Origin of the sequence: Flavobacterium sp. Root935 (genome assembly GCF_001429295.1) — a bacterium.
In the GTDB taxonomy this organism is placed as follows: domain Bacteria; phylum Bacteroidota; class Bacteroidia; order Flavobacteriales; family Flavobacteriaceae; genus Flavobacterium.
Genome location: NZ_LMJL01000001.1, coordinates 168,794 through 226,062 on the forward strand (window position 1 = coordinate 168,794; position 57,269 = coordinate 226,062).

General features: G+C 33.8%; 66 protein-coding genes and 2 pseudogenes (1 of these 68 cut by a window edge). 18 read left to right on the forward strand and 50 right to left on the reverse strand.

The features are described from left to right. From ASE40_RS22195 to rpsL, 36 genes and pseudogenes are all read right to left on the reverse strand, one after another. Positions 1-205: pseudogene (locus tag ASE40_RS22195) on the reverse strand (amidinotransferase); the annotation flags it as partial. A 63-nt stretch (positions 206-268) separates the two neighbouring features. Then, positions 269-1,546: a citrate synthase gene (locus ASE40_RS00800; protein ID WP_057114914.1), complete on the reverse strand. Its 1,278-nt coding sequence runs from the start codon at positions 1,544-1,546 to the stop codon at positions 269-271. Between the two features lie 155 nt (positions 1,547-1,701). Continuing rightward, positions 1,702-2,994, reverse strand: coding sequence for a phosphopyruvate hydratase (gene eno / locus ASE40_RS00805; protein WP_057114915.1), 1,293 nt, complete (start codon positions 2,992-2,994; stop codon positions 1,702-1,704). A gap of 101 nt (positions 2,995-3,095) precedes the next feature. After that, on the reverse strand, positions 3,096-4,214 hold the full coding sequence (gene carA / locus ASE40_RS00810) for a glutamine-hydrolyzing carbamoyl-phosphate synthase small subunit (protein ID WP_057114916.1): 1,119 nt from the start codon (positions 4,212-4,214) through the stop codon (positions 3,096-3,098). Positions 4,215-4,458: 244 nt separating this feature from the next. Further along, positions 4,459-4,950, reverse strand: coding sequence for a 50S ribosomal protein L17 (rplQ, locus tag ASE40_RS00815; RefSeq protein ID WP_057114917.1), 492 nt, complete (start codon positions 4,948-4,950; stop codon positions 4,459-4,461). 62 nt (positions 4,951-5,012) lie between these two features. Beyond that, a complete protein-coding gene (locus ASE40_RS00820) occupies positions 5,013-6,005 on the reverse strand; it encodes a DNA-directed RNA polymerase subunit alpha (protein ID WP_008464329.1) in 993 nt (330 codons plus the stop codon). Positions 6,006-6,026: 21 nt separating this feature from the next. Then, entirely contained in the window at positions 6,027-6,632 is a 606-nt protein-coding gene (rpsD, locus tag ASE40_RS00825; RefSeq protein ID WP_008464326.1) for a 30S ribosomal protein S4, read from the reverse strand. A 92-nt stretch (positions 6,633-6,724) separates the two neighbouring features. Continuing rightward, on the reverse strand, positions 6,725-7,108 hold the full coding sequence (rpsK, locus tag ASE40_RS00830) for a 30S ribosomal protein S11 (protein ID WP_026727866.1): 384 nt from the start codon (positions 7,106-7,108) through the stop codon (positions 6,725-6,727). Positions 7,109-7,116: 8 nt separating this feature from the next. Next, on the reverse strand, positions 7,117-7,491 hold the full coding sequence (gene rpsM, locus ASE40_RS00835) for a 30S ribosomal protein S13 (protein ID WP_008464322.1): 375 nt from the start codon (positions 7,489-7,491) through the stop codon (positions 7,117-7,119). Between the two features lie 2 nt (positions 7,492-7,493). Then, positions 7,494-7,610: a type B 50S ribosomal protein L36 gene (ykgO, locus tag ASE40_RS21635; protein WP_002987490.1), complete on the reverse strand. Its 117-nt coding sequence runs from the start codon at positions 7,608-7,610 to the stop codon at positions 7,494-7,496. A gap of 12 nt (positions 7,611-7,622) precedes the next feature. Then, entirely contained in the window at positions 7,623-7,838 is a 216-nt protein-coding gene (gene infA, locus ASE40_RS00840) for a translation initiation factor IF-1 (protein WP_007136545.1), read from the reverse strand. A gap of 7 nt (positions 7,839-7,845) precedes the next feature. Further along, positions 7,846-9,192 carry a preprotein translocase subunit SecY gene (secY, locus tag ASE40_RS00845; RefSeq protein ID WP_007803669.1) on the reverse strand — a complete coding sequence of 449 codons (1,347 nt, stop codon included), beginning with the start codon at positions 9,190-9,192 and terminating at the stop codon, positions 7,846-7,848. A 13-nt stretch (positions 9,193-9,205) separates the two neighbouring features. Beyond that, positions 9,206-9,658, reverse strand: a complete 453-nt coding sequence (gene rplO / locus ASE40_RS00850; RefSeq protein ID WP_057114918.1) for a 50S ribosomal protein L15 — start codon at positions 9,656-9,658, stop codon at positions 9,206-9,208. An 11-nt stretch (positions 9,659-9,669) separates the two neighbouring features. Then, on the reverse strand, positions 9,670-9,852 hold the full coding sequence (gene rpmD / locus ASE40_RS00855; RefSeq protein ID WP_008464315.1) for a 50S ribosomal protein L30: 183 nt from the start codon (positions 9,850-9,852) through the stop codon (positions 9,670-9,672). 12 nt (positions 9,853-9,864) lie between these two features. Further along, positions 9,865-10,389: a 30S ribosomal protein S5 gene (gene rpsE, locus ASE40_RS00860; protein WP_085949269.1), complete on the reverse strand. Its 525-nt coding sequence runs from the start codon at positions 10,387-10,389 to the stop codon at positions 9,865-9,867. Positions 10,390-10,392: 3 nt separating this feature from the next. Continuing rightward, a complete protein-coding gene (rplR, locus tag ASE40_RS00865; protein ID WP_057114919.1) occupies positions 10,393-10,743 on the reverse strand; it encodes a 50S ribosomal protein L18 in 351 nt (116 codons plus the stop codon). 11 nt (positions 10,744-10,754) lie between these two features. Next, positions 10,755-11,297, reverse strand: a complete 543-nt coding sequence (rplF, locus tag ASE40_RS00870; protein ID WP_057114920.1) for a 50S ribosomal protein L6 — start codon at positions 11,295-11,297, stop codon at positions 10,755-10,757. Between the two features lie 18 nt (positions 11,298-11,315). Then, a complete protein-coding gene (rpsH, locus tag ASE40_RS00875; RefSeq protein WP_008464306.1) occupies positions 11,316-11,714 on the reverse strand; it encodes a 30S ribosomal protein S8 in 399 nt (132 codons plus the stop codon). A 79-nt stretch (positions 11,715-11,793) separates the two neighbouring features. Next, positions 11,794-12,063: a 30S ribosomal protein S14 gene (rpsN, locus tag ASE40_RS00880; RefSeq protein ID WP_031456037.1), complete on the reverse strand. Its 270-nt coding sequence runs from the start codon at positions 12,061-12,063 to the stop codon at positions 11,794-11,796. Between the two features lie 3 nt (positions 12,064-12,066). Continuing rightward, complete coding sequence (rplE, locus tag ASE40_RS00885) at positions 12,067-12,618, reverse strand: 50S ribosomal protein L5 (protein ID WP_012022484.1); 552 nt, start codon at positions 12,616-12,618, stop codon at positions 12,067-12,069. Between the two features lie 2 nt (positions 12,619-12,620). Then, positions 12,621-12,935, reverse strand: a complete 315-nt coding sequence (gene rplX, locus ASE40_RS00890; protein ID WP_007803650.1) for a 50S ribosomal protein L24 — start codon at positions 12,933-12,935, stop codon at positions 12,621-12,623. Positions 12,936-12,946: 11 nt separating this feature from the next. Further along, positions 12,947-13,315 (reverse strand): 50S ribosomal protein L14, encoded by a 369-nt coding sequence (gene rplN / locus ASE40_RS00895; protein ID WP_007803649.1) that lies wholly within the window; start codon positions 13,313-13,315, stop codon positions 12,947-12,949. A 2-nt stretch (positions 13,316-13,317) separates the two neighbouring features. Then, positions 13,318-13,578: a 30S ribosomal protein S17 gene (gene rpsQ / locus ASE40_RS00900; RefSeq protein ID WP_007803646.1), complete on the reverse strand. Its 261-nt coding sequence runs from the start codon at positions 13,576-13,578 to the stop codon at positions 13,318-13,320. A 17-nt stretch (positions 13,579-13,595) separates the two neighbouring features. Beyond that, entirely contained in the window at positions 13,596-13,787 is a 192-nt protein-coding gene (gene rpmC, locus ASE40_RS00905; RefSeq protein WP_008464297.1) for a 50S ribosomal protein L29, read from the reverse strand. A 12-nt stretch (positions 13,788-13,799) separates the two neighbouring features. Next, complete coding sequence (gene rplP / locus ASE40_RS00910; RefSeq protein WP_017495016.1) at positions 13,800-14,225, reverse strand: 50S ribosomal protein L16; 426 nt, start codon at positions 14,223-14,225, stop codon at positions 13,800-13,802. A 19-nt stretch (positions 14,226-14,244) separates the two neighbouring features. Beyond that, the gene (gene rpsC / locus ASE40_RS00915) at positions 14,245-15,003 is read right to left on the reverse strand and encodes a 30S ribosomal protein S3 (protein ID WP_008464292.1); all 759 of its coding nucleotides are present in this window, start codon (positions 15,001-15,003) and stop codon (positions 14,245-14,247) included. Between the two features lie 5 nt (positions 15,004-15,008). Next, a complete protein-coding gene (gene rplV, locus ASE40_RS00920; protein WP_007803631.1) occupies positions 15,009-15,422 on the reverse strand; it encodes a 50S ribosomal protein L22 in 414 nt (137 codons plus the stop codon). Between the two features lie 6 nt (positions 15,423-15,428). Further along, complete coding sequence (gene rpsS / locus ASE40_RS00925) at positions 15,429-15,707, reverse strand: 30S ribosomal protein S19 (protein ID WP_007803626.1); 279 nt, start codon at positions 15,705-15,707, stop codon at positions 15,429-15,431. Positions 15,708-15,713: 6 nt separating this feature from the next. Continuing rightward, positions 15,714-16,538 carry a 50S ribosomal protein L2 gene (rplB, locus tag ASE40_RS00930; protein ID WP_035650459.1) on the reverse strand — a complete coding sequence of 275 codons (825 nt, stop codon included), beginning with the start codon at positions 16,536-16,538 and terminating at the stop codon, positions 15,714-15,716. 9 nt (positions 16,539-16,547) lie between these two features. Continuing rightward, a complete protein-coding gene (gene rplW / locus ASE40_RS00935; RefSeq protein WP_012022489.1) occupies positions 16,548-16,838 on the reverse strand; it encodes a 50S ribosomal protein L23 in 291 nt (96 codons plus the stop codon). 7 nt (positions 16,839-16,845) lie between these two features. Next, positions 16,846-17,475, reverse strand: coding sequence for a 50S ribosomal protein L4 (gene rplD / locus ASE40_RS00940; protein ID WP_057114921.1), 630 nt, complete (start codon positions 17,473-17,475; stop codon positions 16,846-16,848). Next, positions 17,475-18,092 carry a 50S ribosomal protein L3 gene (gene rplC / locus ASE40_RS00945; protein WP_057114922.1) on the reverse strand — a complete coding sequence of 206 codons (618 nt, stop codon included), beginning with the start codon at positions 18,090-18,092 and terminating at the stop codon, positions 17,475-17,477. The genes rplD and rplC overlap by 1 nt, the downstream gene beginning before the upstream one ends. 405 nt (positions 18,093-18,497) lie before the next feature. After that, complete coding sequence (rpsJ, locus tag ASE40_RS00950) at positions 18,498-18,803, reverse strand: 30S ribosomal protein S10 (protein WP_007803605.1); 306 nt, start codon at positions 18,801-18,803, stop codon at positions 18,498-18,500. A gap of 10 nt (positions 18,804-18,813) precedes the next feature. After that, positions 18,814-20,970: an elongation factor G gene (fusA, locus tag ASE40_RS00955; RefSeq protein WP_057114923.1), complete on the reverse strand. Its 2,157-nt coding sequence runs from the start codon at positions 20,968-20,970 to the stop codon at positions 18,814-18,816. Positions 20,971-20,980: 10 nt separating this feature from the next. Then, a complete protein-coding gene (gene rpsG / locus ASE40_RS00960; protein ID WP_017495022.1) occupies positions 20,981-21,457 on the reverse strand; it encodes a 30S ribosomal protein S7 in 477 nt (158 codons plus the stop codon). A gap of 24 nt (positions 21,458-21,481) precedes the next feature. Further along, on the reverse strand, positions 21,482-21,865 hold the full coding sequence (gene rpsL, locus ASE40_RS00965) for a 30S ribosomal protein S12 (RefSeq protein ID WP_007136570.1): 384 nt from the start codon (positions 21,863-21,865) through the stop codon (positions 21,482-21,484). A 182-nt stretch (positions 21,866-22,047) separates the two neighbouring features. Between rpsL and ASE40_RS00970 the strand changes: the two genes are divergently transcribed. The 7 genes from ASE40_RS00970 to ASE40_RS01000 all read left to right on the forward strand — a co-directional run bounded on the left by ASE40_RS00970 (position 22,048) and on the right by ASE40_RS01000 (position 31,409). Next, on the forward strand, positions 22,048-23,748 hold the full coding sequence (locus ASE40_RS00970; protein ID WP_241774305.1) for a hypothetical protein: 1,701 nt from the start codon (positions 22,048-22,050) through the stop codon (positions 23,746-23,748). Positions 23,749-23,832: 84 nt separating this feature from the next. Next, positions 23,833-27,018 (forward strand): SusC/RagA family TonB-linked outer membrane protein, encoded by a 3,186-nt coding sequence (locus ASE40_RS00975; protein ID WP_057114924.1) that lies wholly within the window; start codon positions 23,833-23,835, stop codon positions 27,016-27,018. A 16-nt stretch (positions 27,019-27,034) separates the two neighbouring features. Then, entirely contained in the window at positions 27,035-28,462 is a 1,428-nt protein-coding gene (locus ASE40_RS00980; RefSeq protein ID WP_057114925.1) for a SusD/RagB family nutrient-binding outer membrane lipoprotein, read from the forward strand. Positions 28,463-28,475: 13 nt separating this feature from the next. Then, on the forward strand, positions 28,476-29,237 hold the full coding sequence (locus ASE40_RS00985) for an immunoglobulin-like domain-containing protein (protein WP_057114928.1): 762 nt from the start codon (positions 28,476-28,478) through the stop codon (positions 29,235-29,237). Between the two features lie 10 nt (positions 29,238-29,247). Next, the gene (locus ASE40_RS00990; RefSeq protein ID WP_057114930.1) at positions 29,248-29,739 is read left to right on the forward strand and encodes a lipid-binding protein; all 492 of its coding nucleotides are present in this window, start codon (positions 29,248-29,250) and stop codon (positions 29,737-29,739) included. 87 nt (positions 29,740-29,826) lie between these two features. Continuing rightward, positions 29,827-30,561: a 23S rRNA (guanosine(2251)-2'-O)-methyltransferase RlmB gene (gene rlmB / locus ASE40_RS00995; protein WP_057114932.1), complete on the forward strand. Its 735-nt coding sequence runs from the start codon at positions 29,827-29,829 to the stop codon at positions 30,559-30,561. Between the two features lie 47 nt (positions 30,562-30,608). After that, positions 30,609-31,409 carry a DUF2490 domain-containing protein gene (locus tag ASE40_RS01000; RefSeq protein ID WP_057114933.1) on the forward strand — a complete coding sequence of 267 codons (801 nt, stop codon included), beginning with the start codon at positions 30,609-30,611 and terminating at the stop codon, positions 31,407-31,409. On the opposite strand, the gene ASE40_RS01005 is transcribed toward ASE40_RS01000, so the two are convergent. Both ASE40_RS01005 and ASE40_RS01010 read right to left on the reverse strand, forming a co-directional pair. Further along, the gene (locus tag ASE40_RS01005) at positions 31,410-31,916 is read right to left on the reverse strand and encodes a hypothetical protein (protein ID WP_057114935.1); all 507 of its coding nucleotides are present in this window, start codon (positions 31,914-31,916) and stop codon (positions 31,410-31,412) included. It lies immediately after the preceding gene. A gap of 64 nt (positions 31,917-31,980) precedes the next feature. Next, the gene (locus ASE40_RS01010) at positions 31,981-32,742 is read right to left on the reverse strand and encodes a rhomboid family intramembrane serine protease (protein ID WP_057114937.1); all 762 of its coding nucleotides are present in this window, start codon (positions 32,740-32,742) and stop codon (positions 31,981-31,983) included. A gap of 174 nt (positions 32,743-32,916) precedes the next feature. On the opposite strand from ASE40_RS01010, the gene ASE40_RS01015 reads away from it, so the two are divergent. After that, complete coding sequence (locus tag ASE40_RS01015) at positions 32,917-34,194, forward strand: replication-associated recombination protein A (RefSeq protein ID WP_057114939.1); 1,278 nt, start codon at positions 32,917-32,919, stop codon at positions 34,192-34,194. Between the two features lie 15 nt (positions 34,195-34,209). Here ASE40_RS01015 and ASE40_RS01020 read toward each other — a convergent pair whose 3' ends face one another. The 6 genes and pseudogenes from ASE40_RS01020 to ASE40_RS01040 form a co-directional block, all read right to left on the reverse strand. Further along, positions 34,210-34,980: a hypothetical protein gene (locus ASE40_RS01020; RefSeq protein WP_082586725.1), complete on the reverse strand. Its 771-nt coding sequence runs from the start codon at positions 34,978-34,980 to the stop codon at positions 34,210-34,212. Further along, positions 34,980-35,263: HAD-IA family hydrolase (locus tag ASE40_RS22200; RefSeq protein WP_241774306.1), on the reverse strand; the 284-nt coding region annotated here is incomplete at its 5' end. The genes ASE40_RS01020 and ASE40_RS22200, both read right to left, overlap by 1 nt. 1 nt (position 35,264) lies before the next feature. Further along, positions 35,265-35,613, reverse strand: a pseudogene (locus tag ASE40_RS22205) (noncanonical pyrimidine nucleotidase, YjjG family); the annotation flags it as partial. 3 nt (positions 35,614-35,616) lie between these two features. Next, positions 35,617-36,306 carry a RadC family protein gene (gene radC, locus ASE40_RS01030; RefSeq protein ID WP_057114941.1) on the reverse strand — a complete coding sequence of 230 codons (690 nt, stop codon included), beginning with the start codon at positions 36,304-36,306 and terminating at the stop codon, positions 35,617-35,619. Between the two features lie 258 nt (positions 36,307-36,564). Next, a complete protein-coding gene (locus ASE40_RS01035) occupies positions 36,565-37,920 on the reverse strand; it encodes a UDP-N-acetylmuramate--L-alanine ligase (protein ID WP_057114942.1) in 1,356 nt (451 codons plus the stop codon). Between the two features lie 219 nt (positions 37,921-38,139). Beyond that, positions 38,140-40,287 carry a S46 family peptidase gene (locus tag ASE40_RS01040; protein WP_057114943.1) on the reverse strand — a complete coding sequence of 716 codons (2,148 nt, stop codon included), beginning with the start codon at positions 40,285-40,287 and terminating at the stop codon, positions 38,140-38,142. 313 nt (positions 40,288-40,600) lie between these two features. Here ASE40_RS01040 and ASE40_RS01045 point away from each other — a divergent pair, with 313 nt between their 5' ends. Beyond that, a complete protein-coding gene (locus ASE40_RS01045) occupies positions 40,601-41,131 on the forward strand; it encodes an outer membrane beta-barrel protein (RefSeq protein WP_057114944.1) in 531 nt (176 codons plus the stop codon). 115 nt (positions 41,132-41,246) lie between these two features. Here ASE40_RS01045 and obgE read toward each other — a convergent pair whose 3' ends face one another. The 4 genes from obgE to hpt all read right to left on the reverse strand — a co-directional run bounded on the left by obgE (position 41,247) and on the right by hpt (position 45,005). After that, positions 41,247-42,248: a GTPase ObgE gene (obgE, locus tag ASE40_RS01050; protein WP_057114945.1), complete on the reverse strand. Its 1,002-nt coding sequence runs from the start codon at positions 42,246-42,248 to the stop codon at positions 41,247-41,249. Positions 42,249-42,353: 105 nt separating this feature from the next. After that, entirely contained in the window at positions 42,354-43,628 is a 1,275-nt protein-coding gene (locus ASE40_RS01055; RefSeq protein ID WP_082586726.1) for a hemolysin family protein, read from the reverse strand. Positions 43,629-43,832: 204 nt separating this feature from the next. Further along, positions 43,833-44,405: an adenylate kinase gene (locus ASE40_RS22210; protein WP_057114947.1), complete on the reverse strand. Its 573-nt coding sequence runs from the start codon at positions 44,403-44,405 to the stop codon at positions 43,833-43,835. Positions 44,406-44,474: 69 nt separating this feature from the next. Beyond that, positions 44,475-45,005: a hypoxanthine phosphoribosyltransferase gene (gene hpt, locus ASE40_RS22215; RefSeq protein WP_057114948.1), complete on the reverse strand. Its 531-nt coding sequence runs from the start codon at positions 45,003-45,005 to the stop codon at positions 44,475-44,477. A 187-nt stretch (positions 45,006-45,192) separates the two neighbouring features. On the opposite strand from hpt, the gene ASE40_RS01070 reads away from it, so the two are divergent. From ASE40_RS01070 to purE, 5 genes are all read left to right on the forward strand, one after another. Then, positions 45,193-46,467 carry a PQQ-dependent sugar dehydrogenase gene (locus ASE40_RS01070; RefSeq protein WP_057114949.1) on the forward strand — a complete coding sequence of 425 codons (1,275 nt, stop codon included), beginning with the start codon at positions 45,193-45,195 and terminating at the stop codon, positions 46,465-46,467. A gap of 224 nt (positions 46,468-46,691) precedes the next feature. Continuing rightward, positions 46,692-48,794 carry a TonB-dependent receptor gene (locus ASE40_RS01075; protein WP_057114950.1) on the forward strand — a complete coding sequence of 701 codons (2,103 nt, stop codon included), beginning with the start codon at positions 46,692-46,694 and terminating at the stop codon, positions 48,792-48,794. A 22-nt stretch (positions 48,795-48,816) separates the two neighbouring features. Then, positions 48,817-49,368: a hypothetical protein gene (locus tag ASE40_RS01080; RefSeq protein ID WP_057114951.1), complete on the forward strand. Its 552-nt coding sequence runs from the start codon at positions 48,817-48,819 to the stop codon at positions 49,366-49,368. Positions 49,369-49,570: 202 nt separating this feature from the next. After that, entirely contained in the window at positions 49,571-50,725 is a 1,155-nt protein-coding gene (locus tag ASE40_RS01085) for a 5-(carboxyamino)imidazole ribonucleotide synthase (protein ID WP_057114952.1), read from the forward strand. 74 nt (positions 50,726-50,799) lie between these two features. Next, on the forward strand, positions 50,800-51,282 hold the full coding sequence (purE, locus tag ASE40_RS01090) for a 5-(carboxyamino)imidazole ribonucleotide mutase (protein WP_057114953.1): 483 nt from the start codon (positions 50,800-50,802) through the stop codon (positions 51,280-51,282). A 65-nt stretch (positions 51,283-51,347) separates the two neighbouring features. Here the strand turns inward: purE and ASE40_RS01095 are convergent, their stop codons facing one another. After that, complete coding sequence (locus ASE40_RS01095; protein WP_057114989.1) at positions 51,348-52,016, reverse strand: hypothetical protein; 669 nt, start codon at positions 52,014-52,016, stop codon at positions 51,348-51,350. Between the two features lie 221 nt (positions 52,017-52,237). Here ASE40_RS01095 and ASE40_RS01100 point away from each other — a divergent pair, with 221 nt between their 5' ends. Both ASE40_RS01100 and ASE40_RS01105 read left to right on the forward strand, forming a co-directional pair. Then, positions 52,238-54,265 (forward strand): M3 family metallopeptidase, encoded by a 2,028-nt coding sequence (locus ASE40_RS01100; protein WP_057114990.1) that lies wholly within the window; start codon positions 52,238-52,240, stop codon positions 54,263-54,265. 134 nt (positions 54,266-54,399) lie between these two features. After that, positions 54,400-55,059, forward strand: coding sequence for a vancomycin high temperature exclusion protein (locus tag ASE40_RS01105; RefSeq protein WP_057114991.1), 660 nt, complete (start codon positions 54,400-54,402; stop codon positions 55,057-55,059). A gap of 116 nt (positions 55,060-55,175) precedes the next feature. On the opposite strand, the gene ASE40_RS01110 is transcribed toward ASE40_RS01105, so the two are convergent. Further along, the gene (locus tag ASE40_RS01110; RefSeq protein WP_057114954.1) at positions 55,176-56,438 is read right to left on the reverse strand and encodes a cation:proton antiporter; all 1,263 of its coding nucleotides are present in this window, start codon (positions 56,436-56,438) and stop codon (positions 55,176-55,178) included. A 137-nt stretch (positions 56,439-56,575) separates the two neighbouring features. Between ASE40_RS01110 and ASE40_RS01115 the strand changes: the two genes are divergently transcribed. Together ASE40_RS01115 and ASE40_RS01120 are read left to right on the forward strand one after the other, a co-directional pair. Beyond that, positions 56,576-57,079 (forward strand): GbsR/MarR family transcriptional regulator, encoded by a 504-nt coding sequence (locus tag ASE40_RS01115; protein ID WP_057114955.1) that lies wholly within the window; start codon positions 56,576-56,578, stop codon positions 57,077-57,079. A gap of 64 nt (positions 57,080-57,143) precedes the next feature. After that, a protein-coding gene (locus tag ASE40_RS01120) for a hypothetical protein (RefSeq protein WP_057114956.1) crosses the window boundary here: on the forward strand, positions 57,144-57,269 show its beginning. It continues 258 nt past the right edge of the window; 126 of the gene's 384 nt are visible here — the first part of the coding sequence; the start codon lies at positions 57,144-57,146; its stop codon lies off the right edge, out of view.

The following is a 57,269-nucleotide window of genomic DNA, read 5'->3' on the forward strand; positions in this document are numbered from 1 at the left end:
TATCATACTTTTGAAACACAGCATTAAAAGCATCCATTTCAGCAGTCATATCTTTTTCGATAGGATATGTTCCTGCTTTAATATGTTCCAATGATTTAGGATCATAGGCTTCTTCTAATGAAGGAGTTGGCCCATTATGAACGGCAGAACCCAAAACTACGGCACGCAGTCTTGACGTTTCGTTCTTTACATTTAATTGCAACATAACTTTATTATATTTTGGACAAAGATAAAAAAAGCTTCACAGTTAAGTGAAGCTTTAGTTTTTTTATTTATTCGACTTAAAGTCTCTTAAAGGGTGTCCTGTGTAAATTTGTCTAGGTCTTCCAATTGGCTCCTTGTTTTCACGCATTTCTTTCCATTGAGCAATCCAGCCTGGTAATCTTCCAATGGCAAACATAACAGTAAACATGTCAGTTGGAATTCCTAATGCTCTGTAGATAATTCCAGAGTAGAAATCAACGTTTGGATATAAGTTTCTTGATTTGAAGTAATCATCTTCAAGAGCTGCTGCTTCTAATTTTTTAGCAATTTCTAAAATCGGATCTTCAACACCTAAAGTTTCTAATACTTCTTTAGCTGCTTTTTTGATGATTTTTGCTCTTGGATCAAAGTTTTTATAAACTCTGTGACCGAATCCCATTAAACGGAATGGGTCATTTTTGTCTTTTGCTTTCGCCAAAAATTTATCAGTATCACCTCCATCTTTGTTGATTTCTTCCAACATTTCAAGAACTGCCTGATTTGCTCCACCATGAAGAGGCCCCCAAAGTGCAGAAACTCCCGCAGAAATTGAAGCAAATAATCCAGCGTGAGAAGAACCTACCATTCTTACTGTAGATGTAGAACAGTTTTGCTCGTGATCTGCATGAAGAATAAATAATTTATCTAAAGCATCCACAACTACAGGGTTAGCTGCGTAAGGTCCAGTTGGTAATTTAAACATTAACTGCATGAAATTATCAACATAACCAGTTGTGTTATCATAATAATTCAATGGATACCCCATAGATTTTCTATATGTCCATGTAGCAATTACAAGAAATTTACCCATTGTTTTACAAATGGCTTCGTACATTTCTTTTTCGTTATCAACATTTACAGCTTTAGGATTAAATGCTGTTAAAGCACTTGTTAAAGCAGATAAAACGCCCATTGGATGAGCTGTTTTTGGAAAACCATCTATGATATTTTTCATCTCTTCGTTTACCAAAGTATGTTTTTTAATACCATTTTCAAACTGCTCTAATTCTTGAGCTGTTGGTAATTCTCCAAAAATCAAAAGATAAGACACTTCTAAAAAGTTAGCTTTCTCTGCCAAATCTTCGATTGAATATCCTCTGTAACGTAAAATCCCTAATTCTCCATCTAGGAAAGTGATTTCGCTTTTACAAGATCCAGAATTTTTATAACCTGGGTCAATTGTAATAAAACCAGTTAAATCACGTAATTTGTTAATATCGATAGCTGATTCGTTTTCACTTCCTGTGATTACCGGAAGTTCAATCTTTTTATCATCTATTTCTAATGTAGCTATTTTTGACATAATATTTTGGAAATAATTCTTTAAATAATAATTTACCAAATCTAATGAATTTAAGACTAATTAAAAAAAGAATACTGCTATGAATTTGTTAAAAGTCCAAAAAAAAACCATCTGCAAAAACAGATGGTTTTTTTTTGAATATATAACTTTTATAATTATTTGATTTTAAAAGCATTTAAACCAGGGAAATATGCTGTACTTCCTAATTCTTCTTCGATTCTCAATAATTGGTTGTATTTCGCCATACGATCTGAACGAGATGCCGAACCTGTTTTAATTTGACCACAGTTTAAAGCAACAGCTAAATCTGCAATTGTATTATCTTCAGTTTCTCCAGAACGGTGAGACATTACAGATGTGTAACCAGCGTTTTTCGCCATGTTTACAGCTGCAATAGTTTCTGTTAAAGTACCAATTTGGTTAACTTTTACAAGGATTGAATTAGCAATTCCTTTTTCAATACCAGTTGATAAACGAGCAACATTTGTAACAAATAAATCGTCACCTACTAATTGTACTTTGTTTCCAATTTTTTCAGTTAAATATTTCCATCCATCCCAGTCATCTTCATACATACCGTCTTCGATAGAAATAATTGGATATTTAGAAGCAAGGTCAGCTAAATAATCAGCTTGCTCTTCTGAAGTTCTGATTTTTCCAGTTTCTCCTTCAAATTTAGTGTAATCGTATTTACCGTTTACATAAAATTCTGAAGCAGCACAGTCAAGAGCAATCATAATTTCGTCACCGAAAGTATATCCAGCTTTTTCAACAGCAAGTTTGATAGTATCTAAAGCATCTTCAGTACCACCAGCTAAGTTTGGAGCAAAACCTCCTTCATCACCAACAGCTGTACTTAAACCTCTATCATGTAATACTTTTTTCAAACTATGGAAAATTTCAGTTCCCATTTGCATAGCATGTGTAAAAGAAGTTGCTTTTACTGGGAAAATCATAAACTCTTGAAATGCAATAGGAGCATCAGAGTGAGAACCACCATTAATGATGTTCATCATTGGAACTGGCAGTGTATTAGCAGAAACACCACCTACATATCTATATAATGGCAATCCAAGTTCATTAGCAGCAGCTTTTGCAGCAGCTAAAGAAACTCCTAAAATTGCATTAGCTCCTAATTTAGATTTGTTTGGAGTTCCGTCCAAATCAATCATTAATTGATCGATTGTGTTTTGTTCGAAAACAGAAGTTCCAACTAATTCTTCAGCAATAACAGTATTTACATTATTCACTGCGTTCAAAACACCTTTACCTAGATAAGCTTTACCTCCATCACGTAATTCAACAGCTTCGTGCTCTCCAGTTGATGCTCCAGATGGAACAGCAGCTCTACCTAAAACTCCATTTTCAGTTACTACATCAACTTCAATAGTAGGATTCCCTCTAGAATCAAGAATTTGTCTTGCGTGAACTTTAATTATAATACTCATTATTTTTGTTTTTTATTAATAAATTATATTTTTTTTCCGAAATTATAAAAATATTTAATACTATAAACGCATTTTAGTTATTAAACACCTTTATTTATTAACTACATCGTTTTAGACCCAGCAAGTTTAATATTCTCTACAAATTGATCAAACAAGTATGAAGAATCATGTGGTCCTGGACTAGCTTCTGGATGGTATTGTACTGAGAAACAATTCTTATTCTTCATTCTCATTCCTGCAACTGTATCATCATTTAAGTGTATATGAGTAAGCTCTAATTCAGGGTGACCTTCTAAAGCTTCTCTTTTTACAGCAAAACCATGATTTTGAGAAGTAATTTCACCTTTCCCTGTAATAAGATTTTTTACTGGATGATTTATACCTCTGTGTCCGCCAAACATTTTATAAGTTTTCACTCCATTAGCAAGTGCAATTACCTGATGCCCTAAACAAATACCAAATAAAGGTTTATCATCAGCAATAATTCTTTTTGCTACCTCGATCGCACCAAAAAGCGGATCTGGATCACCAGGTCCGTTTGATAAGAAATAACCATCAGGATTAAACTCTGTTAAATCTTCGTATGTTGAGTCGTATGGGAAAACTTTAATATAACAATCTCTTTTCGCAAGATTTCTTAGAATATTCTTTTTAATTCCAAGATCAAGTGCTGAAATTTTATATGTAGCATTTTCATCTCCTACAAAATAAGGTTCTTTTGTAGACACTTTAGAAGCCAATTCCAGTCCTTCCATATCAGGAACATTTGCTAATTCTTTCTTCAAGTCTTCAACAGAAGTTCCATCTGTACAGATAACTGCATTCATAGCTCCATTATCACGAATATAACTAACAAGAGCTCTGGTATCAACATCAGAAATACAAATAAGATTTTGTTTTGTAAAGTAATCTTCTAAGCTTCCAGAAGCACCTTCTCTAGAATAGTTAAAGCTAAAGTTTTTACAAACTAAACCAGCAATTTTAACGCTCTCTGACTCTACTTCTAAATCATTGATTCCGTAATTACCGATATGCGGATTAGTCGTAACCATTATTTGTCCGAAATAAGAAGGATCAGTAAAAATTTCCTGATATCCCGTCATTCCAGTATTAAAACAAACTTCACCAAAAGTTTTACCGCTAATTCCGATAGATTTTCCGTGAAAAATTGTTCCATCACTAAGTAATAAAATGGCGCTTTTTCGTGTTGTGTATTTCATTATTTAATTTGTATTGTTTTTTATCAAGTTATAAAACCAAAATCATGGTTTTAAATGTAATTAGAAATTTTGCAAATTTACTTCTTTAAAGAAGCCCTTCCAAGATTTTTTAAAACTTTCACTCATAAAAATAAAACCTATTATTTTAAATATGTTACACTTTTGAGGTTTCAAAAAATCAAAAAAAAAGGATAAACTAAAAATTAGTTTATCCTTTAATATTATAGAATGATTACTTTCATAATTATTCAGAAGCTTCAGTAGTCGTTTCTGATTCAGCAGCAGGAGCTTCTGGAGTAGCAGCTTCTGCTTTTTTAGCTTTACCACCACGACGGCTTTTTGCTTTTTTAACTTCTTTTTTACCTCCGTTGTAAAGTTCATTGAAGTCAACAAGTTCGATCATTGCCATATCAGCATTATCTCCCAAACGATTTCCAACTTTAATGATACGAGTGTATCCACCTGGACGGTCTCCAACTTTAGCAGCCACATCTCTGAACAAGTCAGTTACAGCATATTTGCTACGTAGGTATGCAAAAACAATACGACGATTGTGAGTCGTATCTTCTTTTGATTTTGTGATTAAAGGCTCAACGAATTGTTTAAGCGCTTTAGCTTTAGCAACAGTAGTGTTAATACGTTTGTGCTCAATAAGAGAACAAGCCATATTAGCCAACATAGCTTTTCTATGTCCAGTCTGTCTGCTTAAGTGGTTGAATTTTTTTCCGTGTCTCATGACGTGTTTTTTTTATCTTCATCTTGCTACAATCCACTATGGAGAGCAAAATATGAAGTAAATTATTCTTTATCTAATTTGTATTTAGCTAAATCCATTCCGAAAGTTAAATTCTTCACTGCAACAAGTTCATCAAGTTCAGTTAAAGATTTTTTACCAAAATTACGGAATTTCATTAGGTCATTTTTATTGAACGATACTAAATCACCAAGTGTATCAACTTCAGCCGCTTTCAAGCAATTTAATGCTCTCACAGATAAATCCATATCAACAAGCTTAGTTTTAAGCAATTGTCTCATATGCAATGACTCTTCATCATACGATTCTGTTTGTGCAATTTCGTCAGCCTCAAGTGTAATTCTTTCATCAGAAAACAACATGAAATGGTGAATTAAAACTTTAGCAGCTTCAGTAAGAGCATCTTTTGGATTAATAGATCCATCAGTTTTAATTTCAAAAACCAATTTTTCGTAATCTGTTTTTTGCTCTACACGGAAATTTTCGATTGCATATTTTACATTTTTTACCGGAGTAAAAATAGAATCTGTAAAAATCGTTCCAATTGCAGCATTTTGTTTTTTGTTCTCCTCAGCAGGAACGTATCCTCTACCTTTTTCGATTGTTAAATCGAAGTTCAATTTGATTTTAGAATCTAAATTACAGATAACAAGGTCTGGATTCAAAACTTGAAAACCTGAGATAAATTTTTGAAAATCACCTGCTGTTAATTGATCTTTACCAGAAACAGAAATAGTAACTGATTCATTATCGATATCTTCAATTTGACGTTTGAAACGTACTTGTTTCAGATTAAGGATAATTTCGGTAACATCTTCAACAACACCTGAAATAGTAGAAAACTCATGATCTACACCTTCGATACGAACAGATGTAATTGCATAACCTTCTAATGCTGAAAGCAAAACTCTTCTAAGTGCATTACCAACTGTCAATCCGTAACCAGGTTCCAAAGGTCTAAATTCGAATTTACCTTCAAAATCGGTTGAATCGATCATGATAACTTTATCGGGCTTTTGAAAATTAAATATTGCCATAAATTTCGACTAAGTCAATTATTATTTGTTGTACAACTCTACGATTAATTGTTCTTTAATGTTTTCTGGAATTTGAAGTCTCGCAGGTACAGAAACAAAAGTTCCTTCTTTAAGATCATTGTTCCAAGTAATCCATTCATAAACATGACTTGAATTTGATAAAGAACGTTCGATAGCTTCTAAAGATTTAGATTTTTCACGAACTGCAACTTTATCACCAGGCTTAAGGTGGTAAGAAGGAATATTAACAACCTCTCCATTTACAGTAATGTGTCTGTGAGAAACGATTTGACGCGCACCTCTTCTAGATGGAGCAATTCCCATTCTAAAAACAACATTATCTAATCTTGCTTCGCACAATTGTAATAAAACTTCACCAGTTACTCCTTTAGTCGCTGATGCTTTTTCGAATAAATTTCTGAATTGTTTTTCTAAAATTCCATAAGAATATTTAGCTTTTTGCTTTTCCATTAACTGAACAGCATACTCAGATTTTTTTCCTCTTTTTTTAGCCATCCCGTGTTGTCCAGGTGGGTAATTTCTTTTTTCGAAAGATTTATCATCTCCGAAGATTGCCTCGCCAAATTTACGAGCGATTTTGGTTTTAGGACCAGTATATCTTGCCATTTTAAAAAAAATTTTAAGGTAGAAATTATGAATTCAGGTCTAATCCTTCGATAATTTATGTTCTACCTTGTTTATACTATAAAAATAAAAAATTAAACTCTACGTCTTTTTGGAGGACGACATCCATTGTGAGGCATTGGAGTAACATCGATAATCTCTGTAACTTCAATTCCACCGTTATGAATAGAACGGATAGCAGACTCACGTCCGTTACCTGGTCCTTTTACATAAACTTTCACTTTTTTAAGTCCTGCCTCAAGTGCTACTTTAGCGCAATCTTCTGCTGCCATTTGAGCTGCATAAGGAGTGTTCTTTTTAGAACCTCTGAAACCCATTTTACCAGCTGAAGACCAAGAGATAACTTCACCTTTCTTATTAGTCAAAGAAATAATAATGTTATTAAAAGTGGCAGAAATATGAGCCTCACCCGTTGATTCAACGATAACTTTACGTTTTTTTGCAGTTGCTTTAGCCATATTACTTATTATTTAGTTGCTTTTTTCTTGTTAGCAACAGTTTTTCTTTTACCTTTTCTTGTTCTTGAGTTGTTTTTAGTTCTTTGCCCTCTTAATGGAAGACCAGATCTATGACGAATACCTCTGTAACATCCAATATCCATTAAACGTTTAATGTTTAAAGAAATTTCAGAACGTAATTCTCCTTCGATTTTGTAAAATGAAACAGCTTCACGAATTGCTCCGATCTCATCATCATTCCAATCTTGAACTTTTTTATCTTGGCTAACTTGAGCTTTTTCCAAAATCTCAATAGCTCTACTTTTCCCTAATCCGAAGATGTAGGTAAGTGCAATAACACCTCTTTTGTTTTTTGGGATATCTACCCCTGCTATTCTTGCCATAATTATCCTTGTCTTTGTTTAAATCTAGGATTCTTTTTGTTTATTACGTACAGTCTCCCTTTTCTACGCACGATAATGCACTCGGCACTTCTCTTTTTTACTGATGCTCTAACTTTCATAGTGAATATCCTTTAATATCGATAAGTAATTCTTGCTTTTGACAAATCATAAGGACTCATTTCTAGTTTCACTTTATCACCAGGTAATAATTTGATGTAATGCATACGCATTTTTCCAGAAATATGAGCAATTACGATATGTCCATTTTCTAACTCTACACGGAACATCGCATTTGATAATGCTTCAATAATTGATCCGTCTTGTTCTATTGCTGATTGTTTTGCCATAAATATATTAAGCTACCGCTTTTCTATTTTTACCAGTCTTCATTAAACCATCATAATGTTTGTTTAACAAGTATGAATTGATCTGTTGAATAGTATCTATTGCAACACCAACCATAATTATTAATGAGGTACCCCCAAAAAACATCGCCCAAGATTGTTGTACATCCATAATACTTACAACAATAGCTGGGAACACAGCAATCAAAGCAAGGAATAAAGATCCTGGGAAAGTTATTAAAGACATCACTTTATCAAGGAAATCAGAAGTTTCAGCTCCTGGACGAACGCCCGGGATAAAACCACCGCTTCTCTTTAAATCATCAGCCATTTTGTTAGTAGGTACAGTGATTGCAGTATAAAAGAATGTAAATACAATAATTAAAGTTGCAAAAACAAAATTATACCAAAAACCAAACATATTACTAAATGCACCAACAATAGATTGTGATGTATCTGATTTAGACAATCCAGCTACAGCTGCAGGAATAAACATAATTGCCTGAGCAAAAATAATTGGCATAACCCCAGAAGCATTAAGCTTAAGAGGAATCCATTGTCTATTACCTCCTGCCAAATCTTGTTCGTAATCCCCAGTAGTTGTACGACGAGCATACTGTACAGGAATCCTACGTACTGCCATTGTAAGTAATACACAAGAAATGATAACTAACAGCCACACAATAATTTCAATAACTAATAACATTGGACCTCCATTGTTATTGGTAACACGAGTTGTAAACTCTTGAATAAAAGCTTGCGGTAAACGAGCTAAAATACCAACCATAATTAACAATGAAATACCATTTCCAATACCTTTATCTGTAATTTTCTCTCCAAGCCACATAGCAAAAATTGTACCAGTAACTAAGATTATAACAGAAGAGAACAAAAATTCAGGAGAATTAAAGCCTAGCAAAAATGCATTACTAGGCAATGTTCTGTATAAATTATAGATATAAGTTGGACCTTGAACCAATGTGATAGCGATTGTCAACCAACGAGTGATTTGATTAATCTTTTTTCTACCACTTTCCCCATCATTTTGAAGTTTTTGTAAATATGGAATCGCAATCCCCATCAACTGAACAACAATAGACGCAGAAATATAAGGCATGATACCTAAAGCAAAAACTGAAGCCTTAGAGAAAGCACCCCCGGTGAACATGTCTAGAATAGATCCTAGACCATTTTTAGTTTGTCCCGCTAAACCAGTCAATTGCGTTGCGTCAATTCCAGGAAGCGTAACGTGTGCTCCAAAACGATATACTAAAAGTAATCCTAATGTAATTAAGATTCTATTCTTTAGTTCTTCGATTTTCCAAACATTACTTATTGATTCAATAAATTTCTTCATCTTAATAGATAAGTTATATAGTTACAGCTTCTCCACCAGCAGCTTCAATAGCCGCTTTAGCAGTTGCAGTAAATTTGTGGGCAGTTACTTTTAATTTTGCTTTCAACTCTCCTCTACCTAAAATCTTAACGATTTCATTTTTAGTAGCTAGACGATTTGCCACGAAATCTGCCATTGAGACAGAATCAGTAATTGCACCTTTATCTACCAATAATTGAAGAGTATCTAAATTAACACCTTCGTATTCTTTACGATTGATGTTTGTGAAACCAAACTTAGGCACACGTCTTTGAAGTGGCATCTGCCCTCCTTCAAAACCAATCTTTTTAGAATAACCAGAACGAGATTTAGCCCCTTTGTGTCCTCTTGCAGCGGTACCACCTTTTCCAGAACCTTCTCCTCTACCTAATCTTTTATTTTGATTGTGTGTAGATCCTTCAGCAGGTTGTAAGTTACTTAAATTCATAACAGTATTTGTTATTTAGCTTCTTCAACAGAAACTAAGTGTTTAACTTTGTTTATCATCCCAAGGATAGCAGGATTTGACTCGTGCTCCACAACTTGTCCAATTTTACGTAGACCTAAAGCTTCCAAACCTCTCTTTTGAGAAAGAGGACAGTTGATTTTGCTTCTTACTTGTTTTACTAATAATTTAGCCATAATTTCCTTGAATTAACCTTTAAAAACTTTTTCTAAAGAAACACCTCTTTGTTTTGCAACAGTATGAGCACTTCTCATTTGCAATAAAGCATCAAAAGTTGCTTTTACTACGTTGTGTGGATTTGATGATCCTTGAGATTTCGACAATACATCGTGAATTCCTACTGATTCAAGAACTGAACGAACAGCTCCACCAGCGATAACTCCAGTACCATGAGATGCTGGGATTAAAAATACGCGTGCACCACCAAATTTTCCTTTTTGTTCGTGAGGAACAGATTGACCATTTAAAGGAATTCTAACTAAATTTTTCTTAGCATCTTCTACTGCTTTCGCAATTGCTTCAGAAACATCTTTAGATTTTCCTAATCCATGACCCACTACTCCATTTTCATCACCTACAACTACAATAGCAGAAAAACCGAAAGCTCTACCACCTTTTGTAACTTTAGTAACACGATTAACACTTACCAGACGATCTTTAAGTTCAAGACCACTAGGTTTTACCAATTCTACATTTTTGTATTTAGACATAATATATTAGAATTTAAGTCCAGCGGCTCTTGCGCCTTCTGCTAATGATTTAATACGACCGTGATATAAATAACCACCTCTATCAAAAGTGATTGTATCAATCCCAGCTTTTAACGCTTTCTCTGCAACTAATTTTCCAACAGCAGCAGCGATTTCAACGTTAGTACCTTTTCCTATTTCTTTTTCTCTTGAAGATGCAGCTAATATAGTAACTCCATTTACATCATCAATAATTTGAGCGTAAATTTCTTTATTACTTCTAAAAACAGAAAGTCTAGGTCTTGCAGCAGAACCACTAACCGATTTTCTAATTCTGAATTTAATTCTCTGTCTTCTATCAGATTTTGTTAATGACATAATCTTATTTTTTAAGCTGATTTACCTGCTTTTCTTCTTAATACTTCACCCACAAATTTAACACCTTTTCCTTTGTATGGCTCTGGCTTACGGAAACCTCTAATTTTCGCAGCAACTTGACCTAAAAGTTGTTTATCAAATGATGTTAATTTTACGATAGGGTTCTTACCTTTTTCAGATATTGTTTCTAAAGATACTTCTGGAGCAATTTCCAAAACAATATTGTGAGAATATCCAAGAGCTAAATCTAATTTTTGACCTTGGTTTGAAGCTCTATAACCAACTCCAACTAATTCTAGTTCTTTTGTAAAACCTTCAGAAACACCGATAATCATATTATTGATCAAAGATCTATATAATCCGTGTTTTGCTCTGTGGTCTTTATGATCAGACGATCTTTCTACTAAAACTTGATCGCCTTCAACAGTTACATTTACGTCCGAAAACTCCTGAACTAATTGACCTTTTTTTCCTTTTACTGTAATAATACCGTCTTTAACTTCTACAGTTACACCAGCAGTGATTACAATTGGGCTTTTACCTATTCTTGACATCTTATTTAGTCTTTAAAATTAGTATACGTAACAAATTACTTCACCACCTACATTTAATTGTTTCGCTTGTTTTCCAGTCATAAGACCTTTTGAAGTTGAAACAATTGCAATTCCTAATCCATTAAGGATTCTTGGTAATTTGGCAGCACCTGCATATTTACGTAAACCAGGTTTACTAATTCTTTGGATATCTTTAATTACTGGCTCCTTAGTATCTTTATCATACTTTAAAGCAATTTTGATAGAACCTTGTACTGTGTTCTGCTCAAATTTGTAACTTAAGATATAACCTTGATCAAATAAGATCTTAGTTATTTCTTTTTTAAGATTAGATGCTGGAATCTCAACAACTTTGTGGTTTGCAGCCACAGCATTACGAACTCTAGTCAAATAATCTGCAATAGGATCTGTATACATATGTATTTGATTGCGATTATGGTTTTCAGGAAGCACTCTGCCTCCTGAACCTTTAATCAATTTATAAACTTTTTTTAAATTACCAGCTGGCTTTTTTTACACCTGGAATTAATCCATTGTTAGCCATTTCACGGAAAGTTACACGTGAAATACCGAATTGACGGATATAACCTCTTGGTCTACCCGTTAATTTACAACGATTGTGCAAACGAACTGGTGAAGCATTTTTAGGTAATTTTTGTAGGCCTTCATAGTCTCCAGCTTCTAATAAAGCTTTTCTTTTTTCAGCGTACTTAGCTACCGTTTTCTCTCTTTTAACCTCGCGGGCTTTCATTGATTCTTTAGCCATGTCTTAATTCTTTTTAAAAGGTAATCCTAATTCAGCCAATAATGACTTTGCTTCCTTATCTGTTTTTGCAGTAGTAACAAAAGTAATATCCATTCCTGAGATTTTGTTTACTTTATCAATATCAATTTCTGGGAAAATGATTTGCTCCAAAACTCCAAGATTGTAGTTACCTCTTCCATCGAAACCAGTAGCTTTAATACCACCGAAATCTCTAACACGTGGTAAAGCAGAAGTAATAAGTCTATCTAAAAACTCATACATTCTTTCACCACGTAAAGTAACTTTTGCTCCAATAGGCATCCCTTTTCTCAATTTGAATGACGCAACGTCTTTCTTTGAGATTGTAGATACTGCTTTTTGTCCAGTGATCTTTGTTAACTCATCAACAGCATAGTCAATAAGTTTTTTATCAGATACAGCTGCACCAACTCCACGGCTCAAAACGATTTTTTCAAGTTTTGGAACTTGCATAACGTTTGTATATCCGAACTCTTCTTTAAGAGCAGAGATTACTCTACTCTTATATTCTTCTTTTAGTCTAGGTGTATATGCCATTACTATAGTACTTGATTAGATTTTTTTGAAAATCTTACTTTCTTATCTCCTTCTACTCTAATACCTACTCTAGTTGTTTCCTTAGTTTTAGGATCAATTAGTGAAATGTTAGAAATTTGAATAGAAGCTTCTTTTTTAACGATACCACCTTGAGGGTTTTTAGCACTTGGTTTTGTATGTTTCGAAACCATGTTTACACCTTCAACTATCGCTTTATTTTTCTCACGGTAAACACGTAGAACTTTACCTTCAGCACCTTTATGGTCTCCAGCAATAACTCTTACGATATCTCCTGATTTTATTTTTAGCTTTATCATCTTAAAACGAATTAAAGCACTTCTGGTGCTAATGATACAATTTTCATGAATTGTTTTTCACGAAGTTCTCTTGCTACCGGACCAAAAACACGAGTTCCTCTCATTTCCCCTGCAGCGTTCAAAAGAACACATGCATTGTCATCGAAACGGATATAAGAACCATCAGCTCTTCTCACTTCTTTTTTGGTACGTACAACAACTGCAGTTGAAACAGCTCCTTTTTTAACGTTACCGTTAGGAGTTGCATCTTTAATAGATACTACAATCTTGTCACCAACAGAGGCATACCTTCTTTTGGTACCTCCTAAAACACGGATAGTTAAAACTTCTTTTGCTCCCGTGTTATCTGCTACTTTTAGTCTTGATTCCTGTTGTACCATAATTATTTAGCTCTTTCTAAGATTTCAACTAATCTCCAACATTTTGTTTTACTTAAAGGACGCGTTTCGCTAATTCTTACAGTATCTCCAATGTTACAGTCGTTTGTTTCGTCGTGTGCAACATATTTCTTAGTTTTCAACACGAACTTACCGTATAATGGGTGTTTTACTTTTCTTACTTCAGCAATAACAATAGATTTATCCATTTTATTTGAAGTAACAACACCTATTCTTTCTTTTCTTAAATTTCTTTTTTCTTCCATCTTTCAGCAGAATACAATTATTGTAACTCTCTTTTAGTTAACTCTGTAGCCAATCTTGCAACTGTTCTTCTAACGCTTCTAATTTGAAGTGGGTTAGCAATTGGAGAAATAGCGTGAGCCATTTTTAGGTCAGCATATACTTTCTTAGTTTGACTAAGTTTTTCTTGCAACTCCGCTGCAGAAAGATCTTTTATTTCTGATTGTTTCATAATAAATATAAATTATGCTTCGAAATCTCTAGCAACGACGAACTTAGTTTTTACTGGAAGTTTCTGAGCTGCAAGACGTAAAGCCTCTTTTGCAACTGATAACGGAACTCCTCCAACTTCAAACATAATTCTTCCTGGTTTAACAACAGCAGCCCAATACTCAACTGCTCCTTTACCTTTACCCATACGTACTTCAAGAGGTTTCTTAGTAATAGGTTTGTCTGGAAATATTTTAATCCATAATTGTCCTTCTCTCTTCATGTAACGAGTTGCAGCGATACGTGCAGCTTCAATTTGACGAGAAGTTAAGAACATACCATCTTCATGTACAGATTTAATACCAAACATTCCATTTGAAAGTTCATGCCCTCTTTGAGAGTTACCTTTCATTTTACCTTTTTGTACCTTACGGTATTTTGTTCTTTTAGGCTGTAACATTTTTCTTTAGTTTAAAAATTTACTTTCTTTTACGAGCGTCTGGTTTTCCGCCTTTGTTAAAGTTAGATTTGCCTCTAGGAGCATCTCCACCTTTTCCACCACCTGTACCAGATTGTTTTTTGTCCATTCCAGCAAGCGGAGAAAGTTCTCTCTTACCGTAAACTTCACCTTTCATGATCCATACTTTGATACCCATTCTACCATAAGTAGTGTGAGCTTCAGCCAAAGCATAATCAATATCAGCTCTGAAAGTTGATAGAGGAATTCTACCTTCTTTGAAACCTTCTGAACGCGCCATCTCAGCACCATTCAAACGTCCAGAAATCAAAACTTTGATACCTTCAGCGTTCATACGCATAGAAGCAGCAATAGCCATTTTGATTGCACGTCTGTAAGAAATACGGCTTTCGATTTGACGAGCGATGCTTGTCGCCACAAGATAAGCATCTAATTCAGGTCTTTTAATTTCAAAAATGTTAATTTGAACCTCTTTGTCAGTAACTTTCTTAAGTTCTTCTTTTAACTTGTCTACCTCTTGTCCACCTTTTCCGATAATGATACCAGGTCTAGCAGTAGTGATAGTAACGGTTACAAGTTTCAAAGTTCTCTCGATGATTACTTTTGATACACTAGCTTTTGATAAACGAGCATGGATATACTTTCTGATTTTGTGATCTTCGGCAAGTTTATCACCGTAATCATTTCCACCATACCAGTTTGAGTCCCATCCTCTGATGATACCAAGTCTATTTCCAATTGGATTTGTCTTTTGTCCCATGCTGCTTAAGAATTGCTTTGTGTGTTATTGATAGCTCCAAGCACGATTGTAACGTGATTAGAACGTTTTCTTATTCTGTGTGCACGACCTTGTGGAGCTGGACGAAGTCTTTTTAACATCATTCCACCATCTACTCTGATCTCTTTAACAAATAATCCAGCCTCTTCTAAATTACCTTCACTATTTTTTTGCTCCCAGTTATTGATTGCAGATAATAATAGTTTTTCTAATTTTCTTGAAGCTTCTTTAGAACTGAATCTTAAAATGTTAAGTGCTCTTTCTACCTTCTGACCTCTTACCAAGTCCGCTACTAAGCGCATTTTTCTAGGTGAAGTAGGGCAGTTATTCAATTTTGCGAAAGCAATAGACTTATTAGCCTCTTTTCTCGCATCTGCTGTTTCTCTTTTACGAACTCCCATTGCTTCTTATTTTTTACCTTTATTTTTTGCTCCAGCATGACCTCTAAAAGATCTAGTTGGTGAAAACTCTCCTAATTTGTGACCTACCATGTTTTCTGTTACGTAAACTGGTACAAATTGACGACCGTTATGAACTGCGATAGTTTGTCCAACAAAGTCAGGAGTAATCATAGAAGCTCTAGACCAAGTCTTTACCACTCCTTTGTTTCCGTTTTCAATGTTTTCTTGAACTTTCTTGTCTAATTTATAATGAACGAAAGGTCCTTTTTTTAATGAACGTGCCATATCTTATTATTTCTTTCTACGTTCTACGATATACTTGTTACTCGGGTTTTTCTTAGAACGAGTTCTGTAACCTTTAGCTGGCAATCCGTTTCTTGAACGTGGGTGCCCTCCAGAAGAACGTCCTTCACCACCTCCCATAGGGTGATCAACTGGGTTCATCGCTACTGGTCTAGTTCTAGGTCTTCTTCCTAACCATCTTGTTCTACCTGCTTTTCCAGATACAACTAATTGGTGGTCAGAATTAGAAACAGCTCCAATTGTAGCCGAACAAGTTAACAAGATCAATCTTGTTTCTCCAGATGGCATTTTAATTGTTGCATATTTCCCGTCTCTTGCCATTAACTGAGCAAAAGTTCCAGCTGAACGAGCAATAACAGCTCCTTGTCCTGGACGTAACTCAATACAAGATATAACAGTTCCAAGAGGAATTCTGCTTAAAGGTAATGTATTACCAATTTCAGGTTGAGATTCTGGACCAGAAACTAATTTCTGACCAACTTTCAATCCGTTTTGAGCAATTACATAAGTTTTCTCTCCATCAGCATAAGCTAATAAAGCGATAAATGCAGTACGATTTGGATCGTATTCGATTGATTTCACTGTAGCTGGAATTCCATCTTTAGTTCTTTTGAAATCAATAATACGATATCTCTGCTTGTGACCACCACCCGTATAACGCATGGTCATCTTTCCTTGACTATTTCTACCTCCAGAGTTTTTTATCGGCGCTATCAAAGAGCGTTCCGGCTTATCAGTTGTAATGGCGTCATAACCATTCACAACTCTAAATCGCTGACCTGGGGTAATAGGTTTTAATTTTCTTACTGACATTTTTCTATCTTAGATATTGTTGTAAAAATCAATTGTTTCTCCTTCTTGTACTTGAACAATTGCTTTTTTAATTGCATTTGTCTTTCCACTGATTAAACCACTTTTAGTGTATTTAGTAGATCTATCTGGTCTCACATTCATTGTGTTAACAGAAACGATAGTTACTCCATAAGCAGCCTCAACAGCTTTCTTAATTTGAACTTTGTTTGCTTTTTTGTCAACAACGAATCCGAAGCGGTTTAGAACTTCACTTTCTTTGGTTACTTTTTCCGTTACTATAGGTCTAATTATGATACTCATATTCCTATTATTTACTTAAATTTTCTTCAATTAACTCTAAAGAACCTTCTAAAAGCACTAAATTATTAGCGTTTAATATTGCGTAAGTGCTTAATTCTGAGCTAGTTACGACACTTGAAGCCTTTAAATTGCGTGACGACAAATATACATTTTTATTTGACTCACCCAACACAAATAGAGATTTTTTATTTTCTAACCCTAAAGCTTTCAAAACGTTAATGAAATTTTTAGTGTTTGGCGCTTCAAAATTAAAGTCTTCAAGAACAACAATGTTTGATTCTTTTGCTTTGATTGAGAAAGCTGATTTTCTAGCCAATCTTTTTAAGCCTTTATTCAATTTAAATGAATAACTTCTTGGTCTTGGTCCGAAAACTGTTCCACCACCTTTAAACAAAGGATTCTTAACACTTCCTGCACGAGCAGTACCAGTTCCTTTTTGTTTTTTAATTTTACGTGTACTTCCAGTTACTTCAGCTCTTTCCTTAGCCTTGTGAGTACCTTGTCTTTGATTAGCAAGATATTGCTTAACATCAAGATATACAGCGTGATTGTTTGGTTCAATTGCGAATACTGAATCAGAAAGTTGAACTTTTCTACCAGTATCTTTTCCGTTGAAATCTAATACTTTTACTTCCATTACTTCTGAATGATTACATAAGAGTTTTTATGTCCAGGAACACATCCTTTAATAACAAGTAAGTTCTTTTCAGCAACCACTTTTAAAACTCTAAGGTTTTGAACTTTTACATTTTCTCCTCCCATTCTTCCAGCCATACGCATTCCTTTGAATACTCTAGATGGATAAGAAGAAGCTCCTACAGAACCTGGCGCTCTTAAACGGTTATGTTGACCGTGAGTAGCTTGTCCAACACCACCAAAACCGTGACGTTTAACAACACCTTGGAAACCTTTACCTTTAGACACACCTTGTACATCTACAAATTCTCCTTCTTCAAAAATAGAAACATCAATAAGATCTCCTAATTTTTGTTCAGTTGCGAAATCTTGGAATTCAACGACTTTTTTCTTAGCAACAGTTCCAGCTTTTTTAAAGTGACCTAAAGCCGCTTTAGTAGAATGTTTCTCGTTTTTGTCATCGAAACCTAGTTGCAACGCTTCGTACCCGTCAACACCTTTGGTTCTGACTTGGGTAACAACACATGGACCAGCTTCGATTACTGTACAAGGAATGTTTTTCCCGTTTTCGTCAAAAATACTAGTCATGCCGATTTTCTTACCAATTAACCCAGACATAAATATTAATTATTAATTACTAAAATTCCCTTCAATTTGAAAATAACAGAAATTTCCAAACAGGGAGTGCAAAAGTAGACATTAAAATTGAATATACCAAACGGTTACAAAAATTAAATCGCTCATAATCAAAATCCAAGCATCAAATGAATCATATAAGAGATTTTTTCTTGCCCAAAATTCCAAGCTTTTATTTTAATAATAATCAAAACAGCACTTAACAATTAATTAATAAAAGAAAAACACAAAACAACGCCAGCACCCTAAAACAAAGAGAATTACGCAAAGCAATAAATCGAAAAGCCAACAAAAAAGAAAGCATCCAAATTTCAAAACCTAAAAAGTAAAACAAAAAAAGCGAGACAGAAATGCCTCGCTTTTTATATATAAAATATAATAAAAAAATTATACTTTTATCTCTACTTCAACCCCACTTGGCAATTCAAGTTTCATTAAAGCATCAATAGTTTTAGATGAAGACGAATAAATATCAATCAATCTCTTGTATGACATTACTTCAAATTGCTCTCTCGCTTTTTTGTTAACGTGCGGAGAACGTAATACAGTGAAAAGTTTTTTGTGAGTTGGCAACGGAATTGGACCTGTTACAACTGCTCCAGTAGTTTTTACTGTTTTTACGATCTTTTCAGCAGATTTATCTACCAACATGTGATCGTAAGATTTTAGTTTTATTCTGATTTTTTGACTCATTTTCTTAAAATTAAGCGTTACCTTTTGCTTTTTTGATTACCTCTTCTGAAATATTAGAAGGTGTTTCTGCATAGTGAGAAAACTCCATTGTTGAAGTAGCTCTACCAGAAGATAATGTTCTTAATGTAGTTACATATCCAAACATTTCTGACAAAGGAACATCAGCTTTAATAGTTTTAGCACCATTTCTATCACCCATATCATTAACTTGACCTCTACGACGGTTCAAGTCACCAACGATATCACCCATATTTTCTTCTGGAGTAATAACTTCAATTTTCATGATTGGCTCAAGAATAACAGCTCCAGCAGCACGTCCTGACTCTTTATAACCCATTCTTGCAGCTAATTCAAAAGAAAGAGCATCAGAATCCACAGGGTGGAAAGATCCATCTAACAAAGTTACTTTCAAACTATCAACAGCATATCCAGCTAATGGACCTGTTTTCATAGCCTCACGGAAACCTTTCTCAACAGCAGGAATATACTCCTTAGGAACGTTACCACCTTTTACTTCATTAACAAACTGTAATCCTACAGGAACTTTACCATCAACTTCATCAGCAGGCTCGATTCTAAATACGATATCACCGAATTTACCACGACCTCCAGATTGTTTCTTGTAAGTTTCTCTATGTTGAGCAGATCTTGTAAACGCTTCTTTATATTCAACTTGAGGCTCACCTTGGTTCACTTCAACTTTAAATTCACGTTTCATACGATCAACTAAGATATCTAAGTGAAGCTCACCCATACCAGAAATAATAGTTTGACCTGAAGCTTCATCTGTTCTAACCGTAAATGTTGGATCCTCTTCCGCTAATTTTGCCAAAGCCATACCCATTTTATCAACGTCAGCTTTAGTTTTAGGCTCAATAGCGATACCAATTACTGGCTCTGGGAATTTCATAGATTCCAAAATAATTGGATTCTTTTCATCACACAAAGTATCTCCAGTTTTTATATCTTTAAATCCTACAGCCGCACCAATATCTCCAGCCTCAATATATTCGATTGGATTTTGCTTATTAGCGTGCATTTGGTAAATACGAGAGATTCTCTCTTTATTACCTGAACGAGTATTTAAAACATAAGAACCAGCATCTAAACGACCAGAGTAAGCACGGAAGAAAGCTAAACGACCTACGAATGGGTCAGTAGCAATTTTAAACGCTAAAGCAGCAAACGGCTCTTTTACATCTGGCTTACGCAAGATTTTAGTTTGATCTTCTTCTAATAATTCAGCATCATCAGGGTGAATACCTTCGATACCTTCTTTATCTAATGGAGATGGTAAATACTTACAAACAGCATCTAACATAAATTGAACTCCTTTATTTTTAAAAGAAGAACCTGCAAGCATTGGAATGATCGCCATATCAATTGTAGCAGCTCTTAATGCATTGTTGATTTCTTCTTCTGTAATAGAGTTTTCATCTTCCATGTATTTATCCAAAAGATTCTCATCATAAGTAGCAATCTCTTCGATAAGGATCGAACGGTAGTGTTTTACATCGTCAACCATATCAGCAGGGATGTCAACGATATCAAAAGTAGCTCCTTGAGTCTCATCATGCCATACGATAGCTTGATTTTTCACTAAGTCAACAATACCTTTAAAATCTGCTTCATCACCAATAGGCAAAGTAATTGCAACCGCATTCGATTTCAACATATCTTTAACCTGTCCGCATACAGCTAAAAAGTTAGCACCTTGACGGTCCATTTTATTTACGAATCCCATACGAGGAACTCTATATTGATCAGCAAGTCTCCAGTTAGTTTCTGATTGAGGCTCAACACCATCAACAGCACTAAATAAGAAAACTAATCCATCAAGTACACGTAGAGAACGGTTTACCTCTACAGTAAAGTCAACGTGTCCAGGAGTATCAATAATATTAAAGTGATAAGGCAATGATTCTGGAAGAGCCTTACCTTGCTCAGTTGGAAAATTCCAAGTACAAGTTGTAGCTGCAGAAGTAATTGTAATACCTCTTTCTTGCTCTTGCGCCATCCAGTCCATTGTTGCAGCACCATCGTGCACCTCACCAATTTTATGCGACTTTCCAGTGTAAAAAAGAATACGCTCAGTAGTTGTTGTTTTACCAGCATCAATGTGAGCAGCAATCCCGATATTTCTTGTATATTTTAAATCTCTAGCCATTTCTTACGAATTAAAATCTAAAGTGAGAGAATGCTTTATTAGCTTCTGCCATTTTGTGAGTATCCATTCTTTTCTTAACTGCAGCACCTTCTTCTTTAGCAGCAGCTAAACATTCTGAAGCTAAACGTTGTGCCATAGATTTTTCATTTCTTCTTCTTGAATAAAGTATTAACCACTTCATTGCCATAGAAATTTTTCTGTCTGGACGAATTTGCATTGGGATTTGGAATGTAGCTCCACCAACTCTACGGCTACGTACTTCTACGTGAGGCATAACGTTTGTTAAAGCATCTTTCCAGATCTCTAATGAAGTCTTCTCATCATTTTGCTTTTTAGATTCAATGATATCAATAGCATCATAAAATACTTTAAAAGCTGTAGATTTCTTACCATCCCACATTAAGTTATTCACAAAACGCGTTACTAATTGGTCGTTAAACCTTGGATCTGGTAAAAGTGGTCTTTTCTTTGCCGCTCTTTTTCTCATGTCTTTTTCTTAAAAGTTTTTAAATTACTTTTTTGCTTCTTTTGGGCGTTTAGCACCGTACTTAGATCTTCTTTGCGTTCTTCCCGCAACACCTGACGTATCAAGCGCTCCACGAACGATATGATATCTAACACCTGGTAAATCTTTTACCCTTCCGCCTCTAACTAATACTATCGAGTGCTCTTGTAGATTGTGTCCTTCTCCAGGAATGTAAGCATTCACCTCATTACCATTTGTCAAACGTACACGCGCAACTTTACGCATTGCAGAGTTTGGTTTTTTTGGTGTAGTAGTGTAAACACGCGTACAAACCCCTCTTCTTTGAGGACAAGAATCTAAAGCAACCGATTTACTCTTCTTAGTTATCTGAGTTCTTCCTGTTCTTACTAATTGTTGAATTGTTGGCATAATTAATACTAAAAATTATTATGTTTATTAAATTCCCGCTTTTTACGGGGTTGCAAATGTATAAAATATTTTTCACTATACAAACGTTAAATCATTAATTTTCAACAACATTATTTATATCTATGATTTCACAAAGAAACATTAGATATTTGCTTTACATTTAATCAACAAAACAATTGCATTTGAAACAATTAACACACATACTTCTTTTTCTTTTTACCTCAAGTTGTTTCGCTCAATCTTTTTATTTGAATATAAACGGAATTGATAAGAAACAAAATCAAACAATTGACTCCATTCCATACGCAAAAAAACACTCTAATTTAAAATCTCTTTATAACGAAATCGAATTGGTTTCAAAAGAACTAACAAAACAGGGATATACCGATTCTAAAAAACTAGAAACCAAAAAAATAAATGACAGCACTTTTACCTCTACAATCGATCTAAAAAACAAGATAAAAGAAGTACATATATATATAGGTATAAACTCTTTTTTTTCCGAGTCAAAAAAAACAGCAAAAGACAGCATATTTATCCCTTATTCAGAACTAGAAAATTTTTTAAATCAAGAAATCTTAAACAATGAAAAAGCAGGTTTCGCTTTTACAAAGATAAAACTGGAAAACATTAAGAAAAAGAATTCCATAATTTATGCTGACCTAAATTTCGATTCTGAAAAAAAAAGAACCTTAAATTCAATTATCCTAAATTACACAAATCTCAATTCTAAAGATTATTTCCCAAAAGGAGCATTAAAACAATTAAACAAGAAATACATCAACAGAACTTTCAACCAAGAAATAATAAAAAAAATCCATGCCGATATCAACAGCTTTGAATTCATTTCTCAAACTAAATATCCTGAAGTACTTTTCACAAAAGACTCAACTAAAGTCTACGCATACATTGAAAAACGAAAAGCAAATACTTTCGATGGATACATTGGCTTTTCAAATGATGAAAACAAAAAAACAATTCTAAACGGATATTTAGACATATCACTTATAAACACACTTCGTGCTGGAGAAAAATTTTCACTTTATTGGAAGAGTGACGGTAATCAACAAAAAACCTTTAACACCAAACTCGAAATCCCATATTTATTTAAATCTCCAATAGGCATAAAAGCTCAACTGAACATATTCAAACAAGACAGCACTTTTCAAAATACCAAAACAGATATCAATCTTGGATATTATTTGAATTACAATTCAAAATTATACATTGGATATGAATCCACAGAATCTAGTGATATTCAAAACACCAACAACTCAACGATAAGCGATTTTAACAACTCGTTTACCACAGTTACATTTGACTTTCAAAAAGCAGACTTTGAAAATCCTATATTCATAAATAAAGCATTTATCAACACCGCACTTGGGTTTGGAAAACGAACAACCAACAACAATCCTCAAACAGCAGGCATAAGCAACCAGCTCTTTGCAAACATAAACTTTAAGTACAATTTTGAACTCAATCCTAAAAATTTCATTAACATAAATTCACAAAATTACATCTTAAAGAGTCAAAACTATATTTCAAATGAATTATTTCGATTTGGAGGAATGAATTCTATTCGAGGTTTTTTAGAAAATAGCCTGCAAGCCAACTACACTTCGATGATTCTTACAGAATATAGATATTTATTATCACAAAGCTTCTACATAAACTCAATCATCGATTATGCCATATACCAAGACTTAACAAGCAATTCAAATAAAAATAAATTAAAAAAATTAATAGGAATTGGCATTGGTACTACTATACAAACAACAAGCGGTATATTAAAAATAAACCTTACAAATGGAGGCGAAAAAACCTCGGATTTGCAATTATATAACACTATCATAAACATATGTTATAATGTTAAATTTTGATGTTTAACGAAAAAAATATTTTTTTTATTAGGAAAGTTAACAAATTATTAAGAGTTTTGCGATACTAATTCAAAATATTTAAAAATGAAACTAAAGTTCAATGGATTCTTAGTACTTTTACTAGTACTAGTTGCGCAATTATCATTTGCGCAAGAAAGAGCTGTTTCTGGGACAGTTTCTGACAATGCAGGAATGCCTTTACCGGGTGTTAGTGTATTAGTTAAAGGAACTAAAACGGGAACACAAACTGACTTTGATGGTAAATTTTCGATCAAAGTATCACCAAGCCAAATTTTGGTATTTAGCTACATTGGGATGAAAACTCAAGAAGTAGCAGCAAGTTCTTCTACTGTAAATGTAAAACTAGCAGATGCAGGAGCCCAAGAACTTGAAGGCGTAGTAGTAACAGCTTTCGGTATCAAAAGAGAGAAAAAAGCTCTTGGTTACGCAACTACAACTTTAAAAGCAGATGCGCTTACACAAGTAGTTAACACGAACCCATTTGAAACACTTTCTGGTAAAATTGCAGGGGTTGATATTACTGCTCCATCTCAACCAGGTGCTTCTACAAAGGTTGTAATTCGTGGTTTCAACACTATTACTCAACCTGGTGGACCTCTTTACGTAGTTGATGGATCTCCAATTAACAATAGTTATACAGGATCAACATCTTCAACAAGATCTTACGATGCTGGTAACGGTATTACTGACCTTGACCCTAATAATATTGAAAGTATGACAGTTCTTAAAGGAGCTGCTGCATCTGCTTTATACGGTTCTAGAGCAGGGGGTGGTGTAATCATTATTACTACTAAAAAAGGAAAAGCTAACACAGGTATTAAAGTTGATATGTTGGCTTCTACTGAATTTAGCGAAGTTGCAAGAGTTCCACATTTACAAAATCAATTTGGACAAGGGTGGAATGGTGCTGGATATTCTGGAACTAATTCTTATAGTAACGAGAACGGTTCTTGGGGACCTGCTTTCAACGGAGAAGTTAGACCATGGGGTACTGTATACAACGGAACTCAGCAAATCAAACCATATGTTGGATTAAATGACAACGTTAGAGATTTTTATGATACTGGTATTCTTTCTACTCAATCTGTAAACTTAAGCGGTGGTGGAGATACTTCAGATTTCTCTTTAGTATTTTCTAATGTAAACAGTGATGGAGTTGTTCCAACTGAATCTGACTTATACAAAAAACAATCTATTGGTTTCAATGGAGGTTTAAAAGGAAAAAGATTCACTCTAAGAACTTCTTTAAACTATGTATACAAAGATCAGAGTGTTGTAAATGCAGGTCAGGGTGACGATGCAGGACAAGGTTCTACATTGCAACAAGATTTATTGCAAATTCCTAGAGATGTTAGTGTGGTTGACTTAAGAGATTACAAAAACAACATTTTTAACACTCCGGATTACTATTTTACTCCTTACGCTACAAACCCATATTTCTCACTTAATGAGAATAGCACAAAAATTTACGGACACAATATTTTTGGTAACGTTAACTTAAGCTACAAAATTACTGATAAGTTAACTGCTACATGGCAAGTTGGTGGTAACCTTAGAAATGAAAGACAAAAAAGTTACGGTGCTATTGTAAACTATCTTCCTGGTACTCCACAAGCAGTTGCTGGTGCGAATCCAGTTGTTGGAGGGGTAACAGAAGGAAGATCTGAATTCAGTGAATTTGATACATTCTTCAACTTAAATTACAACACAAACTTAAGCGAAGACTGGACATTGAATCTTTTAGGTGGTTTCAACTACAACAAAAGAGAATCTGATCAACTATTCAACACAATTACAAATTTAGGTATCCCAGGATACTATGAACTTTCAAACTCAGCTGTTAGACCAACAATTACTCAGGCTAACTCAATGAGAAAAACTGGAGCTGTTTACGCTTCTGCTGAGATTGCTTTCAAAAACAGATATTTCTTGACTCTAACAGGTAGAGAGGATGTAACTTCTACTTTACCAATTGGTAATAATGCTTATTTTTACCCAGCATTATCTCTTGGTGCTATTGTTATTGACAACGGAGATACATTCTTAAAATTAAGAGCTGCTGCATCTAAAATTGCTAACGATACAAGCCCATATGCAACTGAAAACTCTTATGTTCCAGGATCTGCTGCTGCTAACTTTGGTATCATCGCATCTCCAATTGGAGGAATTAGTTTCTATGAGGCAGCTGGAAGACTTGGAAATGCTGATTTAAAACCAGAAACTACAGTGGAGTATGAAGTTGGAGCTGAAGGATCTTTCTTTAAAAACAGAATTAGCTATGATATTGCTTTATATCACAAAACTACTTCTGATTTGATTGTTAATTTACCATTGGACCCATCAACTGGTTATACTACTAAATCAATCAACGCAGCTGAATTAGAAAACAAAGGTATTGAGCTTTCTATTACTGCTAGCCCAATTAAAAATAAAGACTTTACTTGGAACTTAACTTATACGTTCACTAAGAACATGAGTGAAGTTACTAAATTAGCTGACGGATTTGATAGAATTGACATACAGCCTGCTTACGGAGTTACGTATTCTGCTGCAAAAGGAGAACCATTAGGAACATTCTTTTCTCAAGTACCAAAAACTAATGCTGCTGGACAATATATCGTAAATGCTGCAACTGGTATGTATGAAGTAAGTGACGATATCCAAAAAATTGGTAACTCACAACGTGATTTCGTAATGGGATTACAAAACAATTTCAAATACAAAAACTTTAACTTAGGAGTATCTTTAGACTGGAAACAAGGTGGAGAATTCTACTCTTACACAAAAAGACTTTCTCACTTCGTAGGAAATGGTATTGAAACTGTTTACAATGACAGACAACCATTTATCATTCCTAACTCAGTTAATGAGCAAGTAGATGCAACAACTGGTGCGGTTACATATACAGAAAACACTACACCAATTGCTTGGGATAAAGTAACTTCTTTTTACAATACTTCAAACAACCCTGGTATTGAGCAAACTCACGTAATTGACAAAACTTTTGTAAGATTAAGAGAGATAAATTTAAATTATGATTTCCCTTCTGCAGTAAGTAAAAATATGGGATTAAATAAAATTACTTTAGGAGTTTACGCAAGAAATCTTTTCATGTGGACTCCGGGAGAAAATCCATATACTGATCCTGAAACTGGAACTTACGGAACAGGTGTAGGCTCTGATTTTGGAGAATTCGGTACTAACCCATCTCAAAGATCAGTAGGTGGAGTTTTAAAATTATCATTCTAAAAAAATATATAGAAAAATGAAAAAGATAGTAACATTAATTACAGCTCTTTTCTTATTAGTGTCTTGTGATGAAACATTTGACATTAATAGAGATCCGGATGCATTGCCTCCTGGACAAGCAAATAGTACCATTCTTCCAGCAGGTATTGCTGGCTTGGCAGGTGCTCAGGGATCATACTACGCCATCATTGGTGGATTCTGGTCTCAATTCTGGACACAGAACAACACATCTAACCAATACAAAGATGTGGATTCTTACAGTATCGGAACAAATGACTACCAAGTAGGTTACACTGCAATGTTTGATGCATTAAACGATATTAGAACAGTAAAAGCTCAAGCTGAAGCTGAAGGTAACTGGAAGTATTATCTAATTGCTACTGTACTTGAAGTTGAAGCTTCTCAGGTTTTAACAGATTTGTATGATGCAATTCCTTACACTGAGGCTAACAACGTAAACATTCTACAGCCTAAGTTTAATACTGGTAAAGAAGTTTATGACTTAATGATTGCTGATTTAAAATTAGCTTTATCAAAAGACTTAAGTACTTCTAATGGTTCTGCTCCTGCTGCTGACGATTTTATTTTCGGTGGTAACATGACTAACTGGACAAAATTCGGTAATACTTTATTGTTAAAATTACATTTAAGATTAACAGAAGTTGATCCAACTTTAGCTCAATCTGGAATCACTACTTTAATTAACTCTGGTGCTGCATTCTTAGATGTTGATGCTGCTATGACTCAATTTGAAGATGCTGCAGACAGAAGTAACCCATTGTACGAATCAGACAGAAGACAGTTAAATACTACGCTTAACCTTAAAGCTAGTAAAACTTTGTATACTTATTTACAAACTAACGCTGATCCACGTTTAGCGAAATACTACGGTACTGGTGTTCCTAACAATCAGGGAGATTTCGAAAACACTGTAACGAACTTAGCTACTGTAACTTTAAGTGCTACTACTCCTGTATTTTTCTTAAGTAAAGAAGAAAGTAACTTCTTACAGGCTGAAGCACTTTCAAGATACTATGGTGGAGCTGGTGCAAAAGCGAAATATGACGCTGGTGTAACTGCTGCTATGACAAGATTTGGAGGAACTGCTACTGCATTCTTAGCAGCTGGTGGAAAATATGAATTCCCTGCTACTGGAACTGCTGCTCAGGTTGAAGCAATTATCACTCAAAAATGGATTGCAAGTTTCCCTGGAAATGGTTATGAGTCATTCTTAGAGCAAAGCAGAACTGGATTCCCAAGAGTTTCTACTGTACCTCAAACAAATGAAGCTTACGTTCCTGGACAATTTGCAGTATCTGTAGAAAATGTAACAGGTGATAAATTCCCAAAAAGAATTGTTTTACCAAACAACGTAAAATCAAGAAACTCAAACGCTCCAGCTTTGAAAGCTATTACTGAGCCAGTTTGGTGGGATGTTAACTAATAAAAAATAGACAATGAAAAATATATTCATAAAACTAACAATGGTAGTTATTGGAGGTTTACTTTTTACTTCTTGTGAGGCTGACTCAACTGGAGGCGTTTCAAAAGTTACAATCTACCCTACTATTACAGTTAATGGTGCAAGTACAGTATTTGTACCAGCTGGTGGAACTTACACAGATCCGGGAGTTGTTGCCAAAGAAGGATCTGCTACAATTGAAACTGTAGCGACTTTCAATGGAAATTTCAGAGGTGCTAAAACATTAGATGTTAATCAGCCTGATGAGTACACTGAAACTTATACTGCAACAAACAAAGATGGTTTTAAAGCAACTGCTACCAGAAAAGTTATTGTATATAAAACTGGAGATTTAGTAAACAGTATCGAAGGTGTTTACCTTTCTACAACTAGAAGAAATGGTACATTATTACCAGCTTCTCAAGGTAGTTCAGTAGATCAGAAATACATCTACATTTGGAAAAATACTGACGGAACTTACGGAGTATCTGATGCTTTCGGAGGATGGTACAGTATAGGAAGAAATATTGGAATTACTTCTGCAACAAGAGGCGGAACAATTGCCGGTAATATTCCAACTAATACATTCACTTACCCAGGAAACCCATTAACAAATCAATACTTTGGTGGAGTTGCTAACATTACAGGTTTAACTGTAACTCCTGCAACTAAAACTTTAGTGTTATCTTGCGCTTGGCTTGCGCCACCTGCTACAAACTATAGTTTTGTTTCTACATTAACTCAATTGCAAATCTAAAATTATTAAAATGAAAAAATTAAAACTAAATATAACACGTGTACTTGTAGCAATGCTTGTACTTACGTCATTTGTAGCTTGTGACGAAGTTGGAGATACAGATCCAGGAGGAACTTCAGTAGAAGCATTAGCTGGTGATTGGTTTATGAATGTTTCTGCTCCAGATGGAACAGCTATATCTGAACACGATTTGTTTTCAACTTATAACACTGCTGCAAACGATGGTGGTTTATGGTTAGACGATCATGAAAGTGTTGCTGAATTTAAAGTTAAAGTTGTTACAAAAAGCGATGGTACTTTTTCAGCATCTGCAGCTACTAATGAATACAATAGTAGAACTGTAAACATTACAGCTGGTAAAGTAGAAAAAAATGCAGCAACTTCTAAAGGAGGTCATAAAGTTGACAAAATCACTTTTAATGCTGAATTTAGTGATGAGCCTGGAGTTATCTACTCTTACGAAGGTCACAGAAGAACTGGTTTCTACGAAGACGAATACTAGAATTTTAATTCCAGTAATCTAAATATTAAACCATCCCATTAATTTGGGATGGTTTTTTTATATAAACATTATACCTATATTTGCGTAATGGAAAAAGAACATCAAATATTTGGCATTAGAGCCATCATAGAAGCAATTCAGGCAGGAAAAGAAGTAGACAAAGTCTTCATTCAGAAAGAGATTTCTGGTGAGTTAATGAAAGATTTAATGAAGGTAATGAAACGTGCTAACATTAACTTCTCCTATGTACCTGTAGAAAAACTAAATCGTCTTACTCCAAATAATCATCAAGGTGCAGTTGCCACCATCTCTCCTATCGGTTTTATCGATTTGGAACATCTTGTGGAATCAACTATTGAATCTGGAAAAAAACCATTATTTTTAATATTAGATCAAATTTCTGATGCTCGAAATTTTGGAGCTATCATTAGAACAGCAGAATGTACAGGTGTAAATGGTATCATTGTACAAAAAGCAGGTTCTGCACCTGTAAACGGTGATACGGTTAAAACTTCGGCTGGTGCTGTTTTTAATGTGCCGATTTGTAAAGTAGAACATATAAAAGATGCAATATTCTATTTGCAGGGCTCTGGCATTAAAACAGTAGCTGCAACTGAAAAAACCGATCAAAATATTTATGATATAGCACTAGATTCTCCATTAGCAATAATCATGGGGTCTGAAGATCGAGGAATAAATCCTTCTGTTTTAAAAATAGTAGATGAGAAAGCAAAACTACCAATGTTTGGTTCAATAGGATCTTTAAATGTTTCGGTTGCTTGTGGCGCATTTTTATACGAAGCTGTTCGTCAAAGAAGCTAAATCAAAATTGAGAATAAGATTAGAATGAATAATTAAAAATTTAATTAATGCTTTCAAAATCTAATCCAAAATTAATAATTGCTATACTCCGATGCTTGTTTGTAGTCTTGATGATTACAAACAGCTACGGACAAAACACTACATACAATCAGTTTTGGAATGAGATTCAATTTAATCAGACTCTCAGCAAAAAATGGTCTACGGAAATAGACTTAAGTGCTGCATACAGCAGTACTGAATCTTCTTCAAATTTATTCGAAAATACAATTCAAAGATCTATACGAGGCTGGGCTCATTACTACTTTTTGCCTAGATGGAAATTTTCAACTTTTATAGCTCATTACAATAACAAAGACGTGCCTGAAATTGGACAATTTGAATCTCCAGAATGGCGTTTTGCTCTTCAGGGAATTTATTACTTTCATAAAACCGGCTACACTTTGAGTACTAGAATGCGAACGGAATTTCGTCACATGAAAAATCAAGATGATGACTACGAAAATGTATTTCGATACCGTCAACAAATAAAATACATACAACCAATAAACAGCAAAGTTTTAAGAGAAGGAGTAATATATGCAATTGCTTCTGATGAAATTTATCTAAAATCTGGAACAAAAGTTACAGGAGAAAGTTTTTTTGATCGCAATAGACTAAATGTTGGGGCAGGATATTTATTTTCAGACGACATTCAGATTGAGCTCACGTACTGCAATGAGTTTTTACCTAGAAATAGTGGGAACCAAATCACTAATGCGGCATCAGTAACAATAAGCTTTAATAACCTTCTCAGAAATCTTCAAAAGAGAATTGCTAATAATCATAATCCGAAGGATGAAGAAGAATAACTAATTTTCTTCATTTTTCAAAAAGCATTTAAGCTGCTCAATAATTGCATCTTTATGTAGTTTGAAATTGTAACTTCTCACAAATTCGGTTCCCTGCATATTAATCTCTGCAATGACAGCTTCGTAATTCGAGAATGCCTCAATATCTTTTTCATCAATTAAATAAAGCACCTGCATAATCGAATCATTTCTCTGGTATTGGGTATCATAATGAACGAGCTTATAAATATTATTGTCTGCTAGGTGAATTATTAAATCGTCTTTAATCTTTTTTCCAATTTTCTTGTCTGGAAAAGGAGTTGGCTGTAACGCTACAAAGTAATGTTCCTTATCTGTTACGATATTAATTTTCAATGACTTTGATTTTGTCGTATAAAAGACAGCAGGATCAAAATAATATTGCATACTACCATCTGGCTGTATCCTATTTTTAATCTCACATTGAGCATTAGATTTGCTATTACAAACAAAACAGAACAATAAAATTAAAAATATTATTTTCTTCATGTTGCTTGAAATTAAACTGTTACACTAACAAATTTAATCTTTTTTAGCTAAGAAAACTATCAAATTAAATTTCGTCATCCAATTCAGTTTTTTTTGTAACAATGTAATTGACTGGAAAACTAGACGAAAAATATTCTATATGGCTTTCTTCTTCATCATTCGAAATGTTCACAAAATTACCATCTTCATCAAAATGCTTCATAAACGGATCTTGATTTGGATCAAAATCTGTACGCTGCCAGTCGTAAACAATTGGTTTTGCATATTCTGGTGTCCTGTAAAACAATGTTAGAGCAAAACCTGTAATAAGCCCTGCCAAATGTCCTTCCCAAGAGATAGATTGATCAACATCAGGAAAAACATACCATATCATTCCGCCGTAAAGCAAAATAACAGTTAGTGACAAAGCGACTAATCTATAATATCTGGTTTGAATTCCTTTGAAGAAAATAAAACTTATTAAAACATAAATTAATCCGCTTGCACCAATATGAAAATTTTCTCTTCCCACAATCCAGGTAATTAATCCAGAAAACAATATTCCGTAAGCAATCACTCCAAATGTCTGTTTCGGGTAAAAAAACTGTATCGCTGCTAATAATATTAAAAGCGGAATACTATTATTATATAAGTGGTCTAAATTTTCGTGAATAAAAGGACTAAACAAAACTCCTCGCAAACCCAAAAAGTCTCTTGGATAAATTCCGTATCGATAAAAATCAAAATCAAAGCGAATCTGCATCCAGTATATAATCCACAAAAAAAGGACAAAAAATAAAGGAAGTCCAATAACAGAATTTGAAAATTTAAAATTTGTGTCGCTCATATTTTTATCAATAACAATTGTTAGAGCTCAAAAAACTATCCAAAAATATTTTACTGATATTTTGTCATATAAGAAAAACATAAAAATGTCTCAGATTGTAACAATCCTTCTTAGTATCAATTGTTTTAACTTTCAATAAATAAAATCTAAAACTAAAAATAGTAATTTTGTAGAATGGAAGCACCATTAGCAGAACGCATTCGCCCGCAAAAATTAGAAGACTATATTAGCCAGCACCATTTGGTTGGTCCGACTGGTTCTTTAACACAACAAATTTCAAAAGGAATAATCCCTTCTTTGATTTTTTGGGGACCTCCGGGCACAGGAAAAACAACTCTTGCCCAAATTATTGCACAAGAATCAAAAAGACCTTTTTATATTTTGAGTGCAATTAATTCTGGCGTAAAGGATATTCGCGATGTTATCGAAAAGGCAAAGCAAAGTGGCGGCTTGTTTACTGCTAAAAATCCTATTCTTTTTATTGACGAGATTCACAGATTTAGTAAATCACAACAAGATTCACTTTTGGCTGCGGTCGAAAAAGGCTGGATAACTTTGATTGGTGCTACGACAGAGAATCCTAGTTTTGAGGTGATTCCTGCATTATTGTCACGTTGTCAAGTTTATATACTAAATGCTTTTACAAAAGCCGATTTAGAAGCGTTATTACAGCGTGCAATGAAAACTGATACATATTTATTGACAAAAAACATCAATCTTAAAGAAACAGAAGCTTTATTACGCCTATCAGGTGGTGATGGCCGAAAATTGCTCAATATTTTTGAACTAGTCATTAATGCATCTTCAGGTGACGAAATAACGATTACCAACGATCGTGTTTTAGAATTAGTACAGCAGAATACTGTTTTATATGACAAAACTGGTGAACAGCATTATGATATTATTTCAGCTTTTATAAAATCAATTCGCGGCAGTGATCCAAATGGTGCCGTCTATTGGCTCGCTAGAATGATTGAAGGCGGTGAAGACGTGAAGTTTATTGCTCGAAGAATGCTAATTCTTTCTAGCGAAGATATTGGCAATGCAAATCCGACAGCTTTTATCATGGCCAATAACACTTTTCAGGCAGTTACAACTATTGGATATCCCGAAAGCAGAATTATTTTAAGCCAATGCGCCATTTATCTTGCTACATCTCCAAAAAGCAATGCTTCATACATGGCAATTGGAAATGCACAGCAATTGGTAAAACAAACTGGAGATTTGCCAGTCCCAATTCATTTGCGAAATGCGCCAACAAAATTAATGAAAGAGTTAGGATATGGCGATGAATATAAATATTCGCATGATTATGCTAATAATTTTGCGGAACAAGAATTCCTGCCAGATGCTATAAAAGAAACGGTTCTTTACAATCCTGGAAACAATTCTAGAGAGAACAGCAACCGAGAATTTTTAAAGAACCGTTGGAAAGATAAATATGGCTATTAAACAGTATTTTATATTTTAAAATTTAACTACAATTTTTTCTGAAACCAATTTATCATTTTGGTACGATTCAAAGTACCATTGTCCATCTTCTTTTAAGATTAAAGAACCTTGAACATTATCTTTTATGGCGATGAAAACATTACTTTGAGAAGTTTTAAGAAGCTTCATTACTACTTTCGGTGTTTTATCTATTAACTGATATCCAGATTCAGTTGGCTGCGCATATAATAAATTTGGATCTTTTAAATCTGGAGATGGAGTTACAGCAACAACTTGAGCTGCGGCAACTGTTGTAACTGCTGCAGGGGCAGCATTCGTTCTTACAGGGGCAGATGATGTTTTAGAAGTTGTAACGGGAGTACCGCTATATTTATAATGCAATGCATAAACAGATTTAAAAGCATTTTCTAATGCTTCTCTATATGCTAAATCATAATCTTTTTCTTTACTTCTTCCAACTTCAGAGGTAAAAACAACTTGACCAAAACAATCTTTGAATTGAACAATAAGTTTAGTTACCAAAAAAGCACTATCTTTTGTTACATCAATGTATAAAACCTGACAGCGATCTGTATATCCTTCTGGGAGTTGTTCATTTGTATAAAAAGCTTCGAAACCTGCTTTAAGTAAGTTCTGTTTACTCAAAGTTGCCAAACGATATTGATTATCAGTTTTTATAAAGTCATATTTTAGAGGCACAATTACAGCTTTGTAATCATTAACAGACTGCGCGAATCCAACAACTGAACATAAAATTGCAGTAATTAAAAGTTTAATCTTCATCATTATAAATATTTTTTTAGTTCTAATAAATGGTTAATTTGTTTATAATCTCCGGAAACATCCAATTTTTTTTCATTAAAGAAAATAGCATCCAATCCAGCATTTAAAGCGCCATTTACATCGGCTTCAAAATCGTCTCCAATCATAATACTGTTTTCTTTTGAAGTATTGGCCAATTGTAATGCATAATCAAATATAATACTATTTGGCTTTTTAACTCCTGCTAATTCCGAATTTGTAATAGTAGCAAAATAACCTCCAAGCGAAGCATTATTTATTTTTTTTTNGATATTCCAAAACTTCTATTGCGCCATCAAAAAGATAATTGTTATCTGTTAGAAACTCAATGTAATCATTAGCAATTTCAAAGATATTTTCTTCTGATATTACATAATTTAAAGCATCAAAGGAAAACTTTAAACGATTGTAACGCAATTCCTGATGTGTAATTTTATCATTTTGATATAACCTCCAGCATTCCTGATTTATAGGAATATATTGTTTAATAAAATCTGCGGTAGGGATTTCCGCGTATTTCTCTTTAAAAATACGATCAAAAGCCATTTCTGAGTTTTTATCAAAATCCCAAAGTGTGTGATCTAAATCAAAAAAGATGTCTGTAATCTTGGTATTCATGTATTAAAAAATTCCTTCATCTACAAAACTATAATATTTTGATTCAGTTATAATCAAATGATCTAAAACTTTAACATCTAGACTTTCTCCTGCAAGTTTTATTTTTTTGGTAATTTGCTTGTCTGCATCACTAGGATTTAAGTTTCCAGAGGGGTGATTATGGCACAAAATCAAACCAGTAGCCCCATTTTCCATGGCTAATTTAAAAACTAATCTAACGTCTACGACAGTTCCCGTAATACCTCCTTTACTCAATTGAGACTTTGAAATAACGCTATTAGAATTATTAAGAAAAAGCACCCAAAATTCTTCATGAGGAAGTTCTCCAATAATTGGCTGCATTATCTCGAAAACAGCTTTACTAGAAGATATTTTTTTGAATATTAATGCATCTTCACTTCTTTGTCTTCTTCCTAATTCTAATGCCGCGACAATAGAAATTGCTTTTGCCTCACCTACTCCTTTAAATTGCATTAAACTTGAAATAGACAATTTCCCTAAAGCATTCAGATTTCCTGCACTTGATAAGATTCGTTTACTTAAAGAAACTGCCGATTCATTTCGACTTCCAGAACCAATTAAGATTGCAATTAATTCGGCATCACTTAATACTTCCTTCCCTTTCAACATTAATTTCTCGCGAGGCTTATCATCTTCGGACCAAACCGTGATCGGAAAATTAGATTTTTCCATAAATTAGAATAATTTTATTAGGGACGAAGATATTAAAAACAAGAAAAATCTTTCAATAAATATACATCAATTTTAAATTGAGTATATTCAAATTAATTATCTAAAATAAAATAATTACAAAATTTAGTTCTATTTTCTTTCAACTAGTTATATGATTGTTGATCATTTCAAATATGAAAATTTAAATTAAAGCATAAAAAAAATGCCAACTGCATAAAGCGATTGGCATATTATCTAATTTTCAAATTGACTAATTATCTAATTAATCAACCCTTTTACATCATCAAAGTTTAAACCTCCGTAATTACCAGAACTCATTAATAAAAGTGCAGAATTATCGAGATTTAAATTGAACAAATATTCCTTAAATTCAGCTGGATTGGTATAAATAATTAAATCTTTTCTATTGAAAGAGGTTGCAATTTGTTCATAAGTAACTTCTTCCAATTGTTTAATTTTCACCGCATCTGGCGAATAAAAAACTACTGCAACATCAGCATATTGTAAAGCTCCTTCATATTCTTTCAAAAACTCGGCATTTAAACTGCTGTATGTATGCAATTCTAAACAAGCCACTAAAGTTCTGTTTGGATATTGTTCTTTTACCGCTTTAGTTGTTGCAGCTACTTTACTTGGCGAATGGGCAAAATCTTTATAAGCTACTTTTCCTTTTCCTTCCGCAATTTTCTCCAAACGTTTAGATGCACCTTTAAAACTTGCAATTGCTTCGTAAAAATCGGCTTCGTCTACTCCCATATTTTGGCAGATCCATTTTGCTCCGGCAAGATTATTCAAATTGTGCGCTCCAAAAACTTCAATTGGCATATCGCCTTCTGGGGTTTTTAATAATGTTACACCATCATTGACAGAATACTCTGGAGTTTTGTAAGCAATTTTTCTAATCGGATTTGTTGCTGCTTCAGAAACACGTTTTACTTCTGGATCATTTTCGTTGTACACTAAAATTCCCCCATTTGTAATTTTTTCAATAAAAATTTCAAACTGCTCTACATAGTTTTCGTAGGTTGGAAAAACATTAATATGATCCCAGGCAATTCCAGAAATCAAGGCAATATTGGGTTGATACAAATGAAATTTCGGGCGTCTGTCAATCGGCGAAGATAAATACTCATCACCTTCCAAAACCATAAAATCGTTTATTTCGGTTAAATGAACCATTGTATCAAAACCTTCCAACTGTGCTCCAACCATATAATCGACAGCGATATTATGATAATGCATTACATGAAGAATCATCGAAGTAATAGTAGTTTTTCCGTGAGAACCACCAATTACAACACGAGTTTTATTTTTAGATTGTTCGTATAAAAATTCTGGATACGAATAGATTTTCAAACCTAATTCCTGCGCTTTTAATAATTCAGGATTATCAGCTTTTGCGTGCATTCCTAAAATAATCGCATCGATATCCGAAGTGATTTTTTCTGGAAACCAACCCAATTCTGCAGGAAGAATTCCTTTCTTGTCTAATCTTGATTTTGAAGGTTCAAAAATAGCATCATCACTTCCTGTAACCTGATATCCTTTATTATGTAATGCTAATGCAAGGTTGTGCATAGCGCTTCCGCCAATGGCGATGAAATGTGTTTTCATTGAATACGTTGAATCGTTTATATGTTGAATCGTTTATTCGATTAAACGAATACACAATTCAACGATTAAACCGGTTAATTATTCTTCAAAAATAAGGAAATATAGTATGCTCTATTTGGTTTTGAAAATAAATTATTGATTAGCACTAAAATTATTTAACAAAAAACCCGACAAGCTTTAGAAGAAACCTGTCGGGTTTAATTTATAAATAAAATGAGATTATTTCACAATAGTCAATTCATCAATAATATTTTTTGCTCCAGCGTATTTGTCAATAATCCAAAGTACATAACGAATATCAACGTTGATAGTTCTTTGTAATTTAGGATCAAAGATAACGTCTCCCGCCATAGCTTCAATGTTTCCATCAAAAGCAATTCCGATTAATTCTCCTTTTCCGTTAAGAACCGGCGAACCAGAATTTCCTCCAGTAATATCATTATCAGTTAAGAAGTTTACTGGCATATATCCTGCTTTATCAGCATATTGTCCGTAGTCTTTTTTCTTATTCAACTCTAATAAACGAGATGGTAAATCAAATTCTTGATCTCCTGCTTTGTATTTTTTAACCATACTTTCCATTGTAGTATAGTTATTAATTTTAGCATCTTCATTACGAGTATCTGCAGGTAAAGCGCGAACTTTTCCGTAAGTCAATCTCAAAGTAGAGTTTGCATCTGGATATTTAATTGCATTTAATTTTGATTCTCTTAAACCTTCTACCAATTTACGGTAAGCAGTTGCGAAACCATCATCAGCTTTTGCCTGATCATCTGTTTTAGAACGGTATTTTGTCAATAAATCATTAGAAATAATATACAAAGGATCGTGTACAATTGCCAATGGTTTTGGATCTGCTAAAAATGCTAATACTTTTTCTTTATTAGTAAAATAACTAATCTCTGTCGCTTTTGCCACATCTGCAGTAAAATCACCATTATTAGCAGTTTTCATTTTTGCAATTTCTGGAGCAAGTCCATACTCAGCAGCTTTAGAAGCGTATAAATTTAATTGTGCTGTTAAAACGTCTTTTTCTAATGGAGCATAAAACTCACCATAGATACTTTCAACCAATGCATTAATTTTAGGAAGCATTTCAGCTTTCTTAGCATCATTTTCTTTGTAGTAAGCAATTAATGCATTTCCTAAGTTCGCTGGTCCAGTTGCATAACTAGAAGTACGTAAAAGCTGTGTCAAATAATTATCGTGACGTGCTTTTAAGTTTGTTTCTCTGTAATAATCGTTGATAGTAGGAATTACATTCTCGTACTTTTCTTTATTAGCAGGTTTAGTTGCCCACTCATAGAATTTATCTTCTTGTTCTGTTTTAGTTTCTACAGTTCCAGCTTTTGTCAACGCATCAATCATACCTTGACGGTTTTTCCAATAATTAGCTGTCGAAGCATATTTAGAAGCATATTGTAAACGAACAGTTGCATCCTTATCCATATACTTTTTCATTTGGTCCATTCCGGTTTTTGCACCTTCAACCCAAGCAGGATAAGCATATTTAATATTTTGTTCGATTCCGCCAGCCGGCATCCAACGGTTTGTTCTACCTGGATATCCTAAGATCATTGCGAAATCATTTTCTTTTACCCCTTTAATACTTACAGGTAAATAGTGTTTAGGCTGCAATGGCACGTTGTCTTTTGAATATGCTGCAGGATTTCCGTTTTTATCAGCGTAAACTCTAAACATAGAGAAATCTCCCGTTTGACGAGGCCACTCCCAGTTGTCTGTATCACCTCCAAATTTACCAACACTTTCTGGCGGCGTTCCCACTAGACGAACGTCTGTATAATCTTGATAAACGAAATAGTAGTATTCATTTCCTTGAAAGAAAGGACGAACAGAAACAGTGTATTTTCCGTTTTCGCTATTTTCTTTTTCAATTAAACTAATCTCTTGTTGAATGATTTTGTTTCTTTCTGTTTCTGTCATTGTATCGTTTACTTTAGACAAAATTCTTTTAGAAACATCATCCATACGAACAAAGAAACGCACGTATAAAGATTTAGGCTTTAGTTCTTCTGAACGATTTTTTGCCCAGAAACCATTTTTCAAATGATTTTGTTCTGCTGTTGAAAGTTCTGCAATCGCGCTATATCCACAGTGGTGATTAGTCAATACCAATCCGCTGTTTGAAACGATTTCAGCAGTACAGCCTCCATTAAATTGTACAATGGCATCTTTTAAACTATGATTATTAATGCTGTAAATTTCTTCGGCTGTCAACTGCAAGCCCATTTTCTCCATATCTCTATGGTTCAATCTTTCGATAAACATCAAGAACCACATTCCTTCATCGGCTCTTACTGGAAAAGCCATAAGGCACATGGTCAAGAATAAAACTACTTTTTTCATGTTATTTTGTTTAAGTGATGCGAATATAACTCATTTTCGCAAAAAAAATAAACATAACTCCAAAAAACAAAACATAATAAATTAAATAATACTTGATTTTGCGAAATTCATAATTTTATTAAGATGATAGCAAAGTTTAAATTTAACACCATAAACACAGCGAAAGAATTAAAAATCTCCAAAAAATTGATTTTAAAAATTAAAACACATTATTATTTGTAAAAATTAACTTTCAATTAAAAAATTATAGTCTAAAATATTTCTTACAAAATGTTTTGATTTAAATTTGCCTTCCAAATAAATAAAATTAAAAATGAAAAAATTATTACTAGCAGTTGTAATACTAGTTACAACTATTGCGAGTGCGCAAAAAAACTCAATCTTGTTAGGCGGAAATGTTGGATTCTCTTCTGAGGAAATTGGTGATTCGAAACTTGAAAATTTTGAATTCTCTCCAAGAGTTGGATATCAATTTGCTGAAAAATGGACAGCTGGAGTAGAAGGTTCAATCATGAATGTAAAAACTACTGGGGTGGACAAAACAGAAAAATACAAAATTGGAGGTTTTGTACGTTACTCAACACCACTTTCTCAAATGTTTTCTTTCTACACAGATTTAGGTGTTGGATACCAAAACACTTCATTAAACAATGCAAAAGGAATGTATGCAAGTTTAACACCTGCTTTATTTATCAATATGAAAAATGGTTTTGGTTTGAATTTTTCTATTGGAGGAATTAACTACGATAATCTTGACGGAAAAAATGATCCAAGACAAGAACGTTTAGGTTTTGATTTTGGAAAAACTTTAAACATTGGAGTTTCTAAAAACTTCGCATTATAAATTGGAGGATTTAGTTACGAGTAAAATCCTTTCTACTTTTTGTTTCTGCACAAAAAGTAAAAACCCGACAATAGAAATTGTCGGGTTTTATATTTATAGAATGGTACGTATTGTATTATTCGTTAAGCATTTTCCAAAGTTTATCTTTCAAATCAGTCAAACCCTGCTGTGCAACCGACGAAATAAACATGTAAGGAACATCTTTAAATGTTACATCTAATTCTGCTTTTAACTCTGCTTTTAATTCATCATCCAGCATATCGCATTTTGAAATTACTAAAAGACGTTCTTTATCCAGCATTTCAGGATTGTATTTAGTCAATTCATTAACTAAAATATCATATTCTGCTCTAATATCTGGCGTATCAACTGGAACTAAAAACAATAAAGTCGAATTACGCTCAATATGTCTTAAAAAATAATGCCCTAAACCTTTTCCTTCTGCCGCACCTTCGATAATTCCAGGAATATCTGCAATTACAAAAGATTGGAAATCTCTGTACGCAACAATTCCTAAGTTAGGTTTTAGTGTTGTAAAAGGATAATCTGCAATTTTTGGTTTTGCTGAAGTTAAAACAGACAATAAAGTAGATTTTCCTGCATTTGGAAAACCAACTAAACCAACATCTGCCAAAACTTTAAGTTCCAAAATTACATCCATTTCCACACCAAGTAAACCTGGCTGTGCGTAACGAGGCGTTTGGTTTGTCGAACTTCTAAAATGCCAGTTTCCTAAACCTCCCTTTCCTCCTTTTGCAAGAATTTGTTTTTCTCCGTGTTCTGTAATTTCAAAAAGTGTTTCACCTGTTTCTTTGTCTTTTACAACAGTTCCTAGCGGCACTTCAATAATTTTATCTTCTCCATCTGCACCTGTGCTACGGTCTCCACCACCATCTCCGCCATGTCCAGCTTTAATGTGACGTGCAAATTTTAAATGAAATAATGTCCAAAGTCCTTTATTCCCAACTAAATATACATGCCCTCCGCGGCCTCCATCTCCTCCGTCCGGACCACCTTTTTCAATAAATTTCTCTCTATGTAAATGCGTAGATCCTTTTCCTCCTTTTCCGGAAGAAACATATATCTTAACGTAATCTACAAAATTCCCTTCTGTCATTTTTGTTTGTTTATGTGTAGTTTCTAAGTTTCAGGTTTCAAGTTTCAAGTTAAGTGCGTTGCGCTAACTTGAAACCTGAAACTTTAAACTTGAAACAAATTCTCTCTACTCTTTAAGCGCTTTCACAAGCACTTTATCAATTTTTACACCGTCCATGTCGACAACTTCTAATACGAATTTCTGCCAGACTAGTTTTTCTCCTTCTTTTGGAATATGAGAAAGCTCAGTCATAATCATGCCGCTTACGGTGTTTACTTCGTAATCGTTTGTCAGCTCGTCTAACTCAAAATAAGTTAAGAAATCGTGTAACGAATAATGTCCGTCAACCAGCCAAGAACCATCTTCTCTTTCTATAAGCTGAAATTCATCTTTATAAAATTCAGATGCATCTCCAACTAAAGCCTCCAGAATATCATTCAACGTAATCAAACCTTGAAAAACTCCATATTCGTCTGAAACTAAAGCATAATGAACGCCAGTTTTCTTGAAATTTTCCAACGCTTTATAAGCTGTTGTCTGCTCCATTAAATAAGGCGCATCTGAAACGATAGCTGATAAATCAAAATTATCATTTTCGATACTAGCGAAAATATTTTTAAGAGTTACTACTCCAACTATATCATCGTAATTATCATTATAAACTGGGTAAACCGTATGCAGATCCTGAACTACTAATTCTTTAATCTTTTCCTTATCTGCTTTTAATGGCAGCATGTCAACCGATTTGCGATGCGTCATTAAAGAGTTTACTTTTCTATCACCAATATGAAAAACACGTTCCACAATATCTTGTTCAATTTCTTGAACTTCTCCAACTTCAGTTCCTTCTTTAATTATGGCTTTAATTTCTTCTTCGGTAACTTTTCCGTCGGCGGTTGGTTTTATCTGAAAAACATTCAATAGAAAATCTGTCGAAGATGTTAAAAGCCAGATAAAAGGTGCTGTAATTATCGAGATTACTTTCATTGGCATTGCGACCATTTTTGCAATTGCTTCTGGATAATTTAATCCGATTCGTTTTGGAAGTAATTCTCCTAAAACCAATGAGAAGAAAGTTAAAATTACAACTACAATTCCAACAGCTACTGAGTGTGCATAAGGTTTTAAAAATGTAAAACCGGCAACGAAAAGTTCCACATCTGCAGTTACTTTATCTCCAGAATAAATACCTGTCAAAATTCCGATTAAGGTAATTCCGATTTGGACTGTAGATAAAAATTTATTTGGCGAATTGGCTAAATCGAGTGCTGTTTTAGCACTTTTATTGCCTTTTTTCGCTGCTGTTTCAAGCCTGTTTTTACGGGCAGAAATCAAAGCGATTTCGGACATGGAGAAAACTCCGTTTAAGAGAATTAGAAAAAATATAATTAGTATTTCCAATTGATAGGGGATTCGTTATAAAATGGTCTTTGTTAAATGCAATTTGTACTCTCAATTTATTCTAGCCCAGATGGAAGTGAAAAGCCCGGAGCTAAAAAAACTAATTTTTCCTGCCATAAAACAGCGACCAGCGGAAGCTCGTTTTAGGGTTTGGAAAAATAGTTTTTTTAGCGAGGACTTGTAACGTACAGCTGGAAAAAGCTTCTACAAATTATCTATAACTGACGTTAAGCGCTCTGTAATTTGTTCAATCGTTCCGATACCGTCTACGGCATGAAACTTATTTTGTTCTTTATAATATCCAATTAGCGGAGCCGTTTTCTCATTGTATTCTTGATATCTCACACGAATTTTTTCTTCGTCTTGATCATCAGCTCTTCCGCTTGTCTTTCCTCTTTCTAATAAACGTGCCACTAAAATCTCGTCATCTGCTTCTAAAGCGATTGTTGCTGTTACGCTTGACCCAATTGTTGGCAGAAATTTATCTAAAGCCTCAGCCTGATTGATTGTTCTTGGATAACCGTCGAACAAAAATCCAGCTGTATCTGGATGTTTTTTTACCTCATCAATTAACATTGCAGTTGTTACTTCGCATGGAACTAATTCTCCATTATCCATAAAAACTCTTGCTTTTTTACCTAGTTCTGTGTCATTTTTTAAATTAAAACGAAAAATATCTCCTGTTGAAAGATGTGTTAAATTATATTTTTCTTTTAAAAATTCTGCCTGAGTTCCTTTTCCTGCTCCAGGCTTTCCAAATAAAACAATGTTAATCATAATTGAAATGAGTGTTGTTACTTCTAATTTTTGTCAGAAGTTTTTAAATGAATATATAGTTGTGTTTTTTTATTCTGCTAATTTATAGACTTCGGTTAAATTTCTTCCTAAACCATCGTAGTCCAAACCGTAACCCACAATAAATTTATTTGGAATACGAACTCCAACGTAATCTATCTTAATGTCTTTTTTATAAGCTTCTGGTTTAAAGAATAAAGTGGCAATTTTAAAATGCTTTACATTTTTTTCTTTAAACAAACGTTTCAATTCTTCGATCGTGTTTCCAGTATCGATAATATCTTCAATAATTATAACCGTTCTTCCAGTCAAATCCTGATTGATTCCTATTAATTCTTTAACAGAATTAGTAGTTTCAGTTCCTTCATACGATGCCATTTTTATGAATGAAACCTCGCATGGTTTTTTGTATTTCTTTAAAAAATCTGACACTACCATAAAAGCGCCATTCAAAACTCCAATAAAAATTGGTGTATCATCTCCAAAATCATCCTCTACCTGAGCCACTATTTTAGTTAAAGCAAAATCAATTTCTTTAGCCGAAATAAACGGAACAAATTGTTTATCGTGAAGTTGTATCATTATTTTTCTTTTTAAAATAATGCACAAAGATACAGAATTACAACTTAACTGCTTCTATCAAAATAAACTGTATACCGATATTTTTTACGAATGTTAAATATCAGTTAATAATTACAAATTATTTTTTGACGGTATTTTTAATTTGAGTAAATTGTTGTGATATAAATATTTAACTCCAAGAATTCAAATGAAAAAATCCTTACCACTATTTTCTATATCATTATTGGCACTAATGACCGCATGCAACGGACAAGTTAAAAAAGAAGAAAAAGAAGTTTTAGCCAAACAACCCAATACTATTGTAAAAACTGCTATTGGTGATTTAACACTTCCACCGCCTTACGCAACTGAATCTAAAACGAACAACAGTAAAGTTATAGGCTGGTCTGAAGGTAAAACGCCAAAAGCACCAGAAGGTTTTACTGTAACTAAATTTGCTGACGGATTTGAAAATCCGCGATGGACTTACATCGCGCCCAACCAAGATATTTTTGTTGTCGAAAGCGGAACAAGATCCAGCAAAAATCAAATTACGGTTTTACGTGATAAAGATAAAGACGGAAAATTTGAAACTCGTGAAGTTTTTATATCTGGATTAAACAAACCTTTTGGAATGCTGATTCTTAAAGACTTTTTCTACATTGCAAATACCGACGGATTATACCGTTATCCTTATAAAAACAATCCGTTGAAATTGGAAACAAAAGGTGAAAAAATTCTTGAACTTCCTGCCGGCGGTTACAACAACCACTGGACTAGAAATTTATTGGCAAGTTCTGATGGAAGCAAAATCTATGTTTCTGTAGGCTCCGGAAGTAATGTGGGCGAAAACGGAATGGACAAAGAAGTTCGTCGTGCCGCTATTTTAGAAATTAATCCTGACGGAACAGGCGAAAAAATCTATGCTTCGGGATTGCGAAATCCTGTTGGAATGGATTGGAATCCAGCTAACAAAGAACTATGGACTGCTGTAAATGAGCGCGATGAATTAGGCGACGACTTAGTTCCAGATTATATTACAAGTGTAAAAAGAGATGGTTTCTACGGATGGCCGTATTCTTATTTTGGAAGTATTCCTGACCCACGATTGAAAGGTGAAAGAAAAGATTTGGTTGAAAAAGCAATTGTTCCTGATGTTCCTGTAGGTTCTCATACTGCTTCGTTAGGATTGGCTTTTTATACTAAAAATGCTTTTCCTGCTAAATATAAAAACGGAGCTTTTGTAGGACAGCATGGTTCTTGGAACCGTTCTAAAATTTCAGGTTATAAAGTACTTTTCGTTCCTTTTAAAGATGGAAAACCTTCAGGAAAACCAGAAGATTTCTTAACTGGTTTTATTTCTGACTCTAATAAAGCTGAAGTTTACGGACGCCCAGTTGCGGTAACGGTTATGAATGACGGATCGCTTTTGGTAAATGACGACAGCGGAAATACCATTTGGAAAGTTACTGCGAATAAATAAAGTTTTTAAAAATAAAAATTCCAAATTCCAAATTCCAAATTCCAAACTATAAAAATTAAACACATAGAGATATAGATTTTTGTTTCGTAGATTAAGATTAAAAAGAAACTCGTTTTCACACATAGCTATGTGACTTTAGGAAAAGTAAAACGCCTTTTTTGCCTCAATGAAACCTATGTTTCTATGTGTTAAATAAAAACTGCATTTTTAACCCCAGCCATTTTATGCCCTCCACAAAATACCTTCTTTTTTTCTGTATTCTTTTTATTTCTAAAAACATTTTAGCACAGGAAAAAGAAGTTCAAAATATTGATTCTGTAAAAACCCAAAAACTGAATGAAGTTTTAATAAGTCCGCTCCATATTAACCGAGATTTACAAAACAGCCCTGCTTCCATTGGCATTTTATCCGAAAAAGAATTACTTCGAAATAACACTACCGATATCAGCAATGTCATTAACACTATTCCAGGCGTTTTTATGCAATCGTCAAATATTACTACAACCCGAATTTCGATTCGAGGTATTGGTGCCAGAACTCCTTATGGAACAAATAAAATTAGAGCTTTTTACGGAAGCATTCCTTTGACTTCTGGAAACAGTGAAACAGTTATTGACGATATCGATCTTCAAAACATTAATCAGATTGAAGTTATAAAAGGACCGCTTTCGAGTATTTATGGCGCAGGATTGGGCGGTGCTATTTTAATTTCACCACAAACCTTAAAAGATGGGCAGTATCAAGCTGAAATGAGTTCTGTTTTTGGTTCTTTTGGATTACTGAAAAACAGAGTCAGTTTTGATTTGAACGAAAAAAGCTCTTCCGTCAGTCTGAATTATCACAATTTAAAAACAGATGGCTGGCGCGAAAACAGTGCCTATAATCGTGAAGGAATTACACTTTCTGGAGAATTATTCCGAAAGAAAAGTAGCAAACTGACTTATTTTTCGAATTATACTTATTTGAAAGCTTATATTCCAAGTTCCATAAACAAAACTACTTTCGACAATAATCCGCAGGCGGGCGCACCAACTTGGGTTGCTTCGAAAGGTTTTAAAGAATATAAATCGACTCTCGGCGGATTAGCTTATGATTTCAAAATAAACGATCTCCTCAACAATTCGACTTCTGTTTTTATCAATTATAAAGACAGCAACGAACCTCGTCCTTTTGACGTTTTACGCCAATATACTTTTGCATCGGGTGTCAGAACTCAATTTTCTGGTGATTTTACAATTGGAAAAATTAAAAATCAATTTATTGGCGGAATTGAATATTTCAGGGATAATTACAGCGGTAATACTTTCGAAAATCTCTATCAGCAAAATAATGGAAACGGAAGTTTACAAGGCGATCAGCTTACGGCAACCGATCAAAAAAGACATTTTTACAATATTTTTTCGCAAATTAGGACTTTACTTTCCGATCAATTTGAAATTCAAGCAGGATTAAATTACAACAAAACAAAATTTGAACTTCAAAATGATTTTCCCGCTTCCACGAATGATCCGAAGGAAAAATATAGTTATGATGGGATTTTTTCACCGCAAATTTCTTTTTTGTACAAACCGAATGAAGTTCGAACTTTTTACTTTTCTGCAAGCCGGGGATTTTCTTTACCAGCAACCGAAGAAACTTTAACCTCAACAGGAAACATCAATCCAGACATTAAACCCGAAACGGGTTATAATTTTGAATTGGGCGGAAAATTGCATTTCTTCAACAAAAAACTTTATACTCAAATTGCCATTTACCGAATGGAAATTAAAGATTTATTAGTTGCTAAAAGAATTGGTGACGATCAATACGAAGGAGTAAATGCTGGAAAAACTTTTCACGAAGGAATCGAAATTTCATTAAACCACAATTGGCCAATCAATCAAACTTTTAATTTAAATTCTTATATCGGAACTTCAATCGGAAATTATGAATTCAAAGAATTTGTCGATAACGGAAATGATTATTCTGGAAACAAATTAACTGGAGTTCCCGCAAATACAGCAAGCGGTGGTTTTATTCTAAACACAAATTCAGGCTTTTATCTTTCAGCCGATTTTCAGTTCACAGATAAAATTCCAATGAATGATTCTAACGCAGATTTTTCTGATTCTTATTCTTTATTAAATTTAAAAACTGGTTATCAATTCGAAATTTTATCGGGTTTAAAAGCTCATATTGATGCTGGCGTAAATAATGTCACAAACGAAAAGTACGCTTCGATGATTTTGACCAACGCGACCGCAGTAGGAAATGCACAGCCAAGATTTTATTATCCTGGATTACCAATAAATTATTTCGGAATTATCTCACTAAATTACTTATTTTAGCAGAGTATTTAATACCACAAAGATGCCGTCTGAATTGCAAAAAAAATTGGATTATGTAAATGCTTATCGGGAAAATCGTCTCATAGCTGCACAGGATATTTTAGAAAACCCATCACTTTTTGGTGAATTGGTTTCAATTTGTTTTACGCCATCAGACAAAAACAACCATAAAGCCTGCTGGATTTTAGAATTTGTTTCTTACGAAGAATTACTTTGGCTTCAGCCACATCTCGATTTTTTCTGTTCCAATTTGAAAGTTTTAAAAGATGAAAGTTCACTTCGCCCAATTGCAAAAGTGGTACAGCTTCTTGTAAAATCGCATTACAAGAAAAACGAAAACTGTATTAAACTTTCTGAAGAAAATCTACAAGACTGCATAGAAGCTTCTTTCGACTGGTTAATTACCGACGTTAAAGTTGCTACAAAAGCCTACTCAATCCGTACTTTATATATTTTAGGAAATCACTACGACTGGATTCATCCAGAACTTAAGGTTATAATTGACAAGGATTATGCAGATCATTCTGCCGCTTATAAAGCCGTCGCAAAAGAAGTTTTGAAAAAAATAAAATAGGTTTAGCCACAGATTAAAAGGATTAGAATGATTTATACTTTCTTTTTTTCACCACAAATTTTTAACAAAATGCAATTCGTATAAAGTCGTGTAATCCGTGGCAGCTTAAAAAAATCTTTTTTAATCCTTTTAATCTGTGGCGGAAAAACTAAATTTTGGCTAAAAAAGATTAAAAGGTATCTTTGCAAAAACACAACACAAAATGAATTATTTTTCTTCTGATTTTAAATTAGGAATATTAGGCGGCGGACAATTAGGTAAAATGCTTTTGTCTGACACCAGAAAATTTGACATACAAACTTATGTTTTAGATCCAAGCGACGAAGCACCGAGCAAAATTGCCTGCAATAAATTCTTTCAGGGCGATTTGATGGATTATGAAACGGTTTACAATTTTGGAAAACAAGTCGATGTTTTGACTTTTGAAATCGAATTGGTAAATCTTGAAGCTTTAACGCAATTGGAAAACGAAGGTGTAAAAGTATATCCGTCTCCAAAAACTTTAAAAGGAATTCAGAATAAAGGAACTCAAAAAGATTTTTATACCGAAAGTAATATTCCAACTGCATCTTATTTACGATTTGAAAGTCCACTGCATTTGCAAAAATCAGTTGGAAACAATGAAATCACAATTCCGTTTGTATGGAAATGCACTGAATTTGGATATGACGGAAATGGTGTAAAAGTAATTCGTCAGATTTCTGATATGGATGACTTGCCAAATGTAGAATGTATTGCAGAAACAATGGTTCCGTTCAAAAATGAATTGGCGGTAATTGTGGTAAGAAATCCATCTGGAGAAATTAAAACGTATCCCGTTGTAGAAATGGAATTTCACCCAGAAGCTAATCAGGTTGAATACGTAATCTGCCCTGCGAGAATCGACGAAAAAGTAGCCGAAAAAGCCCGAGCAATTGCTTTAAATGTTTCTGAAAAATTCAATCACGTTGGACTTTTGGCTGTTGAAATGTTCCAAACCAACGAAGATGAGATTTTAGTGAATGAAGTTGCTCCGCGTCCGCACAATTCTGGACATTACTCAATTGAGGCAAGTTACACTTCGCAATTCGAAAATCATTTACGTGCTATTTTAGATCTTCCGTTAGGAAACACAGACAGTAAAGTGGCCGGAATAATGGTAAATTTAGTAGGCGCCGAAGGTTTTTCTGGAGATGTAGTTTATGAAAATATCGAAACCATTTTAGGATGGAACGGCGTTACTCCGCATATTTACGGTAAAAAACAAACTCGTCCTTTCAGAAAAATGGGCCACGTAACGATAGTAAATGAAAATGTGGTTGAAGCAAGACGAATTGCAGAGGATGTTAAGAATACTATTAGAGTGATTTCTCAATAGTTTTCAGTCGCAGTCATCAGTTTGAAACTTGAAACCTGAAACTTGAAACAAAACAAAATAAACAAAAAAATAAAATGAGCAAAGTAGCCATTATAATGGGAAGCATCTCAGACATGCCAGTTATGCAGGATGCCATCGACATATTAAAACAATTTAATGTAGAAGTTGAAGTAGATATTGTTTCGGCACACAGAACGCCAGAGAAATTATTCGATTTCAGTAAAAACGCACATACGCGCGGAATTTCGGTTATTATTGCCGGAGCCGGAGGTGCAGCACATTTACCTGGAATGGTGGCTTCCATGTCTCCACTTCCTGTAATTGGAGTTCCGGTAAAATCTAGTAATTCTATTGATGGCTGGGATTCTGTTCTATCTATTCTGCAAATGCCAGGCGGAGTTCCTGTTGCAACTGTTGCTTTGAACGGAGCAAAAAATGCCGGGATTTTAGCAGCACAAATCATCGGAAGTCATGATAAAAAAGTGCTGGATACTATTATTTCTTATAAAGAAGAATTGAAAGCTGCGGTTAACAAGGCGGCTGAAGGATTGAAGTAGTTTTTAGTTTTCAGTCACAGTTTTCAGTATAAACTGTAACTGAAAACTGTGACTGAAAACTTAAATTATGCTACATCTTCAACTTCTTCCAAAACAGATTCAAATTCAGATTCCTCTATATCATCTTTATTGATCCAATTTTCCGAAGTAACCAAATCATAATTTATATTATCTTCTGTTGTCAATTCCCAAATAATACTTTCGGCTTCCGGAAATGGAATATTTTGAGAAATTTGATTTTCGAATAATCTCTTGATAAGATTTCGATCAGACAAACCGTTATTCAATAATTTCAATACATTTTCGGCTGTTAACTTTTGCACTTCGCCCTCAGTTGGTGTCATTGAAAAGTGAACAATCGAGGCTTTTGCATTTGGAAATTTCCCGTTGTAGGCTTTAAAAAGCAGTTGATTGACATGAAATAAAGTACCTTGCATGTGTATTTCTGGATATTCTTCACACACTTTATCAATCAACATATTGTTCGATATCTGCTCAATCTGTCCTTCAGTTAATTGATCACCTAATTTATATTCTAAAACAATCTGCGCAGCTTCGTTTGGCTCGTAATCAGAAATAGCCATTTCTAATAATTCCGGCAGACTCGATTTATCTGCTGTCGCTCCGTCAGGATAATTGAATTTTTCTAATAAGGCAATCAAATCTTCATCAGACCAATATCCTTCTACTTCATTTACCGTATCTATATTATTTATTACAACTTGATAATTCATCCTATTTATTTTTATAATTATGACTGGCATTTTATATGCAAATCCTATTTTGTCAATTTACGCTTTTAAAACCGTCCGCAGGAATAAATAACATATCTATAACACAATTTAAGAGGATTTTATGCCGAGAATCGATTTTGTTTAGATGATTAGATTTTTATAAATTGCTATCTTTGGAATTCAAAATTTCGACTTCAATTAATAAAAAAATTTATATCATAATGAGTGTTTTACTTTCAAAATTTATAACTAAACATAACACCGCACCTTTTTCTCAAATTAAAATCGAAGACTACGTTCCAGCTTTTCAAGAAGGAATTGCTTTGGCTAAAGCCGAAATTGATGCAATCGTAAATAATCCCGACGCGCCGACTTTTGAAAACACCATTGTCGCGATGGATTTTTCGGGCGATATTTTAGATCGTCTTTCTAGTATTTTCTTCAATTTAAATTCAGCTGAAACGAATGACGAAATGCAGAAAATCGCTCAAGAAGTTTCTCCTCTGCTTTCAGAATTTGGAAATGATATTCGTCTAAATGCCGATTTATTTGCGAGAGTAAAAGCAGTTTACGATCAAAAAGAAAATTTGAACCTCAACCCAGAGCAAACAACTTTATTAGACAAAAAATATAAAAGTTTTTCTAGAAACGGTGCCAATTTACCTGAAGACAAAAAAAATCAGTTAAGAGAAATTGACAAAGAATTATCGAAACTGAGTTTACAGTTTGGCGAAAATGTTTTAGCAGAAACCAATAATTTCGAATTGCATTTAACAGATGAAAAAGATTTATCTGGTTTGCCGGAAGGAACAATCGAAGCCGCTAGGTTATTAGCCAAAAATCAAGAAAAAGAAGGCTGGATTTTTACTTTAGATCATCCGAGTTATGTTCCGTTTTTGACTTATGCCGATAATCGCGAATTACGCAAAAAAATGGCAATTGCTTTTGGTGCAAAGGCATTTCAAAATAACGAATTCGACAATCAGGAAAATGTTCTAAAAATTGCAAAATTACGTTTTGAAAGAGCTAATTTATTAGGATACAAAACACACGCACATTTCGTTCTGGAAGAAAGAATGGCTGAAAGTCCAGAGAAAGTTTTCTCTTTCTTAAATGATTTATTGGCAAAAGCAAAACCTGCAGCTCAAAAAGAATTCGCTGAATTGGCCGCTTTCGCGAAAGAATTAGACGGGATTGAACAATTAGAAAAATGGGACGGTGCTTATTATTCTGAAAAATTAAAGCAACAGCTTTTTAATTTAGATGATGAAAAACTAAAACCCTATTTTCAGTTAGAAAAAGTTTTAGAAGGTGCTTTTACAGTTGCCCAAAAACTATACGGATTAACATTTACCGAAGTTTTTGACATCGATAAATACCACGAAGAAGTAACAACTTATGAAGTAAGAGATGCTGAAAACAATTTAGTTTCTATTTTCTACGCTGATTTCTTCCCAAGAAAAGGAAAAAGAAACGGTGCTTGGATGACTTCATTCAAATCACAATATATAAAAGACGGCGTAAACGAGCGACCACATATTTCGAACGTTTGCAACTTTACAAAACCAACAGAAACAAAACCTTCATTATTGACTTTTAATGAAGTAACAACATTATTCCACGAATTCGGACACGGTTTGCACGGAATGTTAGCCAATACCACTTATCCAAGTTTATCGGGAACTTCTGTTTATTGGGATTTTGTAGAATTACCAAGTCAGATTATGGAAAACTGGTGTTATGAGCCGGAAGCTTTGGCGTTGTTTGCAAATCATTATGAAACGGGAGAAATTATTCCGATTGAATATGTTCAGAAAATTAAAGAAAGTGCAAGTTTCCAAGAAGGTTTGGCAACGTTACGCCAGTTGAGTTTCGGACTTTTAGACATGGCTTGGCATGGACAAGATCCAACTGGTATTACAGATTTAAAAGCTTTCGAAACAGAACAATTTGCCAATACGCAATTGTATCCGGATGTAAAAGAAAATGCAATGAGTACGGCTTTTTCGCATATCTTCCAAGGCGGTTATTCTTCTGGATATTACAGCTACAAATGGGCTGAAGTTTTAGACGCTGATGCTTTTGAATATTTCCAGGAAAAGGGAATCTTCAACGAAGAAGTAGCGAAAAAATTCAAAGACAATGTGCTTTCAAAAGGAGGAACAGAACATCCGATGACTTTGTACAAACGTTTTAGAGGTCAGGAACCAAAACCGGAAGCTTTATTGAAGAGAGCGGGTCTTTTGTAGACTTCTTAGATTTTTAGACTTCTTAGAATATTAGACAAAACCGAAGCATTTCTGTTTCGGTTTTTTGTTTGATTTTGTTTGAAAATAAAATTGGCTATCTTCGTATTTTAAATCTAATCTTACAAAAAATAACTTTGAAAAAATATTTTAAAATCTTCCTTTACCTTGCAATTATTGGATTGGCCGCAATTGTTTCTGTAAATTATTATGTAAAATCTTCGACCAAAAAGAACATTTATAATTCCATTAAAAGATTCCCTAAAAATGATGTCGGAATTATTTTTGGCGCCGGAATTAATGGTGATCAACCAAGTAAATATTTAAAAGACCGTCTGGATGCCGGGATTTTATTATGGAAAGCAAAACGTATTAATAAAATTTTACTTTCTGGAGATAATGGCCGTGAAGAATATGATGAATTGACCGTTATGAAAAACTACTGTTTTAATCACGGAGTTGATACCACAAAAATATTTATAGACTATGCCGGTTTTGATACTTACTCTACAATGTATCGCGCCAAACATATTTTTAAGATTAAAAAAGCAACTTTAATCTCGCAGGAATATCATTTGAACAGAGCGATTTACATTGGCAACAAACTTGGAATTAAATCTGTGGGATATTCAGCGAATAAAGGAGAATATCTTGGCTATAAATATGTTTGCTTTAGAGAATACGGTTCTGTTTTTAAATCTTTTTTTGATGTTTTGAGAAATAGACAGCCTCGTTTTTTAGGCAGAGAAATTAATATTAATGGAGAATCAAATTATTCCAAGGAAGACAAACGATAAAAAAAACCTGCAAGAACATCTTGCAGGTTTTTTTATAAAATATTTAGTTTATAATTTAAAGATAAAAAATCTTAATTCTTTACTCTTTATTCTATGTTCTATGTTCTATGTTCTTTCTACTCTTTCTCTAAAACTCTTTTTGCTAATTTTCCAACAGTAAGTCCTTGTACTACGATTGAAAATAATACCACAATGTAAGTTACTTCAAGTAAAAGGTTTTTGTATTCTCCTTCGGGCATAGAAAGAACTAACGCAATAGAAACTCCGCCGCGAATTCCTCCCCAAACTAAGACCATCAGAGAACCTTTGTTGTAAGCAGATTTGATTCCGAAGAACTTAAAGATATCGAAGAATTTCCAGGGCAGAACTATCGATGTTAATCTCGAAAAAAGTACTATAAAGATAGCTACAAAACCTGTCAGCAATTGTTTGTTTAAATCTGGAAGTAACAGTAATTCAAAACCAATAAACAAGAATAGAATAGCATTCAGAATTTCGTCAATAAGTTCCCAGAATTTCCCTAAATAATCTTGAGTCACTTCGCTCATCGCTACTTTTTTACCATAGTTACCAATAATCAATCCGGCAACAACCATTGCCAGCGGACTCGAAACGTGTAAACTTTGTGCAATCAAAAATCCTCCCATAACAATCGAAAGCGTTATCAAAACAGAAACTTTATAATCATCGATTTTCTTCATGACTTTTGATGCTGTAAATCCGAGAACGGCTCCTAATAAAAGTCCGCCGATTCCCTCTTTTGCAAATAACCAGGCGATAGATCCAAAACTCATATCAAAAGTTGGGTCGGTTGCCATTTTAAGAACAACGGCAAACATTACTACTGCTACTCCATCATTAAACAAGGATTCACCAACAATTTTGGTTTCTATTCTTTTAGGAACTTTGGCTTGTTTTAAAACACCCAACACCACAATTGGATCTGTTGGAGAAATCAATGTTCCGAAAACCAAACAAAATATATAAGGAATTTTGATTCCTAAAATTGGTGTTATATAGTAAAGCAGCAGAGAAATGATTAATGCCGACAATACGACACTTACTGTAGAATAAATTATAATAGGAACTTTTTGTTCTTTAAGGTCAGACATATTTACATGTAAAGCTCCTGCGAATAATAGAAAGTTCAACATTGCTCCCATTAGGATTTCGTTGAAGTCAAACTCTTTTATCAAATCAAAAAAATGTTTGGTAGTTGCAGGAAAATAAGAATCTCCTAAAAGACGAATTCCAACTGAAACCAACATGGCGATAATCATGATTCCGATAGTTCCCGGAAGTTTCAAAAATCTTAAATTTAAATAGGCGAAGAAAGATGCCAGTACGATAAGTACTGAAAAGGTGTAGTATAATTCCATAAATGTGATTTTTACAAAAATAGTCGCATCATTATTTAATCGAAAATTTCAAGATCTGAATTAACATAACTTTATAATTAGTTAAATAACTTTCATTTATTTTTGAAAGTTTAAAAACTTTTACTTACATTTGATCTATGGAATTCAAAGAAGCAAAAAATAAGTTTGTACAAACATGGGGAGCGTTAGGTTCTCAATGGGGAATTAATAAAACGATGGCACAGATCCACGCTTTATTAATGGTCTCAAACGACGCTGTTTCTATGGAAGATATTATGGAAGAATTGCAAATCTCACGCGGAAACGCCAGCATGAACCTAAGAGCTTTAATGGATTGGGGAATTGTTTATAAAGAATACAAAGCGGGAGAAAGAAGAGAATTTTTTACTGCCGAAAAAGATTTAGACGAGTTAGCCGTAAAAATTTCGAGAGAAAGAAGTAAAAGAGAAATTAAACCTGCGCTTAAAATTTTAAAAGAAGTTTCGACGATCGAAGCAAAAGATTCTGCAGAAGAAAAACACTTTGTAGATCAGACTACCAAATTGTATGATTTCGTTTTAAAAGCAGATAATATGTTAGACAAAATGACCGAATTCAACGAAAACTGGTTAGGACGTTTGATTATAAAAATCATGAAATAAAAAAATTTAATCCAAACTTTCATTTTTTTCTGAAAGTTTAAAACAATCAATAATTATGAGAACCATGAAAAAAATTAACACATTCGCACTTGCTCTTCCTTTCATAATTTTAGTAAGTACTATTGTATTTGGAGAAGGAGCTATAATATTAGCTTTATTATCAATAATGGTTACTGGTTTTCTTCAGTTT

Bases quoted from the DNA above. Each gene is read 5' to 3' on its own strand.
- ASE40_RS00800 (WP_057114914.1), bottom strand. From the start codon at position 1,546: ATGTCAAAAATAGCTACATTAGAAATAGATGATAAAAAGATTGAACTT.
- eno (WP_057114915.1), bottom strand. From the start codon at position 2,994: ATGAGTATTATAATTAAAGTTCACGCAAGACAAATTCTTGATTCTAGA.
- carA (WP_057114916.1), bottom strand. From the start codon at position 4,214: ATGAAATACACAACACGAAAAAGCGCCATTTTATTACTTAGTGATGGA.
- rplQ (WP_057114917.1), bottom strand. From the start codon at position 4,950: ATGAGACACGGAAAAAAATTCAACCACTTAAGCAGACAGACTGGACAT.
- ASE40_RS00820 (WP_008464329.1), bottom strand. From the start codon at position 6,005: ATGGCAATATTTAATTTTCAAAAGCCCGATAAAGTTATCATGATCGAT.
- rpsD (WP_008464326.1), bottom strand. From the start codon at position 6,632: ATGGCAAGATATACTGGTCCTAAAACCAAAATCGCTCGTAAATTTGGC.
- rpsK (WP_026727866.1), bottom strand. From the start codon at position 7,108: ATGGCTAAAGCAACTGCAAAAAAACGTAAAGTTATCGTTGAATCAACG.
- rpsM (WP_008464322.1), bottom strand. From the start codon at position 7,491: ATGGCAAGAATAGCAGGGGTAGATATCCCAAAAAACAAAAGAGGTGTT.
- ykgO (WP_002987490.1), bottom strand. From the start codon at position 7,610: ATGAAAGTTAGAGCATCAGTAAAAAAGAGAAGTGCCGAGTGCATTATC.
- infA (WP_007136545.1), bottom strand. From the start codon at position 7,838: ATGGCAAAACAATCAGCAATAGAACAAGACGGATCAATTATTGAAGCA.
- secY (WP_007803669.1), bottom strand. From the start codon at position 9,192: ATGAAGAAATTTATTGAATCAATAAGTAATGTTTGGAAAATCGAAGAA.
- rplO (WP_057114918.1), bottom strand. From the start codon at position 9,658: ATGAATTTAAGTAACTTACAACCTGCTGAAGGATCTACACACAATCAA.
- rpmD (WP_008464315.1), bottom strand. From the start codon at position 9,852: ATGGCTAAATTATTAGTAAAACAAGTAAGAAGCAAAATCAACTGTCCT.
- rplR (WP_057114919.1), bottom strand. From the start codon at position 10,743: ATGTCATTAACAAAATCTGATAGAAGACAGAGAATTAAATTCAGAATT.
- rplF (WP_057114920.1), bottom strand. From the start codon at position 11,297: ATGTCAAGAATAGGTAAAAGCCCAATTGTAATCACTGCTGGTGTAACT.
- rpsH (WP_008464306.1), bottom strand. From the start codon at position 11,714: ATGTATACAGATCCTATTGCAGATTATTTGACTAGAGTTCGTAATGCT.
- rpsN (WP_031456037.1), bottom strand. From the start codon at position 12,063: ATGGCTAAAGAATCAATGAAAGCCCGCGAGGTTAAAAGAGAGAAAACG.
- rplE (WP_012022484.1), bottom strand. From the start codon at position 12,618: ATGGCATATACACCTAGACTAAAAGAAGAATATAAGAGTAGAGTAATC.
- rplX (WP_007803650.1), bottom strand. From the start codon at position 12,935: ATGATAAAGCTAAAAATAAAATCAGGAGATATCGTAAGAGTTATTGCT.
- rplN (WP_007803649.1), bottom strand. From the start codon at position 13,315: ATGGTACAACAGGAATCAAGACTAAAAGTAGCAGATAACACGGGAGCA.
- rpsQ (WP_007803646.1), bottom strand. From the start codon at position 13,578: ATGGAAGAAAAAAGAAATTTAAGAAAAGAAAGAATAGGTGTTGTTACT.
- rpmC (WP_008464297.1), bottom strand. From the start codon at position 13,787: ATGAAACAATCAGAAATAAAAGATCTTTCTGCAGCGGAGTTGCAAGAA.
- rplP (WP_017495016.1), bottom strand. From the start codon at position 14,225: ATGTTACAGCCTAAAAGAACAAAATACCGTAAGGTACAAAAAGGTAAA.
- rpsC (WP_008464292.1), bottom strand. From the start codon at position 15,003: ATGGGACAAAAGACAAATCCAATTGGAAATAGACTTGGTATCATCAGA.
- rplV (WP_007803631.1), bottom strand. From the start codon at position 15,422: ATGGGAGTTCGTAAAAGAGAAACAGCAGATGCGAGAAAAGAGGCTAAT.
- rpsS (WP_007803626.1), bottom strand. From the start codon at position 15,707: ATGGCACGTTCATTAAAAAAAGGACCTTTCGTTCATTATAAATTAGAC.
- rplB (WP_035650459.1), bottom strand. From the start codon at position 16,538: ATGTCAGTAAGAAAATTAAAACCTATTACCCCAGGTCAGCGATTTAGA.
- rplW (WP_012022489.1), bottom strand. From the start codon at position 16,838: ATGAGTATCATAATTAGACCTATAGTAACGGAAAAAGTAACCAAAGAA.
- rplD (WP_057114921.1), bottom strand. From the start codon at position 17,475: ATGGAAGTAAAAGTATTAGATTTCAACGGAAAAGATACTGGTAGAAAA.
- rplC (WP_057114922.1), bottom strand. From the start codon at position 18,092: ATGTCTGGGTTAATTGGTAAGAAAATCGGCATGACTAGTATTTTTGAC.
- rpsJ (WP_007803605.1), bottom strand. From the start codon at position 18,803: ATGAGTCAAAAAATCAGAATAAAACTAAAATCTTACGATCACATGTTG.
- fusA (WP_057114923.1), bottom strand. From the start codon at position 20,970: ATGGCTAGAGATTTAAAATATACAAGAAATATCGGGATTGCTGCTCAC.
- rpsG (WP_017495022.1), bottom strand. From the start codon at position 21,457: ATGAGAAAAAGAGCGGCAAAGAAAAGACCACTTTTACCAGATCCAAGG.
- rpsL (WP_007136570.1), bottom strand. From the start codon at position 21,865: ATGCCAACAATTCAACAATTAGTAAGAACAGGAAGAACTCAGATAACT.
- ASE40_RS00975 (WP_057114924.1), top strand. From the start codon at position 23,833: ATGAAACTAAAGTTCAATGGATTCTTAGTACTTTTACTAGTACTAGTT.
- ASE40_RS00980 (WP_057114925.1), top strand. From the start codon at position 27,035: ATGAAAAAGATAGTAACATTAATTACAGCTCTTTTCTTATTAGTGTCT.
- ASE40_RS00985 (WP_057114928.1), top strand. From the start codon at position 28,476: ATGAAAAATATATTCATAAAACTAACAATGGTAGTTATTGGAGGTTTA.
- ASE40_RS00990 (WP_057114930.1), top strand. From the start codon at position 29,248: ATGAAAAAATTAAAACTAAATATAACACGTGTACTTGTAGCAATGCTT.
- rlmB (WP_057114932.1), top strand. From the start codon at position 29,827: ATGGAAAAAGAACATCAAATATTTGGCATTAGAGCCATCATAGAAGCA.
- ASE40_RS01000 (WP_057114933.1), top strand. From the start codon at position 30,609: ATGCTTTCAAAATCTAATCCAAAATTAATAATTGCTATACTCCGATGC.
- ASE40_RS01005 (WP_057114935.1), bottom strand. From the start codon at position 31,916: ATGAAGAAAATAATATTTTTAATTTTATTGTTCTGTTTTGTTTGTAAT.
- ASE40_RS01010 (WP_057114937.1), bottom strand. From the start codon at position 32,742: ATGAGCGACACAAATTTTAAATTTTCAAATTCTGTTATTGGACTTCCT.
- ASE40_RS01015 (WP_057114939.1), top strand. From the start codon at position 32,917: ATGGAAGCACCATTAGCAGAACGCATTCGCCCGCAAAAATTAGAAGAC.
- ASE40_RS01020 (WP_082586725.1), bottom strand. From the start codon at position 34,980: ATGATGAAGATTAAACTTTTAATTACTGCAATTTTATGTTCAGTTGTT.
- radC (WP_057114941.1), bottom strand. From the start codon at position 36,306: ATGGAAAAATCTAATTTTCCGATCACGGTTTGGTCCGAAGATGATAAG.
- ASE40_RS01035 (WP_057114942.1), bottom strand. From the start codon at position 37,920: ATGAAAACACATTTCATCGCCATTGGCGGAAGCGCTATGCACAACCTT.
- ASE40_RS01040 (WP_057114943.1), bottom strand. From the start codon at position 40,287: ATGAAAAAAGTAGTTTTATTCTTGACCATGTGCCTTATGGCTTTTCCA.
- ASE40_RS01045 (WP_057114944.1), top strand. From the start codon at position 40,601: ATGAAAAAATTATTACTAGCAGTTGTAATACTAGTTACAACTATTGCG.
- obgE (WP_057114945.1), bottom strand. From the start codon at position 42,248: ATGACAGAAGGGAATTTTGTAGATTACGTTAAGATATATGTTTCTTCC.
- ASE40_RS22210 (WP_057114947.1), bottom strand. From the start codon at position 44,405: ATGATTAACATTGTTTTATTTGGAAAGCCTGGAGCAGGAAAAGGAACT.
- hpt (WP_057114948.1), bottom strand. From the start codon at position 45,005: ATGATACAACTTCACGATAAACAATTTGTTCCGTTTATTTCGGCTAAA.
- ASE40_RS01070 (WP_057114949.1), top strand. From the start codon at position 45,193: ATGAAAAAATCCTTACCACTATTTTCTATATCATTATTGGCACTAATG.
- ASE40_RS01075 (WP_057114950.1), top strand. From the start codon at position 46,692: ATGCCCTCCACAAAATACCTTCTTTTTTTCTGTATTCTTTTTATTTCT.
- ASE40_RS01080 (WP_057114951.1), top strand. From the start codon at position 48,817: ATGCCGTCTGAATTGCAAAAAAAATTGGATTATGTAAATGCTTATCGG.
- ASE40_RS01085 (WP_057114952.1), top strand. From the start codon at position 49,571: ATGAATTATTTTTCTTCTGATTTTAAATTAGGAATATTAGGCGGCGGA.
- purE (WP_057114953.1), top strand. From the start codon at position 50,800: ATGAGCAAAGTAGCCATTATAATGGGAAGCATCTCAGACATGCCAGTT.
- ASE40_RS01095 (WP_057114989.1), bottom strand. From the start codon at position 52,016: ATGAATTATCAAGTTGTAATAAATAATATAGATACGGTAAATGAAGTA.
- ASE40_RS01100 (WP_057114990.1), top strand. From the start codon at position 52,238: ATGAGTGTTTTACTTTCAAAATTTATAACTAAACATAACACCGCACCT.
- ASE40_RS01110 (WP_057114954.1), bottom strand. From the start codon at position 56,438: ATGGAATTATACTACACCTTTTCAGTACTTATCGTACTGGCATCTTTC.
- ASE40_RS01115 (WP_057114955.1), top strand. From the start codon at position 56,576: ATGGAATTCAAAGAAGCAAAAAATAAGTTTGTACAAACATGGGGAGCG.